Source organism: Xanthomonas sp. CFBP 8445, from assembly GCF_025666235.1.
Lineage (GTDB): Bacteria > Pseudomonadota > Gammaproteobacteria > Xanthomonadales > Xanthomonadaceae > Xanthomonas_A > Xanthomonas_A indica.
In genome coordinates this window covers 1862443-1919269 of the sequence record NZ_CP102594.1, presented here as the reverse complement: position 1 = coordinate 1919269, position 56827 = coordinate 1862443, and the positions used below count along the sequence as shown (strand labels likewise).

The 56827-nt window shown below is 66.0% G+C and carries 51 protein-coding genes, 2 tRNA genes and 1 other RNA gene; 15 read left to right on the top strand and 39 right to left on the bottom strand.

Going from position 1 to position 56827, the window contains the following annotated elements; all coding sequences use genetic code 11:
- The first annotated feature begins 208 nt into the window (after window positions 1–208).
- Entirely contained in the window at window positions 209–2959 is a 2751-nt protein-coding gene (locus NUG21_RS08090) for a TonB-dependent receptor (RefSeq protein WP_263392757.1), read from the top strand.
- Window positions 2960–3960: 1001 nt separating this feature from the next.
- Here the strand turns inward: NUG21_RS08090 and NUG21_RS08085 are convergent.
- From NUG21_RS08085 to uvrB, 16 genes are all read right to left on the bottom strand, one after another.
- The gene (locus tag NUG21_RS08085; protein WP_019797770.1) at window positions 3961–5571 is read right to left on the bottom strand and encodes an alpha-amylase family glycosyl hydrolase; all 1611 of its coding nucleotides are present in this window, start codon (window positions 5569–5571) and stop codon (window positions 3961–3963) included.
- A gap of 914 nt (window positions 5572–6485) precedes the next feature.
- Entirely contained in the window at window positions 6486–7577 is a 1092-nt protein-coding gene (locus NUG21_RS08080; protein ID WP_019797769.1) for a TrbL/VirB6 family protein, read from the bottom strand.
- A gap of 78 nt (window positions 7578–7655) precedes the next feature.
- Window positions 7656–8384: a hypothetical protein gene (locus NUG21_RS08075; RefSeq protein ID WP_019797768.1), complete on the bottom strand. Its 729-nt coding sequence runs from the start codon at window positions 8382–8384 to the stop codon at window positions 7656–7658.
- Between the two features lie 120 nt (window positions 8385–8504).
- Window positions 8505–10976 carry a VirB4 family type IV secretion/conjugal transfer ATPase gene (locus tag NUG21_RS08070; protein WP_160945927.1) on the bottom strand — a complete coding sequence of 824 codons (2472 nt, stop codon included), beginning with the start codon at window positions 10974–10976 and terminating at the stop codon, window positions 8505–8507.
- Window positions 10977–11141: 165 nt separating this feature from the next.
- Window positions 11142–11453 carry a VirB3 family type IV secretion system protein gene (locus NUG21_RS08065; RefSeq protein WP_081613218.1) on the bottom strand — a complete coding sequence of 104 codons (312 nt, stop codon included), beginning with the start codon at window positions 11451–11453 and terminating at the stop codon, window positions 11142–11144.
- Window positions 11446–11841 (bottom strand): TrbC/VirB2 family protein, encoded by a 396-nt coding sequence (locus NUG21_RS08060; protein WP_160945926.1) that lies wholly within the window; start codon window positions 11839–11841, stop codon window positions 11446–11448. The genes NUG21_RS08065 and NUG21_RS08060 overlap by 8 nt, the downstream gene beginning before the upstream one ends.
- A gap of 74 nt (window positions 11842–11915) precedes the next feature.
- Window positions 11916–12788 (bottom strand): lytic transglycosylase domain-containing protein, encoded by an 873-nt coding sequence (locus NUG21_RS08055; RefSeq protein ID WP_317852477.1) that lies wholly within the window; start codon window positions 12786–12788, stop codon window positions 11916–11918.
- 146 nt (window positions 12789–12934) lie between these two features.
- Window positions 12935–13978, bottom strand: coding sequence for a P-type DNA transfer ATPase VirB11 (virB11, locus tag NUG21_RS08050; RefSeq protein ID WP_160945925.1), 1044 nt, complete (start codon window positions 13976–13978; stop codon window positions 12935–12937).
- 19 nt (window positions 13979–13997) lie between these two features.
- Window positions 13998–15179, bottom strand: a complete 1182-nt coding sequence (locus NUG21_RS08045; protein WP_160945924.1) for a TraB/TrbI/VirB10 family type IV secretion system protein — start codon at window positions 15177–15179, stop codon at window positions 13998–14000.
- Entirely contained in the window at window positions 15176–15937 is a 762-nt protein-coding gene (locus NUG21_RS08040; protein ID WP_019796046.1) for a TrbG/VirB9 family P-type conjugative transfer protein, read from the bottom strand. Before NUG21_RS08040 ends, NUG21_RS08045 begins: the two co-directional genes overlap by 4 nt.
- Window positions 15934–16944, bottom strand: a complete 1011-nt coding sequence (locus NUG21_RS08035) for a VirB8/TrbF family protein (protein WP_019796047.1) — start codon at window positions 16942–16944, stop codon at window positions 15934–15936. The genes NUG21_RS08040 and NUG21_RS08035 overlap by 4 nt, the downstream gene beginning before the upstream one ends.
- 61 nt (window positions 16945–17005) lie before the next feature.
- Window positions 17006–17428 (bottom strand): hypothetical protein, encoded by a 423-nt coding sequence (locus NUG21_RS08030; protein WP_019796048.1) that lies wholly within the window; start codon window positions 17426–17428, stop codon window positions 17006–17008.
- A 400-nt stretch (window positions 17429–17828) separates the two neighbouring features.
- Entirely contained in the window at window positions 17829–19502 is a 1674-nt protein-coding gene (locus NUG21_RS08025) for a type IV secretory system conjugative DNA transfer family protein (RefSeq protein WP_263392756.1), read from the bottom strand.
- Window positions 19503–19743: 241 nt separating this feature from the next.
- Window positions 19744–20001 (bottom strand): hypothetical protein, encoded by a 258-nt coding sequence (locus NUG21_RS08020; protein WP_019796050.1) that lies wholly within the window; start codon window positions 19999–20001, stop codon window positions 19744–19746.
- A gap of 159 nt (window positions 20002–20160) precedes the next feature.
- Window positions 20161–20235, bottom strand: a tRNA-Val gene (locus NUG21_RS08015).
- 98 nt (window positions 20236–20333) lie between these two features.
- Window positions 20334–22364 (bottom strand): excinuclease ABC subunit UvrB, encoded by a 2031-nt coding sequence (uvrB, locus tag NUG21_RS08010; protein ID WP_263392755.1) that lies wholly within the window; start codon window positions 22362–22364, stop codon window positions 20334–20336.
- A gap of 147 nt (window positions 22365–22511) precedes the next feature.
- Here uvrB and NUG21_RS08005 point away from each other — a divergent pair, with 147 nt between their 5' ends.
- The gene (locus NUG21_RS08005) at window positions 22512–23048 is read left to right on the top strand and encodes a GspH/FimT family pseudopilin (protein WP_263392754.1); all 537 of its coding nucleotides are present in this window, start codon (window positions 22512–22514) and stop codon (window positions 23046–23048) included.
- A 44-nt stretch (window positions 23049–23092) separates the two neighbouring features.
- On the opposite strand, the gene NUG21_RS08000 is transcribed toward NUG21_RS08005, so the two are convergent.
- The 7 genes from NUG21_RS08000 to NUG21_RS07970 form a co-directional block, all read right to left on the bottom strand.
- Window positions 23093–23169, bottom strand: a tRNA-Asn gene (locus NUG21_RS08000).
- A gap of 89 nt (window positions 23170–23258) precedes the next feature.
- A complete protein-coding gene (locus tag NUG21_RS07995) occupies window positions 23259–23681 on the bottom strand; it encodes a type IV pilin protein (protein WP_019796051.1) in 423 nt (140 codons plus the stop codon).
- Window positions 23681–27439, bottom strand: a complete 3759-nt coding sequence (locus NUG21_RS07990; RefSeq protein ID WP_263392753.1) for a pilus assembly protein — start codon at window positions 27437–27439, stop codon at window positions 23681–23683. Before NUG21_RS07990 ends, NUG21_RS07995 begins: the two co-directional genes overlap by 1 nt.
- 10 nt (window positions 27440–27449) lie before the next feature.
- On the bottom strand, window positions 27450–28028 hold the full coding sequence (locus tag NUG21_RS07985) for a pilus assembly PilX family protein (RefSeq protein WP_160945917.1): 579 nt from the start codon (window positions 28026–28028) through the stop codon (window positions 27450–27452).
- A complete protein-coding gene (locus NUG21_RS07980; RefSeq protein WP_263392752.1) occupies window positions 28025–28993 on the bottom strand; it encodes a PilW family protein in 969 nt (322 codons plus the stop codon). The genes NUG21_RS07985 and NUG21_RS07980 overlap by 4 nt, the downstream gene beginning before the upstream one ends.
- Window positions 28990–29454, bottom strand: a complete 465-nt coding sequence (pilV, locus tag NUG21_RS07975; protein ID WP_019796710.1) for a type IV pilus modification protein PilV — start codon at window positions 29452–29454, stop codon at window positions 28990–28992. Before pilV ends, NUG21_RS07980 begins: the two co-directional genes overlap by 4 nt.
- Before the next feature lie 25 nt (window positions 29455–29479).
- The gene (locus tag NUG21_RS07970; RefSeq protein WP_263393057.1) at window positions 29480–29974 is read right to left on the bottom strand and encodes a GspH/FimT family pseudopilin; all 495 of its coding nucleotides are present in this window, start codon (window positions 29972–29974) and stop codon (window positions 29480–29482) included.
- 228 nt (window positions 29975–30202) lie between these two features.
- On the opposite strand from NUG21_RS07970, the gene NUG21_RS07965 reads away from it, so the two are divergent.
- Window positions 30203–31240 carry a sensor histidine kinase gene (locus NUG21_RS07965; protein WP_263392751.1) on the top strand — a complete coding sequence of 346 codons (1038 nt, stop codon included), beginning with the start codon at window positions 30203–30205 and terminating at the stop codon, window positions 31238–31240.
- Here NUG21_RS07965 and ppnN read toward each other — a convergent pair.
- From ppnN to grxD, 5 genes are all read right to left on the bottom strand, one after another.
- Window positions 31230–32618 carry a nucleotide 5'-monophosphate nucleosidase PpnN gene (ppnN, locus tag NUG21_RS07960; protein WP_242084467.1) on the bottom strand — a complete coding sequence of 463 codons (1389 nt, stop codon included), beginning with the start codon at window positions 32616–32618 and terminating at the stop codon, window positions 31230–31232. The genes NUG21_RS07965 and ppnN overlap by 11 nt on opposite strands.
- Before the next feature lie 113 nt (window positions 32619–32731).
- Window positions 32732–35953 carry a TonB-dependent receptor gene (locus NUG21_RS07955; RefSeq protein ID WP_242084630.1) on the bottom strand — a complete coding sequence of 1074 codons (3222 nt, stop codon included), beginning with the start codon at window positions 35951–35953 and terminating at the stop codon, window positions 32732–32734.
- Window positions 35954–36355: 402 nt separating this feature from the next.
- On the bottom strand, window positions 36356–36955 hold the full coding sequence (locus NUG21_RS07950; protein ID WP_048489899.1) for a MarC family protein: 600 nt from the start codon (window positions 36953–36955) through the stop codon (window positions 36356–36358).
- On the bottom strand, window positions 36952–37692 hold the full coding sequence (locus tag NUG21_RS07945; protein WP_263392750.1) for an SDR family NAD(P)-dependent oxidoreductase: 741 nt from the start codon (window positions 37690–37692) through the stop codon (window positions 36952–36954). Before NUG21_RS07945 ends, NUG21_RS07950 begins: the two co-directional genes overlap by 4 nt.
- On the bottom strand, window positions 37689–38009 hold the full coding sequence (gene grxD / locus NUG21_RS07940) for a Grx4 family monothiol glutaredoxin (protein WP_010342114.1): 321 nt from the start codon (window positions 38007–38009) through the stop codon (window positions 37689–37691). Before grxD ends, NUG21_RS07945 begins: the two co-directional genes overlap by 4 nt.
- A gap of 125 nt (window positions 38010–38134) precedes the next feature.
- On the opposite strand from grxD, the gene NUG21_RS07935 reads away from it, so the two are divergent.
- Window positions 38135–38713 carry a superoxide dismutase gene (locus NUG21_RS07935; protein ID WP_263392749.1) on the top strand — a complete coding sequence of 193 codons (579 nt, stop codon included), beginning with the start codon at window positions 38135–38137 and terminating at the stop codon, window positions 38711–38713.
- A 90-nt stretch (window positions 38714–38803) separates the two neighbouring features.
- On the opposite strand, the gene NUG21_RS07930 is transcribed toward NUG21_RS07935, so the two are convergent.
- Window positions 38804–39952, bottom strand: a complete 1149-nt coding sequence (locus tag NUG21_RS07930) for a 5-(carboxyamino)imidazole ribonucleotide synthase (RefSeq protein ID WP_263392748.1) — start codon at window positions 39950–39952, stop codon at window positions 38804–38806.
- Window positions 39949–40452 (bottom strand): 5-(carboxyamino)imidazole ribonucleotide mutase, encoded by a 504-nt coding sequence (purE, locus tag NUG21_RS07925; RefSeq protein ID WP_010342117.1) that lies wholly within the window; start codon window positions 40450–40452, stop codon window positions 39949–39951. The genes NUG21_RS07930 and purE overlap by 4 nt, the downstream gene beginning before the upstream one ends.
- A gap of 58 nt (window positions 40453–40510) precedes the next feature.
- On the opposite strand from purE, the gene NUG21_RS07920 reads away from it, so the two are divergent.
- The 4 genes from NUG21_RS07920 to NUG21_RS07905 all read left to right on the top strand — a co-directional run bounded on the left by NUG21_RS07920 (window position 40511) and on the right by NUG21_RS07905 (window position 43703).
- Complete coding sequence (locus NUG21_RS07920; protein ID WP_010342118.1) at window positions 40511–40780, top strand: Trm112 family protein; 270 nt, start codon at window positions 40511–40513, stop codon at window positions 40778–40780.
- Window positions 40777–41655 (top strand): carboxylating nicotinate-nucleotide diphosphorylase, encoded by an 879-nt coding sequence (nadC, locus tag NUG21_RS07915; protein WP_263392747.1) that lies wholly within the window; start codon window positions 40777–40779, stop codon window positions 41653–41655. Before NUG21_RS07920 ends, nadC begins: the two co-directional genes overlap by 4 nt.
- Window positions 41656–41956: 301 nt before the next feature.
- A complete protein-coding gene (locus NUG21_RS07910; RefSeq protein WP_263392746.1) occupies window positions 41957–43069 on the top strand; it encodes a DUF2272 domain-containing protein in 1113 nt (370 codons plus the stop codon).
- A gap of 289 nt (window positions 43070–43358) precedes the next feature.
- Window positions 43359–43703, top strand: coding sequence for a DUF3301 domain-containing protein (locus tag NUG21_RS07905; RefSeq protein ID WP_019797482.1), 345 nt, complete (start codon window positions 43359–43361; stop codon window positions 43701–43703).
- Window positions 43704–43979: 276 nt separating this feature from the next.
- Here the strand turns inward: NUG21_RS07905 and NUG21_RS07900 are convergent, their stop codons facing one another.
- From NUG21_RS07900 to NUG21_RS07870, 7 genes are all read right to left on the bottom strand, one after another.
- Window positions 43980–44411 carry a ClpXP protease specificity-enhancing factor gene (locus NUG21_RS07900; RefSeq protein WP_160945906.1) on the bottom strand — a complete coding sequence of 144 codons (432 nt, stop codon included), beginning with the start codon at window positions 44409–44411 and terminating at the stop codon, window positions 43980–43982.
- A gap of 73 nt (window positions 44412–44484) precedes the next feature.
- A complete protein-coding gene (locus NUG21_RS07895; protein WP_010342124.1) occupies window positions 44485–45120 on the bottom strand; it encodes a glutathione S-transferase N-terminal domain-containing protein in 636 nt (211 codons plus the stop codon).
- Window positions 45121–45290: 170 nt separating this feature from the next.
- Window positions 45291–46037, bottom strand: a complete 747-nt coding sequence (locus NUG21_RS07890; RefSeq protein ID WP_019796223.1) for a cytochrome c1 — start codon at window positions 46035–46037, stop codon at window positions 45291–45293.
- The gene (locus tag NUG21_RS07885) at window positions 46030–47292 is read right to left on the bottom strand and encodes a cytochrome b (RefSeq protein ID WP_019796224.1); all 1263 of its coding nucleotides are present in this window, start codon (window positions 47290–47292) and stop codon (window positions 46030–46032) included. The genes NUG21_RS07890 and NUG21_RS07885 overlap by 8 nt, the downstream gene beginning before the upstream one ends.
- 3 nt (window positions 47293–47295) lie before the next feature.
- The gene (gene petA / locus NUG21_RS07880; RefSeq protein WP_019796225.1) at window positions 47296–47925 is read right to left on the bottom strand and encodes a ubiquinol-cytochrome c reductase iron-sulfur subunit; all 630 of its coding nucleotides are present in this window, start codon (window positions 47923–47925) and stop codon (window positions 47296–47298) included.
- Window positions 47926–48071: 146 nt separating this feature from the next.
- A complete protein-coding gene (locus tag NUG21_RS07875) occupies window positions 48072–49022 on the bottom strand; it encodes a lytic transglycosylase domain-containing protein (RefSeq protein ID WP_263392745.1) in 951 nt (316 codons plus the stop codon).
- 66 nt (window positions 49023–49088) lie between these two features.
- Window positions 49089–50087: a helix-turn-helix transcriptional regulator gene (locus NUG21_RS07870; RefSeq protein WP_263392744.1), complete on the bottom strand. Its 999-nt coding sequence runs from the start codon at window positions 50085–50087 to the stop codon at window positions 49089–49091.
- Between the two features lie 76 nt (window positions 50088–50163).
- On the opposite strand from NUG21_RS07870, the gene NUG21_RS07865 reads away from it, so the two are divergent.
- Window positions 50164–50781, top strand: coding sequence for a glutathione S-transferase family protein (locus NUG21_RS07865; RefSeq protein ID WP_263392743.1), 618 nt, complete (start codon window positions 50164–50166; stop codon window positions 50779–50781).
- A gap of 4 nt (window positions 50782–50785) precedes the next feature.
- On the opposite strand, the gene NUG21_RS07860 is transcribed toward NUG21_RS07865, so the two are convergent.
- A non-coding RNA gene (locus NUG21_RS07860) (sX9 sRNA) lies at window positions 50786–50861 on the bottom strand.
- 131 nt (window positions 50862–50992) lie between these two features.
- On the opposite strand from NUG21_RS07860, the gene miaB reads away from it, so the two are divergent.
- Entirely contained in the window at window positions 50993–52420 is a 1428-nt protein-coding gene (gene miaB / locus NUG21_RS07855; protein ID WP_019798437.1) for a tRNA (N6-isopentenyl adenosine(37)-C2)-methylthiotransferase MiaB, read from the top strand.
- Here the strand turns inward: miaB and NUG21_RS07850 are convergent.
- Complete coding sequence (locus tag NUG21_RS07850) at window positions 52417–53079, bottom strand: ArsR/SmtB family transcription factor (RefSeq protein WP_160945899.1); 663 nt, start codon at window positions 53077–53079, stop codon at window positions 52417–52419. The two genes, miaB and NUG21_RS07850, sit on opposite strands and share 4 nt — an antisense overlap.
- Window positions 53080–53150: 71 nt before the next feature.
- Here NUG21_RS07850 and NUG21_RS07845 point away from each other — a divergent pair, with 71 nt between their 5' ends.
- The 5 genes from NUG21_RS07845 (at window position 53151) to ybeY (ending at window position 56611) form a co-directional block, all read left to right on the top strand.
- The gene (locus tag NUG21_RS07845) at window positions 53151–53648 is read left to right on the top strand and encodes an OsmC family protein (RefSeq protein ID WP_263392742.1); all 498 of its coding nucleotides are present in this window, start codon (window positions 53151–53153) and stop codon (window positions 53646–53648) included.
- On the top strand, window positions 53645–54061 hold the full coding sequence (locus NUG21_RS07840; protein ID WP_263392741.1) for an ACT domain-containing protein: 417 nt from the start codon (window positions 53645–53647) through the stop codon (window positions 54059–54061). The genes NUG21_RS07845 and NUG21_RS07840 overlap by 4 nt, the downstream gene beginning before the upstream one ends.
- Before the next feature lie 352 nt (window positions 54062–54413).
- The gene (locus NUG21_RS07835) at window positions 54414–55400 is read left to right on the top strand and encodes a PhoH family protein (protein WP_263392740.1); all 987 of its coding nucleotides are present in this window, start codon (window positions 54414–54416) and stop codon (window positions 55398–55400) included.
- Entirely contained in the window at window positions 55397–55963 is a 567-nt protein-coding gene (locus NUG21_RS07830) for a hypothetical protein (protein ID WP_263392739.1), read from the top strand. Before NUG21_RS07835 ends, NUG21_RS07830 begins: the two co-directional genes overlap by 4 nt.
- Before the next feature lie 162 nt (window positions 55964–56125).
- Complete coding sequence (gene ybeY, locus NUG21_RS07825; RefSeq protein WP_019798395.1) at window positions 56126–56611, top strand: rRNA maturation RNase YbeY; 486 nt, start codon at window positions 56126–56128, stop codon at window positions 56609–56611.
- Window positions 56612–56827: the final 216 nt, after the last annotated feature.

The window sequence follows — 56827 nt, the reverse complement described above, 5'->3', positions numbered from 1 at the left end:
CATAGCGCCCGGCGCACGACATTGCGATCCTGAAAGCGCTTCCAATGCGATGCACGCCAGTGAATACGTATGCAGCGGGCGTTCGCAACCAAGCCGCGTGTCTACCATACAGCGCAATCGCGACACCGCCCTGCGGCTGCGCGACACGCACATCCGGCCGCCTCGCCGGTTCAGACATTCGCAAGACAACATTGCCTGGGAGGGGAAAATGTTGAACCACAAGCGCAACGCGCTGACGCTGGCGCTGGCCGTCGCGATGACGCCGATGCTGGCGGCTGCACAGTCCGATACCACCGCCACCACGTCCGCCAATCCGGTCACCGAACTGGACAAGGTCCAGGTGACCGGCATTCGCCGCGGCATCGAGAACGCCATCGCGATCAAGCAGGACTCGACGTCCATCGTCGAGGCGATCTCGGCCGAGGACATCGGCAAGCTGCCGGACGTGAGCATTGCCGAATCGCTCGGCCGCCTGCCCGGCCTGGCCGCGCAGCGCGTCGCCGGCCGCGCCCAGGTGATCAGCGTGCGCGGCCTGTCGCCCGACTTCGCCACCACCCTGCTCAACGGCCGCGAAGTGGTCAGCACCGGCGACAACCGCAGCGTCGAGTTCGACCAGTACCCCTCGGAGCTGGTCAACGGCGTGACCGTGTACAAGACGCCCGATGCCGGCCTGGTCGGCCAGGGCCTGTCCGGCACCATCGACATGCAGACCGTGCGCCCGCTGAGCTTCCCGGACCGGGTGATCGCGATCAGCGGCCGCCTGCAGAAGAGCTCGCTCGGCAAGGCCGCCGATGTCGACGCCTTCGGCAACCGCTTCAGCGCCAGCTACATCGACCAGTTCCTGGACAACACCCTGGGCTTCTCGATCGGCTATGCCCACAGCGACATGCCGATCCAGGAGAACCAGGTCGGCCTGTATGAGCCGTGGAGCACGCAGAACACCGACAACGGCAGCCGTCCCGGCGTCGCCCCGGGCACCTACTTCTCCGATGGCATCAAGGCGCTGCGCCGCACCGGCAACAACAAGCGCGACGGCCTGATGGCGACCGTGCAGTTCCGTCCGTCCAGCAGCTGGACCAGCACCTTGGACGCGTTCCATACCGAAGCCGAGCAGATCGATACCGCCAACCAGTTCGAGGTCAATCTCAGCAACTTCAACGGCGGCTACACGCCCGGCCTGCTGATCACCAATCCGCAGGTCGACGCCAGCGGCAGCTTCACAGGTGGTACCGCCAGCGGCGTGTATCCGCTGGTGCGAGGCATGTACAACAAGCGCAAGGACAAGATCGACGCGTTCGGCTGGAACAACGAGTTCAACCTTGGCAGCGTGCGCCTGATGGCCGACCTGAACTACTCCAAGGCGACCCGCAAGGAACTGAACCTGGAGAACAACCTGCAGCTGGTGCCGATGCCGCAGCTGGACACGGTCGGTCTGGTGGTCAAGCCCAACGGCTTCTCGCAGATCACGCCCGGCCGCGACTACTCCAACCCGAACGACCTGTTCCTGACCAACACCATCTACGGCTCCGGCTACGGCAAGGTGCCGGAAGTCGAGGACCGCCTGAAGGGTGGTCGCCTGGCGGCGACCCTGCCGGCGCCGCAGGCGCTGACCTGGTTCTCGGACATCGACGTGGGCGTGAACTACGCCGACCGGCGCAAGCAGAAGACCCAGGCCGAGGGCAACATCCTGCTCGGCGCGCAGGGCGACACCAGCATCGCCAGCGACCTGCAGTACGACCCGGTCAACCTGGGCTTCGCCGGCATCGGCACGATCCCTGCCTGGAACGTGCCGGCGGCGGTCGCGCGCTACATGACCTTCAATCCGGTCACCAACCTGGACTACCTGATCCCGAAATCGTGGACCGTGCAGGAGAAGATCACCACGGCCTGGGTCCGCGCCAACATCAATACCGACATCGGCGAGGTCGGGGTGCGCGGCAACATCGGCGTGCAACTGCAGCATGCGGACCAGAGCTCGCAGTCCAGCTACTTCGACCAGTCCCGCCCGGCCGGCCAGAACGTGCTGCCGATCGACGCGGGCAAGACCTACAACGACTGGTTGCCGAGCCTCAACCTGGCCTTCCTGTTCCCGCACCAGCAGACCCTGCGCTTCGCCGCGGCCAAACAGGTGGCGCGGCCGCGCGTGGACCAGATGCGCGCCGGCCTGGACTTCGGCGTCGACACCTCCACCGGCAAGCCCGGCGGCAGCGGCGGCAATCCGCTGCTCGACCCGTGGCGCGCCAACGCGCTGGACCTGTCGTACGAAAAATACTTCGGCGAGAAGGCCTACGTGGCGGCCGCGGTGTTCTACAAGGACCTGAAGAGCTACATCTATACGCAGTCGCGCGACGACTACGACTTTTCCGCCCTGCTCGCCAGCTATGTGCGCCCGCCGGGCATGAGCGTACCGGTGCAGACCACCGGCACCTTCTCCTCGCCACAGAACGGCAAGGGCGGCACCCTGCGTGGCCTGGAGCTGACCGCCTCGCTGCCGCTGGACATGTTCACCGACAGCCTGCGCGGCTTCGGCGTGCAGGCCAGCGCGACCTTCAACGACAGCGACATCAAGATCCTCGATCCGGAAAGTGCCTCCAGCGTCGGCTCGGATCCGATCAGCCTGCCCGGCCTGTCCAAGCACGTGTACAACTTCACGGCTTACTACGAGCGCAATGGCTTCGAGGCCCGGGTCAGCCAGCGGCGGCGTTCGGACTTCATCGGCGAGATTGGCAACTTCAACGGCAACCGCACGCTGCGCTACGTGGTCGGCGAAAACGTCACCGATGCACAGGTCAGCTACACCTTCGCCGACGGCAGCACCCTGGCCGGGTTGAGCCTGCTGCTGCAGGCGAGCAACCTGACCAACTCGCCCTACCGCACGTACGCCGGCACCAAGGACCGCCCGCTGGAATACGTCGAATGGGGACGCACCTACATGCTGGGCGTGAACTACAAGTTCTGAGGCCCGCGTAGCGGCTGCAACCGACGCCCGCCGGCGCACCCGGCGGGCGTTTTTCGTTGGGCGGCCGCGTGTGGTGGTGTCGAGTACGGGGCGCCAGGGTGCCGGCGGCAAGCGATGAAATGGGGACCGCGCAGCGGCGGCAGGTCTGTTTTGCCGATCGGATCAAGAGGAGCGGCTTGGAGGCGCACTCCTGCCTTTCGCCTGCGAGAAGATCCATGCAAGGTGATCGTGCGGTAATTGATGGAGATCTCGCCTCATTGCGAGGTTCCCAACGGAAAGCCGCGAGAGTGCGGGTGACCCACGTCGCTGGAGAGGTTGTATTTCAGGAGCGCAGAGCCCAGCCGTCCTGCGTGCGAGAAAGCACCAGGCCTGGACATTCAATTCTGAATTCCGAACCGACCGGCCTGACCACACCGTAGACGATGCATATGGGCCGACTCGGTGCTGCGGCAGCTGATCGAGGTCAGCACCAACATCGTCAACGCCGGGTCTCAGCGGGCAGATCACGAGATCGAGAACGGATGGCGCCGCAGGAAAAAGCGGCGCTTCAGATCACAAAGGCCGTCGCACAGGCGTTGTGGCCTTGCCGCGATTTCCACCAACACAGCGATGACGGCGGATTTTGTGGCCGCGTAGCCGGCACCGGCACCGGCACCGGCAGCGCCGAGGGATACAGCGATCTATCGCGTGGACCAGCAGGATAAGTCTCTGAGCTGAGCTTGGTGCCAGGACGGCTTTGTTGTCCGGTGAAAATGCGCGAATTGATTAGCGGGCGCACGAACAGCGAAGATGGTCCGGCAACCGCAACATGCCGCTGCGCACTGGAACTCCGGATAGATCAGTGTCTTGTTCAATCAAGCGCCAAGGCTGCCTCGGCACGCACGAAGCCCTATCCGACGCGATGCACGCCGGATTGTCTCTTGCCAAATAACATCTTGCGGCGCCGCATCCGCTCAGCAGCGATGCGGCACTGCCGTCGAAGGCGATCACCTGGACCGCACTCAAGCGCCCTGCAGGCACACCATCGAATACCCAGGCAAACGCAGACGCTCGCTGACCACGCCAGGCTCCACGCCCGGCACTTCCAGCGCTTTCCATGCTCCTTCCGGCGCCGCCACGTCGACGGCCTCGGCGGACAGATTGAACGCCAGCAGCAAGTTTTGCTCGGCGTGGCGACGCTCGAACATCAGCACGGGCTCGGCCGTCTCGTGGAACACGATCTCGCCCTCGCGCAGCGCCGGATGGCGCTTGCGCCAGGCCAGGAACCGGCGGATCGCATGCAGGACCGACTGCGGGTCGGCCTCCTGCGCCGCCACCGATTGCACGCGGTGCGCCGGTGCAATCGGCAGCCAGGGCGTACCGCTGCTGAAGCCGGCCTGCTCGCCGGCGTCCCAAGGCAGCGGCGTCCGGCATCCATCACGGCCCTTGAAGTTCGGCCAGAACGCGATGCCATAGGGATCCTGCAAGGCCTCGAACGGTACCTCGGCCTCGCCCAGGCCCAGTTCTTCGCCCTGGTAGAGGCAGACCGAGCCTCGTAGCGAGCACAGCATCGCGATCAGCAGGCGCGCGAAGGCGGGTGTCTCGGCGCCCTGCCCCCAGCGCGTCACCGCGCGTTGCACGTCGTGATTGGAAATCGCCCAGCACGGCCAGCCTTCGGTCATCGCCGCTTCCAGGCGCGAGACCGTCTCGCGGATGTAGGCAGCGCTGAAATCGTCGGTCAGCAGTTCGAAGCTGTAGCCCATGTGCAGATGACCGGCGCGCGTGTATTCGGCCGTGGTCGCCAACGAATCTTCCGACGAGATCTCGCCGAGGCTCACCGTCCCCGGATAGCGGTCGAGCAAGCTGCGCAGCTTCTGCAGGAACGGAAGATTCTCCGCCTGCGTGTTGTTGTAGTAGTGGTACTGGAACGCATACGGATTGTCCGGGCTGAAGCCGCGACCGACGCGCTTTTCCGGTGGCTTGGGCGGGTTGTCGCGCAACTGCGGATCGTGGAAGCAGAAATTGATCGCATCCAGCCGGAAGCCGTCCACGCCGCGCGCCAGCCAGAACTCCACGTTGTCCAGCGTCGCCTGCTGCACCTGCGGATTGTGGAAGTTCAGATCCGGCTGCGAGGCCAGGAAGTTATGCAGGTAGTACTGCCCGCGGCGCGGCTCCCACTGCCACGCCACACCGCCGAAGATCGACAGCCAGTTGTTGGGCGGCGTGCCATCCTCGCGTGCATCGGCCCACACGTACCAATCGGCCTTCGGATTGTCCCGGCTCTGCCGGCTCTCCTTGAACCAGTCGTGCTCCACCGAGGTATGGCTGAGCACCTGGTCGATCATCACCTTCAGGCCCAGCGCATGCGCCTTGGCCAGCAGCGCATCGAAGTCGGCCATGGTGCCGAACAGCGGATCGACCTCGCGGTAATCGGCGATGTCGTAGCCGAAATCGGCCATCGGCGACTTGAAGAACGGCGAGATCCAGATCGCATCGACGCCCAATGCCGCGATGTAGTCCAGCTTGCGCACGATGCCCGGCAGGTCGCCGATACCGTCGCCGTTGGCGTCGAGGAAACTACGCGGATAGATCTGATAGATGACGGCACCGCGCCACCATGGAGCCTGAGACATGCAACGCCCCCCTTCGGGCAGAGATCACGCGTGCGACAGGCACGCGAAACGCTGCGTTAGAGTAGCGTTGATGCAGGAATGTGAGTCATGCCTGCATACGTATTCAGCACAAGGAGAGCACTAGAAAAATGACGCTAAAACCTTGCACCGACCCTCATACTAAAATCCAACCAAGAAATCCAACAGCGCTTGAAATTATAAAACCACCCATCACTCATCAGAAAATTTTATATGCATTCAGCACACTCACTGGAATAGAGCCTGAGCAAATCGACTCCAATTATTGAAAATTCAGTACCGAAATTATGCGCCACCCGGGAGCATCAGTCGTAACCCTTGACTACTTACGACAGCCGATCCTCGGCCTGTAAAACGTTCAGCAGGCGCTTCTACCGCCACACATGGCCACTCTGCGGTGCAAGATAAAATTCAATACTTCTTAAAGAAAGGTTTCGTGCACTCAGTGAATTTAACAAAACATTTAGATCCAACTCTCTTACTACACGCCTCGGATGCCAGCTCACCAGCTTCCTTTTCATCTTTCGCCGCAATGATACTACTTCCGACGCCCTCAGCTGGATTCGCTATAGCGACACACTGGTTAAAATATGTCATTTTGACAGAGCAATCACTCACTCCCACCGCATGACATTTATCCAAAGCGTCTTGGACAGCATCATCTTTACTAAACTTCCCAACAGAACTCCATCCTTCCTGACCTGCGTCAGACATCACTATCGCACCCCAGGTTTTAATCCATTCACCGGTGGGACGAGCTGGAGCAGAATCCTCATCAGGAAGACATTGGGCACTACCTGCTTGAACCCCACCTGGACATCGAGTCTGGGCAAAGCAGCTCCCAGATAACGCCAGGAGAAATAAGAAAACAGCAGAAAAGAGCCTCATAAAAGTCCTCACACTCTATTATCGTAAGCACCGCGACTACCAGGCTGTGCCACCTGAGTTGCAGGTTCAGCGCCTCTATTCATTGTATTCACTGTAGAAGTTGTCGCGTTAGTACTTACGTTACTATTGGTTGCAGGCGCCTGGGGCGTATAAGGCCGCCCGGAAGCCGGATCCCTACCAACCTGTCCCAAGCCCGAATACGGCGAGAACTGACCCAGCGTACCCTGGAAGAATGCAGCCGCCATCGGCGGTGCCGTAATGATCAGCGTGCTCAACACCAAGCCGATTCCTCCTTGTTGCAACGCCATACTGCTGACGCCTTCGCCCGTCCCGTTCGACGCAGCCCAGGTGGCGAGGAAGCCAGCACCTACTGCCGCAATCACCTTCGTTGCGAGACCAACGGTGAAGCTCAGGACCGCCAGCGAGAAGACCGTCCCGATCCCGTACATCAGCCACTTCTGGAACAGGGACTTGGTGACATCAAATAGCAGGCACAGGATGAACAAGGGCCCAAAGCCGATGAACAGCGCCATGGCCAGCTTGTTCAGCAGCAACAGCGATCCACCCACAACGCCAGGCCCGGCCATGCCTAGACCCGTGAAGAGGCGCGCGCGATCCTTCTCCTTTTCACGCTCGGCGTCGCCAGCGGTATTGATCTGGTCGATGCTGGTCATGGCCACCTGCATCAGCGCGAGATTCTTATCGATCGCGGCATAGGGACTCTCGGAGCTGCCAGTCACGGTCTTCACGATCGCACTGCTGAGCCCGTCGGTCAGCCTCCAGTAGAGCCCGTCCATCGCCGCATCACCTGCTGTCGCGCCCGGCCTGGCAGCGGACACCATGCTCATCGCCACGCCGATGATCAACGCGGCGCGTAGCGAGGTCACCACCAGTTCCATGGCTGATTCGCGCGACTGCCCGGTTGCGACTCGATAGCCCTTCAACAGGATCCACAGCGTCAACGCGCTCATCGCCGTCACGGTGACCCACCATGACATGCGGATCAGCAGCGACCATTGGAAATAGTCGATCTCATCGCGCAGAAAGTTGTTGATGAGCGTAAAAAACGCGTAGTTGCTGAAACTATCGAGAAATCCCATGACCGCTCCGTAACGCCGACGCTCATCGCTGAGCTGCTTTTTGCTGATCGATTCCGTTCTATGAATCGGGCAGCGTGGTTAATCTTCGATACTCAATTGCTTGAGGCCATCGGGCCGCTTTGTCTTGGCGAGTTGCAAGGCTCCGCCCATCACTGCGCCACCGACCAACTTGCTCGCGAAATCGCCCAACCCCGAGAACCCTTCGAACAAACCGCCGCCGCCCGTCGTCGTGGCCGAAGGCGCCTTCTTGCCGTTCATCGCAGCCCAGGCGCCGGCGGATTGCACCTGCGTCAGATACGACAGGCGCTTTTCGTAGGCGAACATCGCCGCCTCGGTCTGCTGGCGATCGATGTCCATCAGCGCGCGTAGCGCGATCAGCTTGTTGGTGTTGTCTTCCAGCAAGCCGATCTGGTTCGAGGCGATTTTTGAGCGCTGGTCTTCCAAATCGCGCAGGCGCTGCAATCGCTTCTCGGTGATGTCGTACATCGCCACCATGTAGTTGAACTGCGAATTGCGCGTGCGCTGGATCAATTCACAGGTCTGCTGCTGCTCCTGCGAGACGGGCGTCCCCGAAGTCTTGGCCGCGCAATCAGAGACGCCGTAATTGTCGTCGACCTTGACCAGCTTCTCCTTGGGCTTTTCAACCTCTTCGCCACTGGACCTTTGCTTCTCCGCCTTACCGATCTCGTTGTCACCGCGGATCTTGTTGAGCTTCTCGTCCAAGGTCTTCGTATTTCTTTCATTCTCTCTGATCTGATCTTTATCGATCACCTTCCACTGAGCAAACGCAGTGGCGGGCAGCAGCATGCAAAGAACAACTGCAGCGACAGCGTTGCGAACGCGATTGGAGGATTTCATCGTCTTGTCCATAAACACCTCAACACAGATCTTGTAGAAACATCGCCATGCGTGACTTGGGCGAGGCAGTCAGCTGACCGCCGCCGCCCCCCGATTATCCGAAGACACCGACCTCGCCGGGCCCGATTTTCCGGAACCCTTGCGCCGTGCATAGAACTCGCTCAACCACTGTTCGGGCGTCAGATCGTCCGGCGCGACGCCATGCTCCTTGGCCTTGCGCTCCAGCACCTCGTGCATGATCTCGATGTTGTCGGTCGACGCGGAGATCACCGACAGCGCATCGTCCATGCCGCGCAGATTGAGCTGGCACACCGACGACCCGTGGCCTTGCTTGACCAGGAAGCAGCGCGAGCGCTCGTCCAGGCTGACCACGACTTGGTACTCGGCCTCGGTGAGCTTGAGGCCGTCCATGTAGTCTTCCTTGCTGGCGTTGGGATTGGGCAGCAGGATCATGGTCGCGGTCTGTTCGACCAGCGCCGCGGAGATGTCGCTGGCGAGCGCATCTTCCGGGCTCTGGGTGGCGAAGATGCCCAGGCCGTTCTGCTTTCGGATGGTCTTCTGCTTGTTCTTGGCGAACTCCTTCAGGCCACCCTTGCCGTCGAGGATCTTCCAGAACTCGTCCATCACGTAGATCAGCGGCCGGCCGTCGATCAGGGCCTCCAGCCGGTGCAGCAGGTAGTTGATGACCGGAACGCGCACTTCCGGGTTGTCGATGACGTCGGTGTAGTCGAAGCCGATGATGCTGGCCTTTTCCAGGTCGATCGTATCGACCGGATTGTCGAACACCCAGCCATGCGAGTTGCCGGCGGTCCACTTGCGCATGCGCGCATACAGGCCGTCGTCGCCCATGTTGGGCAGGCTCTTGCGGAAATTGGTCATGCTGCGCAGATGCATCGGCGTATCCAGCATGCCTTCCACGCCGCGGAAGATGTCCTCCTCCTCGCGCGAGGTGTACTCGACTTTGCCGGCCAGCACCTTGATGAGGTCGGCCAGGAACTGCACGTTCGCTTCGGTGCGCTCGCACTGGAACGGGTTGAAGCCGGTGGGCTTGCCGTTCTCCAGCGCCAGGTAGTTGCCGCCACAGGCACGCACGAAGATCTCGGCGCCTCGGTCCTTGTCGAAGAAGAAGATGGTCGGGATCGGATCGAACTTCTGCACCTGGCTGAGCAGGAAATTGATCAGCGCGGTCTTACCGGTACCCGACTTGCCGATCACCATGGTGTTGGCGATCGCCTTTTCGCCCAGCGAGTTCTCCGCCGGATGCGTAGCGTGGAAATTGAAGTAGTACGGCTGGCCGTTGGTGGTCTGCAAGGTGGTGACGCACTCGCCCCACGGATTGTTCTCGCGCTTGCCCTGGGCGAAGTTGTGCAGCGGCGACAGGCCAAGGAAGTTCAGCGAGCTGACACTGGCGATCCGCGTGCGGTAGCGCCAGTTGCCTGGCAACTGGGCATAGAAGGAGGACGCGACCGCCAGATCCTCCTTGGTCGAGACGAAACCGGCATTGGACAGCTCCGCCCGCGTGGTGGCCACCTGCTGCGCGAGCTTTTCCTGGGTATCGGCGTAGACGGCGATGGTGAAGTGGTACTCGCCCAGCACGAAATTGCCCGACGACAGCTGGTCCATCGCCAGGTCCAGCTCGTGGATCTGGCTCACCGCCTTGTCGCCGGAGGACACCATCATGCCCTTGGTGCGGTCGAGCACCTTCAGCGCATCGTGCCGGCCCATCGGGCTGAAGGAGTGCGTCACCACGTACTCGAAGTCGAGATACTTCAAGCCATTGAGAATGCCGGGATAGGTTCCGTCGGTGTATTCCTTGATGTTCAGAATGGCACCGAAGTGATTGATGCCCTCGGGCGTCTTGATCACGAAGTCGCCGGTCTTGTTGGCGAACATGTGCTTGCTGACCGGCAGATAGGCGGGCACCGGCGCCTGCAGCACAGGCACGGGCTCGTCGATGCGGTTGATCAGATAGCCGAAGAACTCCAGCGCCTCGGAGAACACCACGCCATTGCTGGCTTCGTACATGCTCAACCGGTAGGGCGAATAGTCCTTCAGCACGGCTTCGACGTTGCCGGCGAGCTCGAGCACCTTGGCGATCGCCTGATCCTGCTCGGACTGCAGCTGCGGAATGCTAGACGACTTGTCCATGAGACGCTTACCCGTCACCACGGGGCGATAGATCATGGTCATGTACAGCTCGTTCTGCATGATCTTCTGCGAGGACAAGGTGCCGTAGTACTGGTCCGACAGATCCTGGTTGAACGCCTGCTTGAACTTGCCGGAGGTCTTGATGCGGCGGCGGCGGCGCACGTCGTGCACCCAGAACGCCACGTTGGCGAAATCGGGGGCGCGCAGCGTCTGCAGCATGCGATTGAAGGTGTTGTGCCGGTGTTCGATCTCCCACTCTTCGCGGCCCACGAACGGAAGCCCGCCCAAGTGCCAGACCAGCATGAAATCTCCTCCCGTCGTCTTCAGCACGGACGGCGCCACGTGCGTGGAGATGGAGATGAACTCGCTGATCGAAGTATCCGGGATGAACATAAGGGAATAACTCAGAATCCGTTTCGTCTTGCCAAGGCCCGGCGCGCATGCACCGGGAACCGCCGACGCGCTCGTAGCTGCAACGCGCCGACACGAAAAACCGAACAACCCCATGCACGACATCAGCGTCGTGCATGGGGCCGAGACCCGGTGCCCGGTTCCAAGCTAGCGCTTGGCGCCCGGCACCTCTTTCCTGTACTCATTCGGCGAGAACACCCACATGCCGGAATAACGCTGCAGGTTGCGCACGCGCATCCTCATCATCCAGCGCAATCCGAGCATGCGGAAGATCATCTCGTCCCGCTTGGTCATCTGCTGCATGACGAAGACGATGACCGGAATGAGCGCCAGCAGCCACATATTGAAATAGATACCCATCAGGAAGCCGCCCCCCGCGCCGATGAAGAACGGGATGTACGGCACCCCGAAAAACATCGCCGGTCGGGTGCAGCCCCGGAAAAGTACGTTCTTATGCATAGTGCAGGACGTGCTGGATCATCTGAGCCGCCGCGGTGGCCTTGCACTCGGCCTGACCGGTGTCGCCGATCAGCATCTTGGCCAGCTGACCCGCCGCGCCGATCAGCACGCCACCCAGCAGCACCGGCGCCACTTCGGCAACGCGCTTGTGTGCGAACGCGATCTGGTAGCCGGCGAAGACGACCGCAATGGTCACCACGACGACCGAGGCCATGTTCAGGATGTTGTTGGTCTTGCCGAGGAAGCCGCACACCTTCTGGTCGGCACCGGCATAGTCCTGTGCCATCGCGAAGCTGGACGCGAGCAGGGCCACGGTGAACAACGCCGCCTGCAGCGCCGCCTTACCGACGACCTTGGCGTTCGACTTCAACTGATTGTTCTTGAACATCGTGAGTATCTCCTTGACTGGAAAACAGGGGGGTGATCAAAAAGCCACTTGCATGGCAGCGCTACTGCATCTGGCTAGAATACGAAGGCCCCGTCGCCAGACGTCGGCGGCGGCGTACTTGTGCCAGGAACGGCCGCTCCCGCCACGGCCTGCGGCGCGTGTGCGGCAACGTGCGGAGCTGGGGGCGCTCCGCCACCTGCAGGAACCGCCACTCCTTTGCCGGCGCCTGTAGGTCGTATCACATAGAGATCAGCGTCTGCCGCTGTCGGCTGTGCCGCCGCGGCCGCCACTGCGCCAGCTGTCTGCGGCGCCGGCGCCGCAACGGCAGCCTGGGGACGCACCGGCATCTGGCCTTGCGCAGCGAGCCCGTTGGCAAGTCGATCGGCCGCCGAGTCGATACGCCGCGACACGATCGAATCGACTTCGCGCATCGCCGCGACCTTCGCCGAATCGGTGACCATGCGCCGCACGCCGCCCGCCGGGATCACCGGAATCGCACCCGCGGTGGACACGGCAAGCGCCCTGCCCTGATTGATCGACGCATAGACCTTCTGCACGTAGCCGTGCCGATACCCGGTCTCGAAGTTGCCGGAGTAGTAGCAACTGAACGACTTGCCCCAGTTGCCACCGGAACGGCTGTAGCACTCGGCCAGGATCTTGGACGCGGCCTGCAGATTCGGACAGGTCTTGAACGCCTTTTCGTAGGTATCCAGACCGTACTTGATGAGGTTGTAGCGATTGACCTGCCCCAGGCCGAGGGAAAAATTGTAGCCCTTCTCCTCCAGCATCCGCGCCGTGGCGACGGCCTCGGACAGGTTCTGCGGCTGGCGCACCAGGCGCCCACCGACCACCCCGATCGCGAACGGATTGTGCGACGACTCAACGCGCACAACGTGCTGCATGACTTCAGCCGGAACCGCCATTTCGGGACAGCTCAGTAGTTCCATGCCTGGCAACATGCCGTGGTTACTCCTTTATGCATCGGCATCGTGGCAACCGCCCAGAACGCCGCAGATGTCGCAAATCAATCGTGTTGGAAGAAAAATTCAAAGTCAATCGGCGGATTTTCGCCTTATCACTTCAATGAACATATTCACCCTCCACCCGAATGCGTGCGCTCCGGATCGAAATCGATACCGGTGATATAGCGCCGGCCCGCGTGCGATTTGATATGGACAACGATGTCGATGGTCATCATCAGCAAGCGCTTGATGACCGCGAACTCCAGGCCCGAGCCTTCGGCCGAGGCCTTGACCATCAGCGCCAGTTGGTCCCAGGTCTGCCCGATGCTGCCAGCATGGCAACTGGTGATGGAACCCGGATGACCGGAGGCGCAGTTGCGAATGAAGTAGAACGATTCGTCGCCGCGCAGCTCGGCCAGGATGATGCGGTCGGGCTTCATGCGCAGGCAGGCTTCCATGCAACTTTTCGCGGTGACGTTGCTCGTGCTTTGTCCACCTTTCGAATAGAGCAAATGCACGGAATTGGGCTGACTGATGAAGAGTTCGCGTGCATCCTCGATCGTCACCAGCCGCTCTTCGTGCGGGATGTGATTCACCAGCGACTTCATGAAGGTGGTCTTGCCGCTACCGGTGGCGCCGGCGACGACGATGTTCTTCTTGAACAGCACCGCCTTCTTGAAGAATTCAGCGTAATCGCGCTGCCGCCGCAGCTCGAGCAGTTCGCGGTCCTGCTCGCTGAGTCCCGACTGCACTTCCAGGATCTCCTGGAAGAAACCGTCTTCCTTGTACTGCTCCAGTGTCTTGGTGTGCTTGGACGGCAGTCGGATGGTGATCGACACCTTGCCGGCGTCGCACGCCGGCGGGATCACGAACTGCGCGCGCTGCCCGGTGGGAAAGGTCAGCGACACCACCGGATCGGCATCGGTGATGCGCTGGCCGGTATTGCTCTCGTTGACCACCGCCGTGCAGAACTGTCGCGCGCGGTCGAAGGTCAGCGACGGAATGTCCATCCGCTGCCAGCCGCGCAGGGTCTCCAGGTACAACTCGCCAGGACGGTTGATGCAGATTTCCGTCACTTCCGGCGAGTTCAGGTATTCCAGGATGCCCAGCACCGAGTACTGGTAATCCAGGAAATCCGTGGAGATCTGCGCGGTCGGGGAGTCGTCGAACGTCACGTCGCTGTCTCGTTCTCGGTCAACGCGGCAGCACGGCCGTGAAGTCGACGTCCTTGGCCACGTAGACGTTCACGATGGTGCCCTGGTTGATGGTCACGGTGGCAGGACGCCGGCGATCCAGTGCCTGGTCGGCCAGACGCTGGATGGACTGCGCCGTGTTGCTCTCGAACGGCTGCTCGGTGACGATGCCGGAGTTGAGGCCGGTGGTCGTGGTCTTCGGGCCGTGCTCGGCCGCCGCCCACTTGAAGGCATCGCTGAGCATGCTGATCATCAGCGCGGACGAGATCCGGCTCGCCCAGTGCGCGTTGTACTGGCCCGGATGGCCGGCGCTGCCGAGGTTGTCGACACCAGGACCGACCAGGGTCACATCGATGCCGGTCGGGGTGGTGATGCGATCCCAGACCACCTGCATGCGCGGGCCGGTCGGCTCCGCGGAACCGTACTGGCCGAGGATCTTCGATCCCTTGGGCAGCAGCAGGCGGCGGCCGTTGATGGAGTAGACCGGCTCGGTGATGATGCAGGAGGTGAAGCCCGGGAAATCGGTGATGATCCGGGTTTCCAGCACGCAGCGGATGTAGGTACCACGCACCAGCAGACCGTCCGGGTTGGCGATCGGCTTGGCCGAGGTCTCCTGATCCTGCTGCTGCGGTGCACCGCCCTGCTCCTGCCCCGGCAGCATGCCGCCAAAGCCCTGGCCGCCACCGGCGTCCTGCTGCAGGCCAGCCATGCGCCGCTCCAACAAGGACGGCCCACGCTCCTGCCGCGGCGCCGACTGCAGCTGCGCATCGGGATCGGTCGGCATCGGCGGCAACGGCGGCAGGCTCGGCTGCTCGGCCAGCGGCACCGGTTCGGCCGGCTGCACCGGCGGCGGCGCCGCGGTCTGCGGCAACGCAGGCGCGACCACCGCTTCCTGACGCGGCTTCGGCGCGGGCTCGGGCGTGCTGCTGCCGCTCACCAGCCAGAAGATCGCCAGGATCAGCAGCGCGGCGATACCGGCCAGGAACACCAGCGCCTTGCGATTGAGCTTCTTCAGGTCGCTGGAACGCAGCACCGGCTCATTGGCGTCCAGATCCGGATCGGCAGTCTGCTGCTGGCGCGCGAAATAGGGATTCTCGCGCTGCGCATCGTCCGCATTCGGATTGCGCGGCTGACCGTTATCGCGGCCGTAGTTTTCGTCAGACGGAGGTAGATTCGAGTTCACTTTTGCTTGTTCCTACGCAAGCCGACAACATTCTTGCCGTGGCGGATGACCAGGAAGGGATAGGTCCCGTGGACAATCAGGGTGTTGCCCTCGACTGTGGTGTTGACCAGGAAATCCTCATCGCTTTCCTTCTCGCGGCCGAACACGGCCGGGAAATTGCCTGTCGGGAAACGCGTCAGATCCATTTTGATATAGGTGAACTTGCCATCGTCGTAGACGCTGCTCGGCACGATCCACATTTGCTTGGAGCGCGTGGAATAGTCGTAGTCGAAGTAGTAATGACGATCCTTGGTCAGGCGCGTGTCGAGCTGCGACTGATCCTTCACCTCATCGCTCGCGGCGGCAAAGCTGGTGTCCTTCGGATAGGTGAAGGTCACCTTGTACTGGACGCCGGCCTGCTTGGCCTGCTCCAGCCGCTGCCAATCCGTGGCCACCACCTTCAATTCCAGGATGTAGGAATGCGTGGCGGTGCGGATCATCATGTTGGTGTCGACGTCGACGTTCTTCGGCTTCAGATAGAAGACGTTCTCGCGACGGCTGAGTTCCCAGCCACTGGTGAAACCGGTGCTGTAATCGAGGATCTTCTCGTTCGGGCTCAGTTCGATCTGGGTGGTGATGCCCAGGCCGGTACGCACCTGATAGATCTTGTCAGGCTCGTACTCGTACTGCTGGACCACCTGGGCCGACGCGATCGGCGCGAACAGGCCCAGAGCCAGCAACGCGGTATGCGCCGCACCGGTTTTCGTCAGGAAACTCATCGAACGTTCGCTCCATTACCATTGTGCTGAGGTGCAACGTTGGGTGCAGGAGGCGCAGTAGCGGGCTGCGCTCCTGGATAGACCGGGGCGCCGCCCGGGTTGGCCATCGGCGCCTGCTGCGGAACCGGCATCGTGCCGCCAGCGCCCGGCGCCATCGGCTGGCCCTGCATCTGCTGCATCGGCACTTGTCCTGCAACTCCCGGCATCTGCGCGCCTGCCGGCTGCTGAACCGCGCCAACGGCAGGCGTCTGCACGGCGGACGACGGCGGAACCGGCATGGCCGAGTAGTCGTTGTCGACGCGGTAATCGGTCACCTGGAACCCGAGCGGATTCTGCACCCGCAGTTCGTCTTCCATGGCCAGGTTGCTGTTGTAACGGAAGCCCATGATGGCGAACTTGTTGTCGAGCAGCGTGGACTGCCCGGTCTTCTTGTCGTAGATGCTGCGCTGGAAGCGTACGTTGGCACCGTTATAGGGCTTGCCGCCGCCACCGAGCAGCGAGATGCTCAGGATCTTGACCCGAATCGAGCGTGCCTTGCCGTAGGTGTAGTACGGCGCCGACGGATTGTTGGGCGCGTGCAGATTGAAATACTCGGCCCCTACCGAGGTATTGCGCGGCGCCATCGAGAACACCGTATTCCAGTCGTTGAGCCCCATCATCTCCGAGTCGTAGGACTCACGCGCCGTGATGAAGCGCGCCACATTGCTCCTGGCCAAGGCTTCGCTGTTGGTGACACTCTGCACATCGCCGCTGTTGCGCAGCACCGAGATCGTGGAATTGCCGGTGTACGCATCCGCCATCACCAGATACGGCACTTTCTCCTTCAACGGCAGCATGTAGTAATACCCGCCGCCGAGCAGCAGGCACATGATGATGGCGCCGAACGCGACCCACCACGCACGGCGCTCGCTGCGGCGCGCCAGATCAGCAATGCTGATTTCGTAATTGACCGCCTTCGCTACCGCTTTGTTGACGTTTTCGCTTTCGACCGGCTTTTTACCGAACATCAGACTTCACCAGGTTTCGTAATGTGGCTGCCGGCGTACAGCGTGCACGCCGACGGTGACGTCACTTCGCGCTGCTGCTGGCCGCCGGCGCACCACTCACCGACGACGAAGGCTGCACCAGGATGCGATTGCCCGCGGCGGTCACGCTCAGCCCCTCCTGCGCATAGACCACGCTCAGTTCGGCGACCGCCTGCTGGATGCTGGTGGTGTTGATCTTGGCGACCGGAGCGTACAGCGTGTAGTCGGACTGGATGCCGTAGGACAACTGCATGTTCGAGTCCTTTGCCCAGCGCTCGAGCATCGTCTTCAGCGTGCCGTCCATCGGGATCGCCTGGTACACGTACGACGAGTACAGCGGGATCTCCATGGTCGACTCGGAGAAACGATTGACCGGCTTCCACTTGCCACGGAAGTCGGGCGCCGGCCTGGTTGCGCAGGCGCTCAACAGCGCGACGGCACTCAACGTAGCGATCAGCCGAAACATATGCGTTCTTTTCACGCGAGCCTCTGAATTGCGGAAACGTATTGAGAGCGGGCGGCGCGCAGGCGGCCCACTGCTGGATGGCGAAGTTCGACGCCACGACGCGACACGCGCGTCGCGAGAAGAAAGGCACCGGGAACGGCGCAGGCGCGGATCCGCGGCAGGCGACGGAAAACGTCCGAAGCCGCGCGCTCAGCGCCGAAGAAAACGGAATTTGACAGCAAACCTTCCATGTCACCCCTTACGTGCGCCTGTTCGACCCACGCCCCTGTTCCTGTTTTGTTACCAACGCACCGCCATGCTCGCGAGAATGTGCCGCAGGGGCCAGTCCACGTCAAGCATTTGGCAAAAAAACGTTCAATTGATAAATAAGCCCAAAAAATAGGTGTTTTTCGTCACATTTTTAGACCGACAGCGTCGGAATGTCGACTTTCGGACGCAGCCGCGCGGTGAAGTGGCGATCCTTGTAGTACTTGATCTTGTCGCACTTCACCGGATGCGGAATGCCCTCGTACAAGAACACTTCCTGATCGTTCCCCATCGCCTTCAACTCTTGCGGCAGCATCAGCGCTCGCTTCTCCTCCGACACGCTCCGGGTCACATCCTTGCCACGCGTGACGTTCTTCTTGCGGAAGGTGGTGTAGCCGAGCATCTCGGAGTAATCGTTGGCATCCTGCTGCTCGCGCGGAGCGTAGAGAATCTGCAGTGCATGATTCGTGATGATGGTCCGCGAGATGTCCTTGCCATAGGTGGCATCGAGCTGCGCCATGCTCTGGATGATCGGCAGAAGACGAACATTGTAGCCGGCCATATATGACACTGCCGAGGCGATGATGTCGACCTTGCCGATCGCGGTGAACTCGTCCATCAACAGCAGACACTGGTACTTCAATGCCGGATTGCTCTTGGGCAGCTCCTTGGTGTTGAGGTTGATGATCTGGCTGAAGAACAGGTTGATGATCAGGCGGCTCTCGGCCAGCTTGTTGGGCTGGATGCCGATGTAGATGGTCATCTTCTTCTTGCGCAGGTCGGTCAGCAGGAAATCGTTGTCGCTGGTGGCCGCGTCCAGCACCGGGTTGATCCAGGCGTTGAGCGGCTCCTTGAGCGTGCCCATGATCGAGGCGAAGGTCTCGTCCGCCTGCGACAGCAGGTTGGAGAATGCCGACTTGGCGTTGCCGCTGAGGAAGCGCCGCTCCGACAGCGACTTCAGGTACTTCTTCAGATCGGTGCCGTCGCCGGAAGACAGGCGGTAGATCGCGCCCAGCGTCGGCGTGCCGAGACCGCCGGGGAAGCCGATGTTGCGCTCGTCGTCCCAGTTCTCGAACAGGTACAGCGAGAACGCCATGAACGCGTTGCGCGCCTGGCTGACCCAGAACTTCTGGTCGTCGGAACCGTCCGGGTACAGCATGGCGGCGATGCTCATCAGGTCCGAGACGCGGAACGCCGGGTCGTCGGAGACGTAGCTGAGCGGATTCCAGCGATGCGTGCGGCGGTCCTCGGCGAAGGGATTGAACAGGAACACCTCCTGGCCCTGGCTGGCGCGCCAGCCGCTGGTCAGATCGAAGTTCTCCTGCTTGATGTCCAGGACCACCACCGATTCCTGGTATTCGAGCAGGTTCGGAATGACCACGCCGACGCCCTTGCCCGAGCGGGTCGGAGCCGCCAGGATCACGAACTGCTGGCCGCTGAGGCGCACCAGCTTGCCGCGGAACTTGCCGACCACGATGCCGTCGCCGCTGGTCTTGAACAGCCCGTGCCTGGACAGGTCGGCCGCGCCGGCGAAGCGCGCGTCGCCATGCAGGCTGCGCTTGGCCGGCTTGAACATCAGCACCAGGATCAGCAGCGCCACGAGGCCGGGCAAGCCGAAGCCGAGGTAGCCGGCCCACTTGATCTTGCCGACGTAGGGGGCCACTTCCGGCAAGCCGATGGCGTGCACGTACTGGTAGTAGGTGCCCAGCCCGAACATGCGCGTGTCCAGCTTCAGCAGCAGCAGGACCAGGTAGCCGGACAGGAAGTAGCCGCAGACGGCCGTGAGCACGACGACGAGCGCCGCCGCAACGAGTTTACGATTCGACAAGCCCTATCCTCCCTGATCCATCCTGGCGAATATTCTAGAGCGAGTTCCGCGCTTTGCGACGGGCCGCGTCGGCGGTCCGCGCGACGAGATGGAGTGCCTGCAGCCGTGGCGGCCGAAGACGGCGCACGGCAGGCCGCGGCTCAGCCCTAGGGCCATGACCCGATGGCGAAGCCCGTGGTGCCGATCCGCCTCGCTCGCCGTCCAGGTGGGCTCGCAGCCCCCTCGACCCACATGGCGCGTTCTAGCGGCGCTGCCGCGTGCTCGGCTTGTGCCGCGACGGCTTCTTTTCCGCGCTGACCGCGTCCCGATCGCGCTCGACCAGGGTATCCAGGAAGACCCGTGCCTCGTCCCAGGACATGTCGTGCGGATCAACGCGCGCACCGCCGTCGGTGGTGACCGTATAGCCCACGACGTTGGCCGGGCTGTATTCCGGCTCCCGGGTCAACGCCACGAGCTGGTAGCGTCCTTTGACTTGCACCGTATGATGGTATTCCACCATGCGCCTGGCCTCCTCGCCTGATCGTCCGCTCGGATGCTAAAGCAAGCGTGGCCGCGCGGCCAGCGACATCCTGCGGGGCGCCGTCGGCAGCCGCAGCGCAGACACAAAAAAGCCGGCTTCCGCCGGCTTCGTCGTTTCCACGCACGCCTCTTCGCGTCGTGGTGGGCGGTACAGGGTTCGAACCTGTGACCCCTACCATGTCAAGGTAGTGCTCTACCGCTGAGCTAACCGCCCTTCTCTGCCGCGGCACACCGCTGCAGGGGCGCGAATCTTAGCCCACCTGACAGACAAGAACAATACCCACCGCGTTATCGGCCGCCGCGGCGGCCTGCCTAGCCGACCAGGCTGGCATCGCGCAGCTTCTTGATCTGGTCGCGCACCCGTGCCGCGTCCTCGAACTCCAGATCGCGCGCGTGCTGGTACATCTCCTGCTCCAGGGCCTTGAGCCGCGCGGCGATCTCCGCCGGCGCCAGCGCCCGGTAATCGGCCGGCTCTTCCGCCACCCGGCGCGCCTTGCCCTTGCCTTTGCCCTTGCCGGACTTGGCCTCGGTCACGTCGTCGCGCGCGCCTTCCAGGATATCCACGATCGGGCGCGCCACCGACTTCGGGGTGATCCCGTGCGCCAGGTTGTATTCCACCTGCTTCTCGCGGCGGCGCCCGGTCTCGTCGATCGCGGCCTGCATCGAACGCGTCATCTTGTCCGCATACAGGATGGCCTTGCCGCGCAGGTTGCGCGCGGCGCGGCCGATGGTCTGGATCAGCGAGCCGGTGGAGCGCAGGAAGCCCTCCTTGTCGGCGTCCAGGATCGCGACCAGCGAGACCTCGGGCATGTCCAGGCCCTCGCGCAGCAGGTTGATGCCGACCAGCACGTCGAACTTGCCCAGGCGCAGGTCGCGGATGATCTCCACGCGCTCGACCGTATCGATGTCCGAGTGCAGGTAGCGCACCTTCACCCCGTGCTCGCCCAGGTACTCGGTGAGGTTCTCGGCCATGCGCTTGGTCAGCGTGGTGACCAGGACGCGGTCGCCATCGGCCACGCGCAGGTTGATCTCCGACAGCAGGTCGTCGACCTGGGTGGCCACCGGGCGGATCTCCACTTCCGGGTCGATCAGGCCGGTCGGGCGCACCACCAGTTCGGTGATCTCTCCGGCGGACTCGCGCAACTCGTAGGGGCCCGGCGTGGCCGACACGTAGATGCTGCGCGGCGAGCGCGCCTCCCATTCCTCGAAGCGCAGCGGCCGGTTGTCCAGCGCCGACGGCAAGCGGAAGCCGAACTCCACCAGGGTCTCCTTGCGCGAACGGTCGCCTTTGTACATCGCGCCGATCTGCGGCACGGTGACGTGCGACTCGTCCACCACCAGCAGGGCGTCCGGCGGCAGGTAGTCGAACAGGGTCGGCGGCGGCTCGCCCGGCGCCTTGCCGGTGAGATGCCGCGAGTAGTTCTCGATGCCGTTGCAGAAGCCGACTTCGGCCATCATCTCCAGGTCGAACTGGGTGCGCTGCGCCAGCCGCTGCGCCTCGACCAGCTTGTTCTGCGCATACAGCTGCTCGAGCCGGTCCTTCAGTTCCAGCTTGATCGTGTCCACCGCGCTGAGGGTGCGCTCGCGGGTGGTGGCGTAGTGGGTCTTGGGGTAGATGGTGTAGCGCTGCAGCTTGCGCAGGGTCTCGCCGGTCAGCGGATCGAACAGGGTCAGCTGCTCCACGTCGCCGTCGAACAGTTCGATGCGCAGGGCTTCGCTGTCGGATTCGGCCGGGAACACATCGATGACCTCGCCGCGCACGCGGAAGCTGCCGCGGTGCAGCTCATACTCGTTGCGGGTGTACTGCAGATCGGTCAGGTGGCGGATCAGCTGGCGCTGCTCCACGTGCTCGCCGATCGACAGGATCAGCCGCAGCGACAGGTAGTCCTCCGGGGCGCCGAGGCCATAGATGGCCGAGACCGTGGCCACCACCAGCGCGTCGCGCCGCGACAGGAGGGTCTTGGTCGCGGCCAGGCGCATCTGCTCGATGTGCTCGTTGATGGAACTGTCCTTCTCGATGAAGGTGTCCGAGGACGGCACATAGGCCTCGGGCTGGTAGTAGTCGTAGTAGCTGACGAAGTACTCGACCGCGTTGTTGGGGAAGAACGCCTTGAACTCGCCGTACAGCTGGGCCGCCAGGGTCTTGTTCGGCGCCATCACCAGGGTCGGCTTCTGGATCGCCTGGACCACGTTGGCGATGGTGTAGGTCTTGCCCGACCCGGTCACGCCGAGCAGGGTCTGCTTGGCCAGTCCGGCCTCGAAGCCGGCCACCAGCTTCTCGATCGCCTGCGGCTGGTCGCCGGCCGGCGAATACGGCGATACGAGTTGGAAACGGTCGGACATGCACAAGCCTCAAGGTGAAGAGCGAGGCCGACAATGTCGGCCGACCCCGCGCCGGGGAGATTTCCTACATGGGAACGCACAACCCCCTCATTCAAGCCCTGCCGCCCCGCCGCGAGACTGGCGACCTCGCACCGGGAGACGACGGACATGCGGAACGCTGCGCTGAAAGGCTACACATTGCTCGAGGCAATGATCGTGATGGTGGTGATCTGCCTGGTCGCCGGCTTGGGCCTGCCGGCATTTCGGGAGCTGCTGGCGAACCAGCGCCTGACGGCGGCGACTCACCAGCTCAGCGCGCACTTCGCCCTGGCGCGCAGCAGCGCCATCAGTTCCGGCGTCCCGGTCAGCGCCTGTCCGTCCAACGGCGACGGCAGTTGCCGCAGCGACAGCGACTGGAGCCACGGCTGGCTGGTGTTCCGCGACCCGGAACGGCTAGGCCAGCCCACCACGCCGGACAGCATCCTCAGCGAAGGCAGCGCACCGGAAGCCGGCACCCTGGTGCTGCGCTCCAATCGCGGCCGGCCCTCGATCCGCTTCCTGCCCGACGGACGCAGCGCCGGCAGCAATCTGACCGTCAGCATCTGCGAGCGGGGCCGGCTGCGCGCGGCGGTGGTGGTGAACAACACCGGACGCATCCGCGCACGAAAGGCGACCGAACCCATGCCCTGCCGGATCCCTGACTGACGCGCAAAAGCAAAGGCCGCGATTGCTCGCGGCCTATGCGGATTTGGCGCCCGAAGTTGGACTCGAACCAACGACCCCCTGATTAACAGTCAAGTGCTCTAACCGGCTGAGCTATTCGGGCGGGGAGGCGCATTGTATAGAGGCCTCATGACAATCGCAAGGGGTGAAGAGTGCACTTTTCCGACTACCGCTGCGCCCACGCGTCCGACCTCACCAGCACGTGCCCTCGCCCGCGCCGGTGGATGTGGTTCGCGCGCCCTTCTGGTCGATGCTGAGCGCGCCGCACTGGGTGTCCTTGGCCTGCGGGCTGCCCGTGCGAGGCGTCGCCGTCAACTTGAACGCGTTCGCAGTAGGAGTGACGCTGAACGAAAGATCGTAGAACTGCACCGCATCGCTCGAACATGTAGGCAGCGGCACATTGGCATACGACATGTTGGTCGTGTAATACCGCTCGATGAGCTGCACGCCCTGCTGCAGGCAGACCGACGCAGCCGAGCGACGCGCCTTGATGACGTGAGACTCGTAACTGGCGAACGCGATCGCCGCGAGAACACCCACGATCGCCACGACGATCATCAGTTCAATGAGGGTGAAACCGCGCTGCTGGCGGGCCGGGAAGGACAGGGATCGCATCAATTGTTCCTCAGAAGTTCGCGCCAGGACACGCGCTTCATGCTGAGCGCGCTGCTGTTGGTGCCGAGCGTGGTCGTACTCGCATTGTCCAATGCGATCTGCATCTGGTTGCCGATGAAGATCGGACTATTGGGGCTGCTGTCCAGGCCGATGCCGGAGACAGGGGTGCCATTGAGTGTATCGCCGGTGCTGGATCCGCCGCTGCCGTCCAGGTCGAAGAAGGATTGCGACAGCCGGCCGCCGGTGAACGGATTGATCGCCATCACAAAGCCCTTGCCGCTGGGGCTGCACACATCGCCCGAATCCGGAATACGCGTGGTGCCGATCAGCGCCGTGCCCTGGAAGAAGTTGGAGACCACCATGCGCTCGCCCTGCGGCGTGCCGGGAGGCGATAGCAGGTCCATGTACCAGCCATCCTGCCCGGCGCTGGGCTTGTCCTCGATCACCCGCACGGCAAAGCCGTTGACGGTGCCTTCCTGCAGGATGTTGACCTTGTTCAGAGTGGCGCGACTGGAAGGAATGGTGCTGCCGCGGTCGATCAGCCCGTACCAGCTCTGCACGTCCTTGTTGCCCAGATCGCCGCTGGACAGGTACTTGCCGGTCCCGAAGAACACCCAGGTCAGGCCCGTCGCCGGGTCCTTCGCCGCCGTGGGCGCGGCGGTGATCGGCTGCGCCTTGGCTCCATAGCTGGCGGAGAACAGCCTGCTCGCGGTACCGCTCGCGCCGGTCATGTTGAATCGCCAGACATTCCCGTTGAGATCGCCGGCATACAGGCGATCGACGATGAAATCGTTGTTGGACGACCAGGCCAGCACACCGGACAGGCCATTGTTGCCGCTAGACCCCGTCTGGATACGGCTGGACGCACCGGTGATGGCGTTCACCAGGATGAGATCGGCCGAATCGCCGCTGCTGTTGGGGCCGTTGCCGAGCATGACGTACCACTGGCCGTTGGCGAGTTGCCCGATGATCGGCTTGCCGAGATTGTTGCCCAGTCCGACCAGGTCGGTGGTCGTGGAGGTCTTGTCCCACAGCAACGTGATGTTGTTGGGGTCGGTGACATCCAGCGCGAACATGCCCTTGCCGCCCCGCCCCATGGTGCCGATCAGTACCGAGCGCCAGCTGCCCCCGGAGTAGACGTCCGACACGGTGAGTTCGCCGTCCACGTAATAGCGGTGCTCGTAATTCGGATCGGTGTAGTTGAGCAGTCCGGTCATCGCTGCTCTCGGCACGAAGGCGAACTTCTCCGCACCGGTGCCGGCATCGAACCCATGCAGCATGCCGTCATTGGCGCCGACATAGATCATCGGCGTACGCGTGGACTTGGCTGCGGCGAAGGAGGCATAAGTGCTGGCGCCGTTGAACGTCGCCGCCGTGTACAGCCGCGGGTTGGGTGCTCCCACATAGACCGGCTGCGAGTTGACGATGTCGCCCAGGATGCCGGTACGGGTACGCAGGACGCCACCGTTGGCCTTCTCCTGCGAGCGATCGCCGCGCAGGTAATTGATCTGGTTCTGCGTCGCGGACGACAACGGCGTTCCGGAGAGCCTGCCGTAGGCAAAATTGTCCAGATTCCCATTCGAGTTGACGAACTTGATCGTCCGGGTATCCCAGGCCGGGAACTGTGCGCTGGCGCTCCACGCCTGCGTCAGTGCGCCGGTGGTCTGATTGACGTCGTACGCCACCACATCGCCACGCCAGGTACCGCTATAGAACACCGACTGGTACGTCCGCGCCCCGGCCTCGAGCTTGGTGGTGTTGCTCGCCAGAGACGCTGCAGAGCCCTTCATCTCCTCCAGAATGCGCTCGAACGCCTGGCGCAGGCTGGCCACCATCTTTTCCGCGTCGGCGGCAAGGTAGTAATTGTCCGGCTTCTTGTAACCGGTATTGCCGTTGACGTAGGAACTGCCGTCCCACCAGGTGGAGTCCGCCAAGGCGTTGATGTTGGTCTCCGGGTCGTAGCCTTCCGGCACCCGGAAACCGCCGTACTTCGTGGTCAACCAGTACTGATTGGTGTTCGGCGACTTGTAATCGCCATACTCCACCACGTCGACCCAATGCGTGGACAACGTCTGCTTACCAGGCAAGCCGTCGCTGGCATTGTCGGGGCGCAGATCCTTGGTATGTGCGTCGTAGGCGAGCGCCGCGATGTATGCGGAATTGCCGTTGCCGTTGAACGAACTGGCGGTCGCCCGATTCGCCGCATCGGTCGCGTTGAAGCCTTCCTTGCGCCAGATCTGGCGCATGCGTGCAAGTACGTCGACCGAGGTGTCGTTCGTCACTTCCTGCGGTTTGCTCGGCTCGCCACCGAGATTGCTGCCGTTGCCCGGCAGATTCTTGTCGTAATGCGTGTTGGTATCGCCGATCCCGAGGATCACGTTGACCTGGCACCGATAGGAGATCGGATCGTTCCAATTGGTGATGACCGGAAAACCGTCGGCCTGCTGGTACCTGGTTTGCGCACTTCCGCTCAGCGCCGAGTAGGCGGCGATATTGCCCTGGTGCTTGAAGTAGCGGATCGCGGCGTAGTACAGCTCGCTGACGTCGTCGTACGACTTGACGTTCTTGCCGGTCTTGAGCTGGCCGAACTTGTTGAGGTAATTGATGACGCCGCTGTTGACGATCTGATAATTCGGATCGGTTCCGATCATCGCCGACGTCGCGGCGGCATCGGCTGTATCCGGATTCTGATAGATGACGCCGGTCTGCGGATCCCATTCGCTCGCCGCATTGGCCAGGCGCCCCTCGTCGGGATTGTAGGTAAACGGGCCGACGAACTTCTGCTTGGCGCGCAGAATGCCGCTGTCGGCGCCGGCGCCCTGCTGGATGTCGACGTTCTTGTAGCCGAAAATGCTGTAGCGGATTCGCTTGGAGTACTGCTGGATCAGGCCTTCCGGCTTGTAGTACCCGCTGGGATAAGCGACGCAGTTATCTTCCAGGTAGGCGGTTCCGAGGCTGGCATCGCAGACCTTGACTCGCACCGAGACCTGGAAGGTCAACGTCGTATCGCGGACACAGCCCAGGTTCAAAATCGTGGTGCAAGGGGAACCGTCCGGCCTGAGAAAGCTGCCATTCAAGGAATGCTTGCTTGGATCGTAGGCAATCTGCTGATTCGAGGAAGGATCGACCAGATTGCCGTTGGCAAAGAACATCTGGTTGCCCAGCCCGTCGATGCGCATGTTGAAATTCTGCCACTGCGCACCGGTCCCTCCCGCGATCAACGTCGCGTTGTTGCTGATCGAACGACGCGGGAAATTGCTGGTCGCCACGCGGTCGGCAACCGCTTTTTCCAGCAAGGTCTCGCTCGTCGTGTCGCGCGAACGATAGCCGCCGGTCAGCGCCGAGCGGAACGGATCGATGGTCTGGGTTGCGGCCCAGTTGAGGAAGTTGCCCGCCCACACGCCCGCGCCGGTGCAGGCATAGCTGCCCGGATTGTTGCCCAGCATGCTGACCGGATAGAAATAACGATCGCTCTCCGTGTCGCTGTAGTGGTATCTGTAGCACTTCTCGGAATCGAAATAGCCGACGAACCTGCTCGTCGCCGAATAGGTATCGGACAGGTTTGCCTTGCTGATCACCGTGGGGAATTCCACCGACGGCACGAAGGTCAGGTTGCCCGGCACGTCGCTGCCCACATACAGCGGCGACTGCGAAACGTCCACGTCGGCGCCGGCTCCGCCAACGGTACCGATGAACACACCGGCCACCACGGCAAGGAGCCAATCCCGGTACGTCGTCTTCTTCGCTCGACTGGTCATAGAGGGATCCTTACTTGACGGTGACGTTGGTCTGCAGCACGACGATGGCCCGACCGTTGGACGCGGCCGGGTTGCCGCTGCGCGCGATGACGCGGTAGTAGTGCTCCAGCGAGGTGCCACCGGTACCGCCGTACTGGTTCTGATTGATGCTCGACCCCAGACCCAGCTGATCCTCGCTGGTGCGCTGGCCCAGATACTGGATGTAGTACTGGGCCGGCACGGCCTGGCCCGTCGGCGTCACCGTGCCGTCCACCCAGCACTCCTGGGTGCCCAGCGCGCAGCCACTGGAAGCATTGCCGGTATACGTATTGGTGGGGACGGCCGGGCACACGGTCGTTCCCGACGAACAATTGAAACCAATGGTGTTGCCGGACTTGGCGGCGTTCTGGATGGCCTTCTCCGCATCGCGCAGGGCGCCTTCGGCGGCCTGGAACCCCAGGCTGCGGTCGTACATGTTGGAGGACATACGCTCCTGCAGCAGCGTGCCGCGCAAGACGGCAAGCCCCAGCAGGGTCATCACCAGCAACAGCAGCAGGACGACGATGAGCGAAATGCCGGCCTGCCGGCGGGGCGATGGCGACGTGTTCACGGGTTCCGATTCCTGATGCTCACGATCGTGCTGAAAGTCCGCGTCACCGGCTGCGCGTTTGCACCGGCGGCCGTGTTGGCGCTGACGGTCATGTTGATCTGCACGGCGATCACGTTGGCCCAGTTGCCCACGGCGCTGGCATCGGCATAGGCGGTGCCGCCGGTGGACAGATACTTGAACTGCAAGCCGGTGACGCCGTCGGCGATTTCGTTCTTCTGACTCGTGCCACCCGGCAAGACCACTTCCTGATACAGGGAGGTGCCCCCCGTTCCTCCGCTGCTGGCCGCGACATACCACCGCACCGCGCGCACTTCGGTCAGGATGGAGTTGATCTCGTAGGTGTAATTGTTCGAGCCGGCAACGCACACGCCCGGCAGCCGTCCGAGCCGCGTGCAGGTATTGAGGCCGCCGCTCGCGTAACTGGCGGTGGTGCCGGATACGCTGTTCACCTGCAGCACCGCCAGTTGCTGGCGATCGCACAGCAGCATGACCGCGTTGCTGTGCAGGTCCGGTGCCGCCGCATTGAGCGTCAGCGTCTGGTTGGCGGGGTTGTGCGCGGTCACGGTGGCACCGCCGGTACCAGCGGAGAGGATCTGGATCGCGTCGGTGCCTGCCGTGACGGTGAGGCCGGACGGGTTGCTGTTCTCGTAGCCGGTCAGCGGCAGCGCCCAGTTCATCCACCAGCTCGCCGTGGGATTGTTCAGCACGTTCGCGACAGGCAATCCGGAATCGCAGGGATTGCCGCCGGCCTCGCGGATGTCCTGCGCCATCATCTCGAATCCGGTCCGGGCCGACTCCTGGAGCCGGCTCAAGCCCTCGGTGGCCGCATAGGTCTGGCGGTTGGAGAGGAAGATGCCGATCGCGGCACCCACCACCAGCAGGCCGAGCAGCATCGAGATCATCAGTTCGATCAGGTTGAAGCCGGATTGGCGCCGAGGCGGCGCAAGCGTGATGGATGTGTTCACAGCTGGGCCGTCGTGCTCAGGGTCTGGGTCGTGCTGCCGGCACCGTCCGCGTTCTTGCCGCGGCTGTCGTCCCATTGCACGGTGATCGTGCAATTGCCGTCGTTGCAGGCGATGGAGCCACATGTCGTGGCCGGGTCGCCACCGATCGCCGTCTTCAACCCACTGAGCCAGACGGCCTTGTCGCTCGCCACCAGATCGCCTGCCGCCGGCGCCGTGCACAGCATGCTGCCGGTGTTGTAGGCCCCCAGCATCGCCGCGCTGCGGTTGGCCCGCATCGCATCGAGGATCGTGTAGGTCTGCATGACGATCTGGCTGCGCTGCAGCGCGCTCTGGTTGTTGCGCAGCGCCGTGGTCTGCATCGCCGCCACGCCCAGCATCCCCACTCCCAGGATCAACACCGAGATCATCACCTCGATGAGGGTGACGCCGGCCATGTGTCTGCCGCTCTGGAACCGCTTCATGGTGTCTCCGCTTGCCGGAACCGGGTTAACCGGTGGTGGTGCATCTGCCGCCGTCGGATGTCGAGGTGACCTGGGCGCGGCTGCCGCCCATCAGTTTGACGCTCCGGACGTTGTTGGAGGGGTTGGTGACCGCCATGCAGACCACGATGCCACCGGTCAGTGGCGTGCCGCTGCTGTTGCGCGCGATGCCGTCCGCGCCGAAGGTCAGCTTGTCGCCCAGCGCGTCCAGGGTGGCGCTGGTGACGACCAGACCGGTGCGCAGGGTCGTGCTGCGCAGCACGGTGCCGTCGCGGGCGACGGTCAGGTAGCGGGTCCAGTTGCCGCCGCTGGCGCAGGTGGCGCCGTCGTCGCTGCGGCACAGGCTGACGCCGCCGTTCAGGCGTACCGCCTCCGAGCGCGTCAACTGCACTGCGGCAATCAGTTCGTTGGCGGCGCCGGTCAGCCGGTTGCTGCGGATCAGGCCGGTGAAGCTGGGCACCGCCAGCGCCATGATGATGGCCAGCACCGCCACAGTGACCATCAGCTCCACCAGCGTGAAGCCACGCTGCGTCCGCTCGGCAAGACCACGCTCGCAAGGCACCGCCTTCTCCTTCCCCAGATTCTCCCGCCGGCCACGCTAGCGGCCGGAGCGCCCCCGCGCCAGCCGTTGCCGACGGATGGCGGATATGGGGGAGTGGACGGGCCGTGCGCGGCACCGCGCCAGCCGGCATGATGCACCTCGGCCCTGCCCCACCGCCTTCCGTCCCCGATGCCCGCCTCCGCCTACTCCAACGACCAGTTGCAGGTCCTCAAGCAACCCTCGACCCTGATCTGGATCGTGATGGCCGGCGAATGCATCGCCGCCATCCTGGCCCTGACCCCGGTCCCGGGCGTGGGCATGGCCGGGAGCCGCTGGGTCTACTTCGGGCTGGCGTCGCTGGGCATCCAGTGGGTCGCGCTGCTGACCCTGGCCAGCCTGCTGCTGTTGCGCCGGGCGCTGGCCGGATGCGGCTTCCTGTCCATCACCGTGGCCACCCTGGGCCTGATGCAGGCGCTGACCTGGCTGATCAGCGGGGTGATCCTGTATGCCTTCGGCGACTACTGGCAGCTCTCCAGCGGCGCATGGCTGGCACTGTCGCTGCAGTTGTCCGGGATCGCCCTGCTGATCGGCCTGCTCGGCATGGCCGCGCTGCACAACCATGTGCGCATCAAGCAACTGGTCGAGCGCGCCAAGCAGGCCGAGATCGACGCGTTGACCGCGCGCGTGCAGCCGCACTTCCTGTTCAACACGCTCAACACCGCGGTGATGCTGGTGCACCGGCAGCCGCAGCAGGTCGAACAGTTGCTGATGGACCTGTCGGATCTGTTCCGCGCCGCCCTGGCCGCGCCCGACCTGGTCGACCTGCAGGACGAGATCGACCTGGCCAGGCGTTACCTGGACATCGAGGCGATCCGCTTCGGCCCGCGCCTGCGCGTGCACTGGGACGTGCCCGAGACACCGGTCCCGGTCCGGATACCGCGGCTGTCGCTGCAACCGCTGCTGGAGAACGCCGTGCACCACGGCATCGAATGCAGCGCCGAGGGCGGCGAGATCGGCGTCGCCATCGACGCACGCGACGGCGCCCTGGAGATCCGCGTGCGCAATGCGGTGCCGGTGGGCGGCCTGGCGCCGCACATCGGCCGCGGCCACCGTGTGGGCCTGTCGGCCCTGCGCACCCGCCTGGACAGCCTGGAAGGCGCCTCGCTGCACACCGGCAGCGACGGCACCTGGTTCGTCGCGACGATCCGGATCGGGCTCAGGCCATGACCCGGTAGCAGGGCCGGTACTCGCCGGAGATCTTCATGCGGCGCTGCTCGACGAAGGCGCGCAGCAGTTCGTCCAGGGCCTGCATCATGTCCGCATCGCCATGGATCTCGAACGGGCCATGCTGCTCGATGCGGCGCATGCCGTCTTCCTTGACGTTGCCGGCGACGATGCCGGAGAAGGCACGGCGCAGGTCCGCGGCCAGCGCATGCGGCGGCCGCCCATGGTGCAGATCCAGCGCGGCCATCGCCTCGTGGGTCGGCTCGAACGGACGCTGGTACTCCAGCGGAATATCCACCGACCAGTTGAAGTAGAACGCGTCCTTCTGCTCCTTGCGGTGCGTGCGCACCTGCTGGATGCCGGCGGCCATCTTCCGCGCCACCGCCACCGGATCGCCGACCACGATCTCGTAGCGCGAGGTCGCCGCTTCGCCCAGGGTCAGGCGCAGGAAGCGGTCGATCTGCTCGAAGTACGGCGCGGCGATGGTCGGGCCGGTGAGGATCAGCGGGAACGGCAGATCACGGTTCTCCTCGCGCAGCAGGATGCCGAGCAGGTACAGGATCTCTTCGGCGGTGCCGACGCCGCCGGGGAACACGATGATGCCGTGGCCGATGCGGACGAAGGCCTCCAGGCGCTTCTCGATGTCCGGCATGATCACCAGGTGGTTGACGATCGGGTTCGGCGACTCGGCGGCGATGATGCCCGGCTCGGTCACGCCGATGTAGCGGTTGTCGTGCTTGCGCTGCTTGGCATGGGCGATGGTGGCGCCCTTCATCGGCCCCTTCATCGCGCCCGGGCCGCAGCCGGTGCAGATGTCCAGGCCACGCAGGCCCAGCTCGTAGCCGACCTGCTTGGTGTACAGGTACTCGTCGCGCGAGATCGAATGGCCACCCCAGCACACCACCAGCTTGGGATCGGTCGGCTGCAGGATGCGCGCGTTGCGCAACTGCCCGAACACCGCGTTGGTGATGCCTTCGCTGGACTGCAGATCGGTGGTCGACTCGGGACCGAGTTCGATGGCCATGTAGGCCAGGTCGCGAACCACGGCGAACAGCAGCTCGGCCACGCCGTTGATGATCTCGCCGTCGACGAAGGCCATCGCCGGCGCGTTGAGCAGGTCGATGCGCACGCCGCGGTCGCGCTGCACCACCTGGATGTCGAAGTCCGGATACAGATCGCGCGCAGCGCGCGGGTCGTCGGACGCGCTGCCACTGGTCAGCACCGCCAGCGCGCAGCGCCGCAGCAGTTCGTGCAGACCGCCGCTGGAGGCATCGCGCAGCCGCGCCACTTCCACGCGGGAGAGGATGTCCAGGCCGCCGCGCGGGTAGATCCGCGCATCCACTACCGGTAGCGCCCGCGCCGCCGTATTGCTGGTCGTCATATCGAATGTCTTGTCGGTGTCGTCAGCCGGCGACTTTAACGTCAGCCCCCGCAAAAAGAAAACGGCCGGGTCGCCCCGGCCGTTTCCAACGCTTCAGCTAGCTTGCGCCGCGATCAGAACTGATAGCGGAAGCCCAACTGCAGCGACCACTGCGACACGCCGGTGTTGAAACCGTCGGCGTCGGCATTCGCGGCCGTCGGCTGGTCGGTGTACAGGGTGTTGTACACGTACTTGCCCTGGTAGATGCCCTGCAGGTTGGCGACGCGGGCGTCGGCGTAGAAGCCGTAGTCGTAGATCCGGCCCCACTTCTTGTTCAGCAGGTTGCCGACGTTCTGGATGTCCAGCCAGACCTCGGACTTGTGGCCCTTGAAGAAGCCCGGCAACTGCTGGGTGATGCGCACGTCGAAGGTGTTGATCCAGCCGGAACGGAAGCCGTTGGCCGGGGCGTAGCTGCCGGCGTACTTGGCCAGCTGCGGGTTCTTGGCCAGCCAGTCGAAGAACTGCTGCTGCAGCGCCGGGTTGGCGGTGAACGCGCCGGTGTTGCTCAGCGTGCCGAACAGCACGTCGCCCGGGCCCTTCGGCACGTAGAACAGGTCGTTGGTCGAGCGGCCGTCGCCGTTGGCGTCGCCGTTGAACACGTAGCTGTACGGACGGCCGCTGCGGCCTTCGTAGACCAGGCCCACGCGGGTCTCGTAGTCGCCGAAGAACATGTGCTTCCAGTCCAGCGAGCCGGAGATGCGGTCCTTGATCTCGTAGCGCGAGGTGTTCTCGGTGTCCGAGTTGGCGTTGAAGGCGTACTGGTAGCCCCAACCCGAGCTGGCGGTGGAGCTGGTCAGCGAACCGACTTCGGTGGCGTGCGTGTAGGTGTAGCCCAGGCTCCAGGACCAGTCGCCGCCTTCGCTGAACGGCTTGGACAGCGACACGGTGAACTGCTGGGTCTTGCCCTTGTCGGTGTTGTCGATCAGGTAGACGTCGCTATACGCCTGGTTGCGGTTGTAGCGATTGTTGCCGGTGGCCCACGGACGACCGGTCTGCGACGGGCTCCAGTACAGTGCGCGGCCGTCCGGACCGTAGTAGGCCGGGCTCGGATCCTGGCCCGGGCCGTTGACGCGACCGATGTTCAGGCTCTTGTAGTACAGGCCGTCCTTGACCTTGGTCACCAGCAACTCGGCCGAGGCCACGATGCCGTACCACGGCAGTTCGTGATCCAGCGCCAGGTTGGCCTTGTACAGCGACGGCAGCTTGAAGTCGTTGCCGACGAAGCTCACGCCCTGGGTCGCCGAGCCCGGGGCGTTGGGCACCGGCTGGGTGTCCTTGTTGGGGCTGAACGGCAGCGCCGGGTTGTAGGCGGTGTAGCTGTAGGCGTTGTAGTTGAAGCCGGTGTTGGAATAGCTGTTGCCGATCCACACCTGCGGCGCATCGCCCTGGAACAGGCCCACGCCACCGCGCAGCTGGGTCGGACGGTCGGTGTCGAAGGTGTAGTTGAAGCCGAAGCGCGGCTGGATCAGGAAATCGCCGTTGAAGATCTTGCTGTTGTCGTAGCCGAAGTAGGCCTGCGCCGCAGCGTTGTAGGTCGGATCCGGGCTCACGCTCGCACGATCGCCGCGCAGGCCCAGGGTCAGGGTCAGGTTGTTGTTGACGTACCAGGTGTCCTGCACGAACAGGCCGAGGTTGCTGTTCTTGTAGTCGGCCGCGATCGAACCCGGGCTACGCTCCTGGTTGAGCTGGTACGAGCTCCAGCGGCCGCTGGCGAAGTTGTCCAGGCCGAAGAAGGTGTACACGCCCCAGGTGTTGCGGCCGTACAGGTTGTAGATGTCGTTGGTGCTGTAGTCGACGCCGAACTTCAGGTTGTGGTTGTCCAGGGTCAGGGTGCCCGCACCGTAGTAGTTCCAGGTCTTGGTGGTGAGGATGTTGCCCTGCGAGTTGGTCTCGGTGCCCAGGTACAGCACGTCGCCGGTCGGGTTGGCGACCGTGCCGTCGAAGTACACGGCGATGCTCGGCGCGTTGGTCGGCACCACGCGGATCGCGGAGTAGTCGCGGTAGGACACCTTGAACTCGGTGGAGAAGTTCTCGGACCAGTCGCTGAACAGCTGGCCGACGTAGCTCTCGACCGACTTCTCATGCTGGTACCAGTACGAGCTCAGCGAAGCCTGGCTGGAGCTGCCGGCGCCGTTGATGCGCAGCTTGCTCTGGTCGAGCTTGCTGTAGCGGAAGCTGGCGCGGTGGTTGTCGCTGATGTTCCAGTCGAGCTTGAGCGCGTATTCCTTCAGGTCGGTGTTGCCGTCGCTGTCCAGGGTGCCGGCGTCGAAGCCGTAGTTCTTGGCGATCTGCTGGGCGCGGGTCACGTCGGCCATGCCGTACTTGGCGTTGGCCTTGCCCAGCGCGGTGCTGCCCAGGTCCAGGCCCGGCGCGTCCTGCTGGAACTTCTCGTAGTTGGCGAAGAAGAACAGCTTGTCCTTGACGATCGGGCCGCCGAAGGTCGCGCCGTAGGTCTTCTCCTTGGTGAAGCCGTTGAACTTGCTGCCGTCCGGGTTGTCGCCGAACCAGTCGCCATCGCGATAGCTGCCGTACACCGAGCCGTGGAACTCGTTGGTACCGGACTTGGTCACCGCGTTGACGGTGGCGCCGGCGGCGCTGGCGATGCTGACGTCGTAGTTGGACAGGTTGACGTCGATGGCTTCGATGGCCTCCATCGACACCGGCTGGCGCCGGGTGGTCATGTTGTTGCCTTCCAGGCCGAAGGTGTCGCTGGCCGACACGCCGTCGATGTTGATCGAGTTGTAGCGCGGGTTCAGGCCGCCGGCGCTGATCGTGCCCGAGGCGCGATCGACGAAGGCCACGCGCGGATCCAGGCGCATGTAGTCCTGGATGTTGCCGTTCATCGACGGCAGCGCTTCGATCTGCTCGCGGCCGACGTTGGTGCCCGAGCCCATCTTGGTGGCGCTGAACACTTCCGAGCCGGTGGCGATGGCGACGGCGTTGACCGTTTCCAGCGTGGTCGGCGCAGCCATGTCGCCGGTCAGGTCGGCGTTGATGGTGGCGTTCTGGTTGACGCTCAGGTACACGCCGTCTTCGGTCTTGGTGCCGTCGCCCGACTTGGTGATGGTGATGCTGTACGGACCGCCGACGCGCAGGCCGCGCGCGTTGTAGCGACCGGCGGCATCGGTGGTGGCGCGGCTGACCGTGCCCGACTCGACGTGGGTGATGGTCACCTCGGCGCCAGCGACCGGCTGGCCGCCATGGGTCACCACACCGCCGACACCGGCGGAGGTGCTCTGGGCGAACACCGGCGCAGCGGCCAGCGCCGCGACGAGGCCCAGGGTGAGCTTGGACATCCGCAGACGGGGTTGAATCATTGCAATAGCCTCGATGGAGTTTGACGAAATGCGCGTGGCAAGCCGTGCGGGTACGGACGCACGACCGCGAAATGGGGGGCTGGTCACCCTTGCCGATTCCCCGCAAGGGTTAACGTGAGTTTAACACCATAGAGCGCATTTGTTGCCAAACCGTGACAACCAGGCATCACCGGACATCACAAGACCCGAATCGCAGTTTTGGCGGGCATCGGCAGCCATCCGCGGCGACGTCGTGACGTGAGCCGGGAACGGCGCGAGACCGGGTCGACAGGCGGCCGCCCCGCCCAGGCAACGGGCGGCCGGGCCTCCCCTGCAAACTCCACGTCCCTGCACTCGATACCGCCCTCCCCGGCGGCACGGATCCGCGCAGCAGGTCTCGGCTCAGCCGGCGACCGGCAGCTTCAGGTAGGCGCTGAGGCCGTCCAGGAACATCTGCACCGAGATCGCCACCAGCAGCATGCCCATCAGCCGCTCGACCGCGGTCAGCACGCGCATGCCGAGCAGCTTGTACAGCAGGGTGCCGGAGAACAGCAGCGCCGAGGTCGCCAGCCAGGCCAGGATCAGCGCCAGGCTCCATTCGCCCAGCCGGGTCGGCTCGTTGCTGCCCATCAGCATCACCGCGGCCATGCCGGAGGGGCCGGCCACCAGCGGGATGGCCAGCGGCACGATGAAGGGCTCGCCATCGGGGATCTCGCCCATCAGCCCTTCCGGTCGCGGGAAGATCATGCGGATGCCGATCAGGAACAGCACGATGCCGCCGGCGATCGCCACCGACTCCTGGCGCAGGTGCATCACTTCCAGGGCGTACTTGCCGCCCCAAAGGAAGCCCATCAGCACGCCGAGCGCGATCAGCAGTTCGCGCGCGAGCACGATGCGCTGGCGCCGCGCCGGCAGCGGCTTGAGCACGCTGAGGAATACCGGGATGTTGCCCAGCGGGTCGAGGATCAGGAACAGCAGCAGCGCTGCCGAGAGGATGGTCATGCCAGGGGATTCCAGATCGCGCCGCGGTGCGCGGCGCCGGCGGGCGACAACAGCTCGACGCAGGCGCCGGCGTAACGCGCCGGGTCGACCGCGTCGAGGTCTTCTTGATGGGTATAGGCGCGGGCGCGCAAGGCGGTGCGCATCGGCCCCGGCTGCAGGCCGGCCACGCGCACGCGCGAGGCGGCCAGTTCGCCGTGCAGGCTCGCCAGCAGGCCGCGGCGGCCATGCTGGGCCGCGCCGTAGCCGCCCCAGTAGGCCTGGCCGACCCGCGCCGGATCGTCCACGGCGAACACGATCGCGGCATCCTCGGCCTGCCGCAGCAACGGCAGGCAGGCCTGGGTCAGCCAGGCCGCGGCGGTCAGGTTGACGTGGAGGGCGCGCGCGAACTGGGCCGGATCGGCATGCTCGAACGGGGTCAGCCCGGCGAAGTCCGCGGCGCAGTGCAGCAGCCCGTCCAGGCGGCCGAGCTCGCCCTGCAGGCGCTCGGCCAGGGTCGCGTAGTCCGCCGGGGTGGCGCCGAGCAGGTCCAACGGATACAGCAGCGGCGCGGCACCGATCGCGGCGATCGCGTCGTAGACCCGGTTCAGGCGCGCCGGCCTGTGCCCGAGCAGGACCACCGTGGCCCCGGCCTGCGCGCAGGCCAGCGCCGCGGCGCTGCCGAGCCCGCCGGCGGCGCCGCTGACCAGAATCACCCGCTGCGCCAGCGCGCCGGCCTGCGGCGACGCAGGCGCGCTCACGACTGGTAGGCCTCGGTCACGATGCGCTGCAGCTCCCCGGACTCGAACAGCTCCATGGTGATGTCGCAGCCGCCGATCAGTTCGCCATGGATGAACAGCTGCGGGAACGTCGGCCAGTTCGAGTAGCGCGGCAGGTTGGCCCGGATCTCCGGCTCGTCGAGCACGTTGACGGTGTGCAGGCGGTCGGCACCGGCAGCCAGCAGCGCCTGCAACGCGCGGCTGGAAAAGCCGCACATCGGGTACTGCGGCGTGCCCTTCATGAACAACACGATGGGATGGCGTTCGACGTCGGCCTGGATGCGCTCCATCACCTGCATGCGGGTTCTCTCCTGCTGGGGCGAAAGAACGACCTTGGCGGTCGGCTAGACTCTCGCGTAGCCGCATAGTGTAAGCCCTGCGCGCGGCAGTACCGCGACACGCACCCGAAACCGCCCGAGGATCCATGCCCATCGAACTCGCTCCCCTGCCCTACGGCGCCGCGTCGCTGGCCCCGCACCTGTCCGCCGCGGCGGTGGAACAACACCACGGCCAGCATCAGCGCGCCCTGGTGGAACGGCTCAATGCGCGGCTGGCCGGCAGCGACCTGGCGGAACTGGCGCTGCCGGACCTGCTGCGGCGCGCCCAGGGCCGGCTGTTCCAGGACGCGGCCGAGGTCTGGAACCACGAGTTCTACTGGCGCTGCCTGCGCCCGCGCGGCGGTGGCGAACCCGGCGGCGCGCTCGGCGAGCGCCTGACCAAGAGCTTCGGCGACGTCGCCCGGTTCAAGGCCGAGTTCGAACGCATGGCGCTGGCGGTGTTTGGCTCGGGCTGGGTCTGGCTGGTGCAACGTCCGGACGGCAGCCTGGCCGTGGTCAGCACTGCCAACGCCGGCACGCCGCTGACCGGCGACGACACGCCGCTGCTGGCCTGCGACGTCTGGGAACACGCCTACTACACCGACTATCCCGGCGACCGCGCGCGCTATCTGCAGGCGTTCTGGAAGCTGGTGAACTGGGAGTTCGCGGCGTCCAATCTGCGTTGAGCCGGGATTCGGGATTCCGGGATTGGGGATTGGCAGGAGCGGCGGCCATGCCGCCGGTTCCTGGCCCAGGCGTGACCTGGGTCTCTTGGTTCAGCGCTGGCCGCGCAGGGCGGCGATCACCGGGGTCACCTGGGCGTCGCGCTGCAGTTGCGCGCCCACCGTCTGCAGAGCCTGCGCCAGCGCCTCCGGCGTGTCCTCGCGCAGGGTGGCGTGGCCGACCTTGCGGCCCTCGCGCGGCTCCTTGCCGTAGTCGTGCCAATGCCCGCCGGGCTGCGCCAGCACCGGCGCGGCGTCGGGCATCGCACCGATCCAGTTGAGCATGCAGGCATGGCCGCGCATCCGGGTGGACCCGAGCGGCAGCCCCAGCACCGCACGCAGGTGATTCTCGAACTGCGAGGTCTCCGCGCCTTCGATGGTCCAGTGGCCGGAGTTGTGCACGCGCGGGGCCATCTCGTTGGCCAGCAGTTCGCCGTCGCGGCAGAACAGTTCCAGCGCGAACACGCCCACGTACTGCAGGCGCTCGGCCAGGGCGTGTGCATGCGCCACCGCCGCCTGCTCCAGCGCGGCATCGGCCTGCGCCGGCGCCAGGCTGGCCGAGAGCACGCCATGCACGTGCCAGTTCTCGGTCAGCGGCCAGGTGCGAAATTCGCCGTCGCGGCCACGCACCGCCACCACGCTGACCTCGCGCTGGAACGGCACGAACGCCTCGGCGATCAGGCCCACGCTGGCCGCCTGCGCGCCCAGCGCCTCCCAGGCCGCATCGGCATCGGCGGCGGAGGCGATGCGGAACTGGCCCTTGCCGTCGTAGCCGAGCCGGCGGGTCTTGAGGATGCATGGCGTGCCGACCTGCGCCAGCGCCGCGTCCAGATCGGCGCGGGTGTCGATCGCGGCGAACGCCGGCACCGGGATGCCGAGCTCGCGGAACAGGGTCTTCTCGGCCAGGCGGTCCTGCGCCACGGCCAGCGCATCCGGACTCGGGAACACCGGCACCTGCCCGGCCAGGGCGGCGGCGCTGTCCGCCGGCACGTTCTCGAAATCGAAGGTCGCCACGTCGACCGCGTCGGCGAACGCGGCCAGCGCCGCCTGGTCGGCATAGTCGCCGACCCGCAGCGGCGCGACTTGCCCGGCGCAGGCATCGGCCGCCGGATCCAGCAGCGCGAAGCGCAGGCCCAGCGGCACACCGGCCACCGCCATCATGCGCGCCAACTGCCCCGCGCCCAGAATGCCGACGGTGGTCATTGGCGCGGATCGTCCTTGGCCATCACGTCGTCGGTCTGGCGCTGGCGGAAGTCGCCCAGCGCGGTGCCGATCTCGGCGTGGTCGTGCGCCAGCATGGCCGCGGCGAACAGCGCGGCGTTGGCCGCGCCGGCGTTGCCGATCGCGAAGGTGGCCACGGGGATGCCGGCCGGCATCTGCACGATCGACAGCAACGAGTCCATGCCGTTGAGGGCCTTGGACTGCACCGGCACGCCCAGCACCGGCACCGCGGTCTTGGCCGCCAGCATGCCCGGCAGATGCGCAGCACCGCCGGCACCGGCCACGATCGCACGCAGGCCGCGCCCGGCCGCTTGCTCGGCATAGGAGAACAACACGTCGGGGGTGCGGTGCGCCGACACCACCTTCACTTCATAGGGCACGCCCAGCGCATCGAGTTTCTGCGCTGCATGCTGCATGGTCTCCCAGTCGGAGCGGGAACCCATCACGATGCCGACGAGCGGCGCGGTTTGCTTGGAGGTCATGGCCGTCCCCTGCCTTAAAGACGTATTCTAGCCGTCTTCCACGCAAGACGAAGACCGGATGGACCGCAAACTGCTCGACCTGCTGTGCTCGCCCGACACCCGCCAACCGCTGGCGCTGCTGGAGGCGCGCGGCCTGGAGGCGCTGAACCGCGCCATCGCCGCCGGCGGCGTGCAGCGCGCCGATGGCAGCGCGCAGGCGCAACCGCTACGCGAAGCCCTGATCACCCGCGACCGCAAGCAGGTGTTCCGCGTCGACGACGGCATTCCGGTGCTGCTGGCCGAAGAAGCCATCGGCACCGCCCAGCTCGCCGACTTCCCGGCCAAATGAGCCGCGACACGGCGCCGCCGCAGGCGCCCGCCGCGGAGCTGATCGCCGCCGACGTCGCGCGCGCGCTGGCCGAGGACCTCGGCAGCGGCGACGTCACCGCCGCGCTGTTGCCCGACCGCGCCGACAGCGCCTACCTGCTTTGCAAGCAGAACGCGGTGATCGCCGGCCGCCCTTGGTTCGACGCCTGCCATCAGGCGCTGGATCCGCAGGTCAGGATCGACTGGCAGGTGGCCGAAGGCCAGCACGTGGCCGCCGGCACCGTGCTGGCCCTGCTGCACGGGCGCAGCCGCGCCCTGGTCAGCGCCGAGCGCACCTCGCTGAACTTCCTGCAGACCCTGTCGGCCACCGCTACCGCCACCGCCGCCTGCGTGGCCGCGGTCGCCGGCACCGGCGCGCGCATCCTGGATACGCGCAAGACCCTGCCCGGCCTGCGCCTGGCGCAGAAGTACGCGGTGCGCTGCGGTGGCGGCAGCAACCACCGCATCGGCCTGTACGACACGGTGATGCTGAAGGAAAACCACATCCATGCCGCCGGCTCGCTGTCCGCGGCAGTGGCCGCCGCGCGCGCGCAGTGGCCGGCGCTGCCGCTGGTGGTCGAGGTGGAAACCCTGGAGCAACTGCGCGAGGCACTGCAGGCCGGCTGCGACCGCATCCTGATCGACGACTTCACCGCGGAACAGCGCCGCGCCGCGGTGGCGATCGCCGCGGCCGCACCGTTCCACCGCGCGATCCCGCTGGAAGTCTCCGGCGGCGTCGACCTGGAGGCGGTGCGCGCGATCGCGGAGGACGGCGTCGACTGCATCTCCATCGGCGCGCTGACCAAGCACGTGCAGGCCGTGGATCTGTCGCTGAAACTCGGCCCGCCGCCGCAATAGCGACGACGCCGCGCCGCAGCGGCGCCGGGTGGCCCATCCCATGCCGGTGGCGGAGGTGGACCCACCTGGCGTACCCACGGCGCCGACGTCGATGCTTCCAGCCTGGCTGGATGAGGCCCGTCGCTGGGCAGCGCAGGCCAAGACACGGGGGGCGGCTGCGTAGCGCCCTTACGCCGGCCACCACCGCCACCAGTGGGACACCACCACCTGCCCTCGGCCCGCACGCCGCGCCCCACACTTCACGGCCTCGCCAACGCCGCTCTGCGACGCTGCGCGCTCCTCCTGCCCGCCGAGTTCGCCGATGTTCCGCCCCTGGTTCGCGCTGCTGTGTGTCGCCGCCCTGTTTCCCGCAGGCCGCGCCGCGGCCGCGGAAGTCTGCGATCTGCCGCCGCGTTTCGGCCTGACCCCGGCGGCGGTGGCGATCGTGCGCACCGCCTGCAACGAACACCGGCTGTGGTGGCGCCCGTTCATCGATCGCGACGGCCGCCTCACCGGCCTGCGCGTCACCGAGGCCGAACGCGCCGACCTCGCCGACGACGGCATCGAAGCCTGGCAGCGTGTGGCCGCGTACTGGCGCGACAGCGGCACGCTGGGCGCGATGGGACGGTTCGACGGCGCCGAAAGCTGCCAGCAGCTGGACGGGTCGCGCTACCGCGAGAACGACTGCCGCGCCTTCCTCGTCGACAACCCGTGGTCGGCGGCCTTCGTGTCCTACGTGATGGTGCGCGCCGGCGTGGCCGGCTTCCACACCTCGATCCGCCACATCGACTACATCCGCGCCGCCTACCAGGCCGGCGCCGACGGCCTGCCCTATCGCTTCGCCGACCCGCAGCAGGAAAAACCCGCTCCCGGCGACCTGCTGTGCTTCCTGCGCGGCCGCCGGCAGCCGGTCGGCGCCGCCGGCCTGCGCGAGGCGCTGGCACGCGGCCGCCCGCTGCCCTGGGAATCGCATTGCGACATCGTGGTCGCGGCCAACGTCGGCGGCGACCAGACCCTGTACCTGATCGGCGGCAACGTGTTCAACGCGGTGACCATGCGCAAGCTCAAGCTGGACCGCAGCGGGCGCCTGCAACTGGACGCGCCGCTGGCGCAGGACCAGAACGACGAAGGCGCCGCGCTCGAATGCACGCCTGGCCACGAGGAACTGTGCGACTTCAACCGCCAGGACTGGTCGGCCCTGCTGAAGCTGCAACCGCAGGCGCAGCTGCTGCCGCCGACCCTGCCCACCGCTCCTGCTGCAGTGCCGATCACGCCGGCGACCGCGACTCCAGCAAGCGCGGCACCCGGCACGCCTGCAGCACCGCCCACCGCCCCGAACGTGCCGCCCCCGCCACCGGCGCCCGCCGCAGTGCCTGCGCCGCCACAACCCGCCGCGCCCAGCAAAGACGCGCCCAAGACCGAGCCACAATCCTAGAACTGCGACACAGCGTCCAACCACGACGTCGCCGCCTCCAAAACAGGATTCGCGCGGATGCGCACCTGCGCGATCGACGCGCCGTGCAACCTTTGCTCGGCAGGATGGTGGTTGCCAAAACCCTTCGGCTCGGTGCCCCGAAGCCCCCGCAGGTGCGCTGACGCGGCATCGCCCCGGCAGTGCATCGCCCCTGCAGCCACCGACCCACCTGCCAATCCCCAATCCCGAATCCCGAATCCCAGCCCCACACCAGATTGCCCCCCTACCGACGCATCGCTACAGTGGCGCCATGCCCAGCCTGATCCTGTTGATGATCGCCGGCGCGGCGGTGTTCGCGTTCTGGAACGCCTCGCGTGCCGCCGCCGAACGCGCCGAAATCCTCGGCCGCAATGCCTGCAAGGCCGCCGACGTGCAATGGCTGGACCAGAGCGTGCATGGCACCGGCCTGCGCCTGCGGCGGCTGCCCAGCGGCTGGCTCGGCTTCGAGCGCAGCTTCCGCTTCGACTATTCCTACGACGGCACCGACCGCCACAGCGGGCGCCTGGTGCTGCTCGGCGATCAGCTGATCGCGTTCACCGGGCCGTCGGTGGCCAGCGTAAGCAGCCTGCAGGACGTCCGCGCGCAGCGCGACTGAGGGCCATGCACCACGGCTGCGCAGCGATGACGTGTGGCCTCTCATGCAGCGGCAAAGGCGGCGCGCAACCGTTCCGCCATGCCACCTCGAAATGGACCGCGACTGCTGGGATCTATCCGCCTGTCGTAGGAGCGGCTTCAGCCGCGGCGGCGTGACCGGTCACGGCTGTTGCGGCTGAAGCCGCTCCTACGCCAGAACGCCGTGCGCGATGCGCGCATAGCGGAAACACCAAGACACGGGTACCGCGCGCGGCCACCGAGGCCGCGCATTGCCTGCTTACTTGACCACGCGCAGGCGCGGGCGCTTGCCGGCGTCGTCGGAACCGCCCGGCCGCGGCGGTGGCGGGGTGTCGTCGCCCGGCGGCTCGCTGGCGCCGTGAATGTCGTCCGGCAACGCCATGCCCTGCCCGGTCTCGCGTGCATAGACAGCCAGCACCGCGGCCATCGGCACCTGTACCGGGTAGCTGACGCCGCCGAAGCGGGCGGTGAAGCTGACCCCGTCGTTGTCGATCTGCAGACGCACCACCGCGCGCTCGGCGATGTTCAGCACCACCCGCCCGTCCTTGACCGCGCTCGGCGGCACCTGCACGCCGGGCAGGCCCGCATCCACCAGGATGTGCGGGGTCATGCCGTTGTCGTTGATCCATTCCACCAGCGCCCGCAGCAGGTACGGGCGATGGCTGGTCATGCGGGAAGTGTCGTCGCTCATGCGCCCATTCTACGTGCCGGCGCGCAACGCCGGTACAGTTCCAAAGACAGCGAGGACCGCGCGGCGGACAGCATCATGCCGGCAGGTCGCGCAGTTTCTTTTCCTGGTCGGTCAGGCTGCGGATGAACCCCGGATTGCGGAAGATGCGGTTGCCGTAATCCTCGATCGCCTTGCCGTCCTTCGGCAGCGGGATGTCCAGCGCCTGCAGGCGCCAGATGATCGGCGCCATCGCGCAATCGGCCAGGCTCATCTCCGGATTGAGGAAGAACTTGCTGGCCTTGAACAGCGGCACCGAGGCGGTCAGCAGTTCCTTCAGGCGCTTGCGCCCGGCTTCGGCCTGGGCCTTGTTGCCGAGCTGGATCGCCTGCACCTGAGGCACCCAGTCGTGCTCGATGCGCAGCATCGCCAGGCGCAGCCGCGCGCGCGAGAGCGGATCGACCGGCATCAGCGGCGGATGCGGGTAGCGCTCGTCCAGGTACTCGCTGACCACCGAGGCGGCGTACAGCACCAGCTCGCGCTCCACCAGCGTCGGCACCGAGTGGTAGGGATTCAGGTCGATCAGGTCTTCCGGCGGATTCTGCGGATCCACCGCCACGAAATCGTAGGTCACGCCCTTGGCCGCGAGCACCAGGCGGACGCGGTGGCACAGGACATCATCCGTGGAGGAAAACAACGTCAAGGTATTTCGCATGCGCAAACTCGCCGCCATTCAAGGCTCTCCGACGGCCGGAATCCGCCGGCCGCATCGACGCCGCCCGCACATTGCGGACGGTCGTCACGGCCCCTGAGTGTGCAACCCTCGCTCACAAAAGCCAATAGGATGAACAGGGGATCGGCTCAGCAACGGTGCAGCCGGGGCGCGGCCGAAACGGCCGGCGCTCAATGCACGTCCTTCCAGTATTCCTTCTTCAGCAGATAGGCCAGGAAGGTCAGCAGCGCCAGGAACAGCACCACCCACACGCCCAGGCTCTGCCGCTTGAGCGCCGCCGGCTCGCTGGCGTACTCGAGGAAATTGCTGATGTCGCGCACCGTCTGGTCGAACTCGACCGGGCTCTGCTTGCCCGGCGTGGCCAGCTGCAGCCGCTCCACCGGCTTGTCCACGCCCGGCTGCTCGGCCTTGCCGTAGACCGGCTGCTGCAGGCCCTGCAGGTCCCACAGCGGATTGGGCATGGAGGCGTTGGCGAACAGCTTGTTGTTCCAGCCCAATGGCCGCGATTGGTCGAGGTAGAACGACTTGAGGTAGGTGTAGACCCAGTCGGTGCCGCGCACGCGGGCGATCAGGCTCAGGTCCGGCGGCGCCTTGCCGAACCACTTGGCCGCCGCATCGTGCGGCATCGCCGTCTCGATGTGCTCGCCGATCTTGGTGCCGGTGAAGTTGAGGTTGTGCATCACCTCGTCCTCGCTCAGCCCCAGATCCTCGGCCATGCGCTGGTAGCGCAGGTACTTGAGCGAATGGCAGCCGGAACAGTAGTTCATGAACAGCTTGGCGCCGCGTTGCAGCGAGGCGCGGTCGCCCAGGTCGTTGCCGGCCTGCAGGGTGGCGCCGCCCTCGGCCGCCATGGCCGAGGCGGACAGCAGCAGCGCCGAGGCGAAGCCGGCGAGCACAGCGATCAGGCGCTTAGTCATGGCTGCTCACCCGCTCCGGCACCGGCTTGGTTCGATCCAGCGAGGTCCATATCGGCATCGTCAGGAAGAAGGCGAAATACAGCACGGTCAGCACGCGGCCGATATAGGTCTCGATGATCTCGGTGCCGGGACCGGAGCCGATCACGCCGAGCCAGACGAAGCACACCGCCAGCACCCCCAGCATCACCCGCGAGATCCAGCCGCGGTAGCGGATCGACTTGACCTTGGCACGGTCCAGCCACGGCACCAGGAACAGGATCGCGATCGCCGAGAACATCACCAGCACGCCGCCGAGCTTGTTCGGCACCACCCGCAACATCGCGTAGTACGGGGTGTAGTACCAGACCGGCTTGATGTGCTCCGGCGTCACCAGGCGGTTGGCCTCGGTGAAGTTGTCGTGCTCCAGGAACAGACCGCCGAAGCCGGGCGCGAAGAAGATGATGAAGGCGCCGATCATCAGCAGGAAGCCGACGCCGACCATGTCCTTGACCGTGTAGTACGGATGGAACGGGATGCCGTCGGCCGGCTTGTTGGCGTTCCAGCGATTGCCCTTGGGCCCCTTCTTGATCTCCACGCCGTCGGGATTGTTGGAGCCGACTTCGTGCAGCGCGCCCAGGTGCAGCACCACCAGCAACAGCAGCACCAGCGGCAGCGCGATCACGTGCAGGGCGAAGAAGCGGTTGAGGGTGGCGTCGGACGGCAGGTAGTCGCCCATGATCCACTCGGTCAGGCCGTTGCCGATCACCGGGATCGCGCCGAACAGCGAGATGATCACCTTCGCGCCCCAGAACGACATCTGCCCCCAGGGCAGCACGTAGCCCATGAAGGCTTCGGCCATCAGCACCAGGTAGATCAGCATGCCCAGGATCCACACCAGCTCGCGCGGCTTCTTGTAGCTGCCGTACATCAGCCCGCGGAACATGTGCAGGTACACCACGATGAAGAACAGCGAGGCGCCGGTGGAGTGCATGTAGCGGATCAGCCAGCCCCACTCGACGTCGCGCATGATGTACTCGACCGAGTTGAACGCCTCGGCCGCGCTGGTCTTGTAGTGCATCGTCAGGAAGATGCCGGTGACGATCTGGTTGACCAGCACCACCAGCGCCAGCGAACCGAAGTAGTACCAGAGGTTGAAGTTCTTGGGCGCGTAGTACTCGCTGACGTGCTTGCGGTAGAACGGCATCAGCCCGGGGGCGCGCTCGTTGACCCAGTCGAACACGTTGCCCGCGGTGCGGGTGAGGATGTTGTCGGCCATGACTTACGCCCCTCCCTTCGCGGATGCGCCCGGATCCACGCCGATCACCAGCGTGTTGTCGTCCTGGTAGTGGTGCGGCGGCACCAACAGGTTGATCGGCGCCGGCACGCCCTGGAACACGCGGCCGGACATGTCGAAGCGCGACTTGTGGCAGGGGCAGAAATAGCCGCCCTTCCAGTCGGGGTCGTAGGGTTCGGGGCGGATCTCGGCGACCATTTCCGGCGAGCAGCCCAGGTGCGTGCACAGGCCGACCAGCACCGAGACGTCGGGCTTGATCGAGCGGTACTCGGGGTTCTTCAGCACGTAGTCCGGCTGCTGGTCCTTGTTGGTGGACTCCGGATCCTTGAGCCGGCCGTCCAGCGACGGCAACGCATCGAGCATCGCCTTGGAGCGCTTGACGATCCAGATCGGCTGGCCGCGCCACTCGAGGATCAGGCGCTGGCCTTCCTGCAGCGCGCTGATGTCGGCGGTGACCGGCGCGCCGGCCAGCTTGGCCTTTGCGCTCGGATTCCAGGACTTGATGAAAGGAACCGCGACGAACCCCGCGCCGACCGCGCCCACGACGGACGTGGTGGCGGTGAGAAAGCGGCGGCGTCCTGCATTTACAGAATCGTTGACCCCATCGTTGGCCATCCGGCACTCCGATCTGTGATTGGGTAGCGTGAGGCTGCCAGCAGCTCGGTGGGGGTCGAGCCGCACTGAATCCACTGCAGTGTAGCGGAACCCTTAACGCGTCGACAATGGAGTCCGAAACGCCCGCGCCAAGGCCGCGGACAGGCTCAATGCGCGGTCGCCAGCACGCCGCGATAGCGCTCGGCGAGCACGCCCACCCGTTGCACGTAGCGTTGGGTCTCGCTGTACGGCGGCACCCCGCCGTGTTTGTCTACCGCGCCTTCGCCGGCGTTGTAGCCAGCCGCGGCCAGACTGAGATTGCCGTTGAAGCGCTTCAGCAGCCACGCCAGGTACTGCACGCCGCCGCGAATGTTTTGCGCTGCATCATACGAATCGCTGACGCCGAAGCGGCGCGCGGTCGGCGGCATCAGCTGCATCAGCCCCTGCGCGCCGGCGCGGCTGAGCGCCATCGGGTTGTAGGCGGATTCGGCATGGATGATGGCGCGCACCACGGCCTCGTCGACGCCGTACTCGCGTGCGGCCGCGGCGATCTCGCTCTGGTAGGCGGTGGTGTTCAGGCGCACCGCACCGAAGTTGACCCCGGGGTTGGCGCAGGCGTAGCAGGTCTCCATGAAGCTGTAGCGGATGGTGCGCACCGCGCCGAGATTGGCGACCTGGGTCGGGCGCGCACTGGTGTAGTGGCGCACGCCGTCCTTCATGTACGAGTACAGCTGGCCGCTGACCAGGCGGCGTGGCGCCCCGCTGTTGCTGGGCGGCACCGGTGCGACCCGGTTGGGCACGGCGTTGGCGGTGACCGGGGCCGGCGCGGCCACCTGTGCGCTGATCAAGGTCGCCGGCGCCACGGTGCCGGCGGTGGCGATGACGCCGCGGCTGGGCGGCCGCTCGGTGCCGGCCCTGGCCGGGGCCGGTGTGGCACGCGCGGCGCGGCGATCGGGGGTGTAGCGGCCGATCACGCTGCAGTTGGCGCCGGACACGCGCTTGCTGCCGTAGCTGGGCACGCCGTCGCTGCCGGTGCACTTGTACAGGGTGCCGGCGCTGGCCGGCGCAGCCGTCAACGTGGCGAGTCCCAGCCCCAGGAGCCACAGCATCCCCTTCATTGCGGCGAGTGTCCCAACTTCCCCGACGCTTGCCAAGTGCGCGCCACCCCAGGACGGCATGGCGACCTAGGCGGCGGCAGGTCCAGGCACCTGTTCCGCAGGCACGGGCGCCGGCACCTGCTCCAGCAACGCGTTCAGCACCCCGCGCAGCGCCGCCCGCACCTCAGGCGTGGCCTCCAGGTCGGCGAACGGCACGCCGATGGTCAGCAACTGCGCGGCCAGCCACGGCACCGCGTCGGCCAGCAGCGACAGCCGGCAATAGCCGTCGGCCTCGTCCTGCAGGGTGCCGCACCACAGCGGAATGCGTGCGCCGAGGTCGGCGGCGCTGCCGCGCAGCCGCACGCTCAGGGCGTAGCCCAGCGCCTGCGGGCTGTAGCGGATCGCCGCGTCGACCATGGTCGCCGCATCCTGCGGCGGCAGGCGCAACGCCACCGCCGCACCAAGCTGCAAGGGTGCGGCGATGCGCTCGGCGCGGAAGGTGCGCCAGTCGGCGCGATCGCGGTCCCAGGCCAGCAGGTACCAGCGGCGCCCGGCGTTGACCAGGCGCAAGGGTTCGACCAGGCGTTGGCTGATGCGGCCGCGGTGGTCGCGGTAGGCGAAACCAAGCAGGCGCCGGTCGCGGCAGGCGCTGGCGACGCCGATCAGCACCCGCGTGTCCGGCCGCAGCGGGTCCTGGCCCAGCGCCAGGGTCGCGCCCTGCAAGGCCTCGGCGCGCTGGCGCACCCGCGCCGGCAGCAGCGGTTCGAGCTTGGCCAGTACCCGCACCGCGGTGTCCTCCAGGCCGGCCATGCTGGCGCAGGCGGCGCGCAGCGCCACCGCGACCGCCACCGCCTCGTCCTCCTCGAACAGCAGCGGCAGCATCTGCGCGCCGGCGGCCAGCCGGTAGCCGCCGCCCACCCCGGCCGCCGCCTCCACCGCGTAGCCCAGCGCGCGCAGCCGCTCCACGTCGCGGCGCAGGCTGCGCCGGTCCACGCCCAGCCGCTCGGCCAGCTCGGCGCCGGACCACAGCCGGCGCGTCTGCAGCAGGGCGATCAGGCGCAACAGGCGGGCGGCGGGCGAGGACATCGGCACACGCTATTGCGGACAAGATCTGTCCGCAATGGGGTCTAGGCTGTCCGCACCGATCAGCCAGGAGCCGCCCATGACCGCCGACCGCCACATCACGTTGTTCCACAATCCGCAGTCGCGCTCGCGCGGCGTGCTGATCCTGCTCGAGGAATTGGGCGCCGACTACGCCATCGAGCGCATCGACTTCGCGCGGCAGGCGCAACTGACGCCGGAGTACCTGGCAATCAACCCGATGGGCAAGGTGCCGGCGATCGTGCACGCCGGCGCGGTGGTCACCGAGCAGGGCGCGATCTACCCCTACCTGGCCGACCTGTATCCCGAAGCCGGACTGGCGCCACCGATCGGCGACCCGCTGCGTGGCCCCTATCTGCGCTGGCTGGCGTTCTACGGCGCCTGCTTCGAACCGGCGCTGGTCGACCGCGCGCTCAAGCGCGAACCGCCGCCGCGGGCGATGTCGCCCTATGCCGACTGCGACACCGTGCTGGCCGTGGTGGACGCGCAACTGGCGCGCGGCGACTACCTGCTCGGCGCGCGCTGCAGCGCGGCCGACGTGCTGTGGGGCAGCGCGCTGGGCTGGATGCTGCAGTTCGGCCTGCTCGATTCGCCGGCGCCGACCCGCGCCTACGCCGCGCGGATGGCCGAGCGGCCGGCGGTACAGCGCGCGCTGGCGGTGGATGCCGCAGCGAGTTAAGCGTGGCTGACACAACGTCGCGCGCAGTTGCCAGGTGGGTGCGGACGGCGCGGAGAAACCGCAGTGTACGTGTGGCACATGAGGATTCCGGGCACCGTCCGCGCCCGCCTGGCGGCTGCGCAGTAGTTTGTCGGCCACGCTTAGACCTGCGCCCGCGCGCCGGCACGGGTAAACTAGCCGGCTTCCTTTCCACCCGCCTGGATTAAGCGCCATGCCCGGGACCGTCCTGCATCCCCTGCCCGCCGCCGCACCCGCGCCGGTGCGCGGCAAGCTGTACATCAAGACCCACGGTTGCCAGATGAACGAGTACGACTCGGCCAAGATGGCCGACGTGCTCGCCGCGTCCGAAGGTCTGGAACTGACCGACAACCCCGAAGAAGCGGACGTGGTCCTGGTCAACACCTGCTCGATCCGCGAGAAGGCGCAGGAGAAGGTGTTCAGCCAGCTCGGCCGCTGGAAGGCGCTGAAGGCCGGCGGCAAGCCGGTGATCATCGGCGTTGGCGGCTGCGTGGCGTCGCAGGAAGGCGAGGCCATCGTCAAGCGCGCGCCCTACGTGGACCTGGTGTTCGGCCCGCAGACCCTGCACCGGCTGCCGGAGCTGATCCGCGCGCGGCGCGAATCGGGCAAGTCGCAGGTGGACATCAGCTTCCCCGAAGTCGAGAAGTTCGACCGCCTGCCGGAGCCGCGCGCCGAAGGCCCGTCGGCCTTCGTGTCGATCATGGAAGGCTGCTCCAAGTACTGCTCGTTCTGCGTAGTGCCCTACACCCGCGGCGAGGAGATCAGCCGGCCGTTCGAGGACGTGCTGGTGGAAGTGGCGCAACTGGCCGCGCAGGGCGTGCGCGAGATCAACCTGCTCGGCCAGAACGTCAACGCCTACCGCGGCCCCTACGCCGACGCCGAGGCCGGCGAGGAAGCGCAACATGCCGACCTGGGCCTGCTGATCCGCAGCATCGCGCAGATCGAGGGCATCGGCCGCATCCGCTTCACCACCTCGCATCCGCTGGAGTTCAGCGACTCGCTGGTGGAGGCCTACCGCGACGTGCCGCAGCTGGCCAACTACCTGCACCTGCCGGTGCAGGCCGGCAGCGACCGCATCCTCAGCGCGATGAAGCGCGGCTACACCGCGCTGGAGTTCAAGCAGAAGATCCGCAAGCTGCGCGCGGTGCGTCCGGACATCTCGATCAGTTCGGACTTCATCGTCGGTTTTCCCGGCGAGAGCGACGCCGACTTCGACAAGACCATGAAGCTGATCGAGGACGTGGGCTTCGACCAGAGCTTCTCCTTCATCTATTCGCGGCGCCCGGGCACGCCCGCCGCCGACCTGGAAGACGACACCCCCGAGGCGGTCAAGCACGCGCGGCTGGCGCGGCTGCAGGCGCACATCAACGCGCATGCGCAGCAGATCTCGCAGGGCATGATCGGCAGCGTGCAGACCGTGCTGGTGGAAGGTCCGTCGAAGAAGAACCCGGCCGAGCTGACCGGCAAGACCGAGAACATGCGCTCGGTGAACTTCCCCGGCCACCCGCGCCTGATCGGCCAGTTCGTCGATGTGACGATCACCGAGGCGCTGAGCAACTCGCTGCGCGGCCGCCTGCACTTGGCCGAGGACGACGCCGCGGCCCGAGTGGGCACGGCTTAGTCGAGCGCGCTGAGGAACCGTTCGCCGCGCGCGCCGATCTGCACGGCCCGCGAATCCGGCACCCGCCGCGCCAGGCCGGTGCCGAGGAGATGCGCGAGCAAGGCACTGCCCAGCGCGCCGGCGACGTGGTCGCGACGCTCGCTCCAGTCCAGGCACGGCCGGCACAGCGGCCGCCGGGAGCCGCGCAAGGCCGCCACGTCGATGCCGATCGCCGCGCACCAGGCCACGCCCGACGCGCTCAGGACCATGCCGTCGCTGCACAGCAGGTACCCGCGCGTCTCCATCTGCTGGCGCCAGCGGATCGCCAGCTCGCCGGCAAGATGGTCGTAGCACACCCGCGCCCGGCGCAGGCCGGGATCCGCCGGGCCGACCCGCCGGGTCTGTGGCGGCGCGAGTCCCATCATCGCCTCGACCGCCGCGGCAACCTGCGCATCGGCCACGCGGAAATAGCGATGCCGGCCTTGGCGCACCACCGCGAGCAGGCCGGCCTCGACCAGCTGCGTCAGATGCCGGCTGGCGGTGGACGGTGCGACCCCGCCATCCAGGGCCAGTTCCGTGGCGGTACGTGCCTGTCCGCCCATCAACGCCGCCAGCATGCGGCTGCGCGCGGCGTCGCCCAGCAGGAAGGCGACACGGGACAGCGGCGTGGCTTCGCTCATGCTTCGATTCTAGACGAAGCATGGCGCCACGCTGGCGCCTACCGTGCCTGCTCCCACACGAGGCAGGCACCATGACCGACACGCTCCACCACTACGCTTCGCAGCTGCACTGGACCGGCAACCGCGGCGGCGGCACCGCCGACTACGCCGGCTACGGCCGCGACTACACCCTGCAGGTTCCCGGCAAACCGCCACTGGCCGGCAGCGCCGATCCCGCATTCCGTGGCGACCCGGCGCTGCACAATCCGGAAGACCTGTTCGTCGGCGCCCTCGCCGCCTGCCACATGCTCACCTACCTGGCGCTGTGCGCACATGCCGGCATCCGGGTGCTGGCCTACGACGACCAGGCGCAGGGCTGGCTGGAGCTGCGTCCCGGCCGGGGCGGACGCTTCCGCGAGGTGGCGCTGGCGCCGCGGGTGACCATTGCCGCGGACGGCGATGCGACCCGTGCGCACGCGCTGCACGCACAGGCGCACGCGCAGTGCTTCATCGCCAACAGCTGCGCGGTGGCGGTGCGCTGCGAGGCGACGGTCGTGCACGGCGAGGCGCCGGCGGAGACGCTGCAATGAAGGACGTGGAGATCCATCTCGACGATCGCCCCGGCGCACTGGCGGCGATGGCCCAGGCACTGGGCGCGGCCGGCATCAGCATCGAAGGCGGCGGCGCATGGCGCGTGGAGGGCCACGCGGTCGCGCACTTCCTGTTCGATGCTGCCGCACCGGTGCGCGACACGCTGCAGGCGCACGGCATTCGCGTCGCCGCCGAGCGCCCCGTGGTGCTGCTGCGCCTGGACCAGGAAACGCCGGGACAACTCGGCCTGCTGACTGGCCTGCTGGGCGCCGCCGGCATCGACATCGCCGTGCAGTACAGCGATCACCACGGTCAGCTGGTGCTGGTGGTGGACGATCCTGCCGGCGCACGGGCGATCGCGGACGCGTGGATGCGGACCCGTGCCGCGCGCCGCGACGGTGCGCAGCGATAAGGCCCGCCGCGACCTTCCGAAAGGCCCGCACGCCGCGGCCATGCGCGAGGCGCCGGCCGGATGGCTGCGGTTTTTTTCGCCACCACAGGGCGGCGCCTTGCGTGGCAAGGCGTTCGCTCGGTTGTCCACAGGCTTTCGGATAATCGATCCACATCCGTTGTGGACAACGTTGCCATCGCCGCGTCGTGCGGGTCGCGGCGGGGCGCTCACAGGCCCGCAGGGCGCATTCGATCGCGCCGGCGTGCACACGCCGACGCCGTCGCCGCGCGCCCTTCACTGGCCCGGCTACGCGCTGCGCGCTACCCTTTGCGCCCCTCGTTTTCGACGCTGCCGCTGGCGGCGTGCGCCCGCCATGACCACCCCTGCGCAACGCGACTTCACCCTGGATCCCGCCGACACCGAACGCCTGGCCAACCTGGCCGGTCCGTTCGACGCGCACCTGCGGCAGATCGAACTGCGCCTGGGCGTGGAGATCTCCAACCGCGGCAACGTGTACCGGGTGACCGGGCCGGAGCAGGCGGTGGCGGCGGCCGAGCGGCTGCTGCAGGCGCTGTACGCCGAGGCCGACCACGTCGTCTTCGACGACCAGGAAATCCACCTGCGGCTCAGCCAGTCCAATGTCGACCAGGTGGCGCAGCGCGCCTACCAACCGCAGGAGGTGGCGATCAAGGTCAAGCGCGGCACGGTGCGCGGCCGCGGCGCCAACCAGGCCAAGTACCTGCACCAGATCGCCACCCACGACATCAACTTCGGCATCGGCCCGGCCGGCACCGGCAAGACCTTCCTGGCCGTGGCCAGCGCGGTGGAAGCGCTGAACGAATCGCGGGTGCAACGGCTGATCCTGGTGCGCCCGGCGGTGGAAGCCGGCGAGAAGCTGGGCTTTCTGCCCGGCGACCTCAGCCAGAAGGTCGACCCCTACCTGCGCCCGCTGTACGACGCCCTGTACGAGATGCTGGGCGTGGAGAAGGTGGTCAAGCTGCTGGAGAAGAACGTCATCGAGATCGCGCCGCTGGCGTACATGCGCGGACGCACTCTCAACGACGCCTACGTGATCCTGGACGAAGCGCAGAACACGACCATCGAGCAGATGAAGATGTTCCTGACCCGCCTCGGCTTCGGCAGCACCGCCGTGGTCACCGGCGACCTGACCCAGATCGACCTGCCCAAGCACGTCAAGTCCGGCCTGCGCGATGCCATCGAGGTGCTGCACGAGGTGGACGGGGTCAGCTTCACCTTCTTCGAGGCGCGCGACGTGGTCCGGCATCCGCTGGTGGCGCGCATCGTGAACGCCTACGAGAAGCGCGACGTCGTCGACCGCGCCAGCGGCCCGTCGGCGTGATCCGCACATGGCCGGCGCTGCTGGGAACGCTGCTCGGCGTCGCCGGCAGTGCCGGCGGCCACACGCCCGAGCGGACGCCGGCGCAGGATCCGGCGCCGCACCGCGTCGCCCTGGCGCAATCGCTGACCGCGCCGTGCGTGTCGATCGTGCAGGACAGCGCCGTCATCGGCCTGCCGCGCGACGTCCTCGAACGCGCGGCAGCCATCGCCCGCGCCGCGCCGACCGCGCCACACGACGACGAAGCGCGGCGCCTGGCCTGGATCGCCGGCACCCGGGCCCAAGCCCTGCTCGATGCGGCCGACGCCGCCGGCGTGACGCGCGACCGCTTCGGCTGCAATGCGCTGGCCTATAAGCAAGTGCCGGCCGACAGCCTGTACCTGGTCGGCGATCTGCTCGCACACGGCCAGGCCGCGGTATGGCTCCCGGCCTCGGCGCGCTTCGCCGCCACGGTGGAGATCCGGCGCGACAATCTGCAGTGCCAGCGAGGCCCGATGGGCAGCGTGGCCTACCGCGTCGACGACGAAAAGACCCCGTTGCTGTTCCTGGTCGCCTGCGTGACCTGAGCCGCACACCGCGCACACCGACCACCTGTGCGGTTCGGTCGCGCCGCGCATGCGGGAACGCTGGTGCGAGGCAAGCCCGCCTCAGCGCCGAGGACGCAAGGTCGCCCTGAGCCGTCGCTCGCGCGATACTGTGCCCCCCACCGCTGTACTCGGCCGTCTGCCATGACCAAAGGTCCCGTCCGCCTCGATGTCGGCGTCAGCTACGCCCTGCCCCGTGCCGGGCTGCCGGCGGCGACGAGTTTCCGCAAATGGGTCGCCGCGGCGCTGAAGGGCCGCATCCGCGAGGCCGACCTGGCGATCCGCCTGGTCGACGACCGCGAAGGCCGCGCCCTGAATCTGCACTACCGCGGCAAGGACTACGCCACCAACGTGCTCAGCTTCCCGGCGGAACTGCCCGAGGGGCTGCCGAAAGGCGTCAAGCTGCCGCTGCTCGGCGACTTGGTGATCTGCGCACCGGTCGTGGCACGCGAAGCCGCCGAACAGGACAAGCCGCTCAACGCGCACTACGCGCACCTGACCGTGCACGGCGTGCTGCACCTGCTCGGCTGGGACCACGAGGACGATAAGGAGGCCGAGGCGATGGAGCAACTGGAACGCGAGATCCTCGCCGACCTCGGCGTCTCCGATCCCTACGCAGGCGAGCGCTGATCCGAGATCCCACGCCCTCTGCCACGACCGACCCTCACCCCAACCCCTCTCCCGGCGGGAGAGGGGTTCGGTGTGCCGCCCACCTCCCCGTGCTGGTCAAGCGCAGGCGCCGGCGGTAACGTGGCCGCGCGGCGATCGCCGCAGTCCGCTTTCCTTCGAGGTTCCGTGCGTTGATCCGTCCCTCGCTCGTCCTGCTCGCGCTGGCCTGCGCCGCTC

What these genes read in the sequence shown, in the direction of transcription:
- NUG21_RS08090 (WP_263392757.1), top strand. Translation starts at nt 209, where the DNA reads ATGTTGAACCACAAGCGCAACGCGCTGACGCTGGCGCTGGCCGTCGCG.
- NUG21_RS08085 (WP_019797770.1), bottom strand. Translation starts at nt 5,571, where the DNA reads ATGTCTCAGGCTCCATGGTGGCGCGGTGCCGTCATCTATCAGATCTAT.
- NUG21_RS08080 (WP_019797769.1), bottom strand. Translation starts at nt 7,577, where the DNA reads ATGGGATTTCTCGATAGTTTCAGCAACTACGCGTTTTTTACGCTCATC.
- NUG21_RS08075 (WP_019797768.1), bottom strand. Translation starts at nt 8,384, where the DNA reads ATGCTGCTGCCCGCCACTGCGTTTGCTCAGTGGAAGGTGATCGATAAA.
- NUG21_RS08070 (WP_160945927.1), bottom strand. Translation starts at nt 10,976, where the DNA reads ATGTTCATCCCGGATACTTCGATCAGCGAGTTCATCTCCATCTCCACG.
- NUG21_RS08065 (WP_081613218.1), bottom strand. Translation starts at nt 11,453, where the DNA reads ATGCATAAGAACGTACTTTTCCGGGGCTGCACCCGACCGGCGATGTTT.
- NUG21_RS08060 (WP_160945926.1), bottom strand. Translation starts at nt 11,841, where the DNA reads ATGTTCAAGAACAATCAGTTGAAGTCGAACGCCAAGGTCGTCGGTAAG.
- NUG21_RS08055 (WP_317852477.1), bottom strand. Translation starts at nt 12,788, where the DNA reads ATGGAACTACTGAGCTGTCCCGAAATGGCGGTTCCGGCTGAAGTCATG.
- NUG21_RS08040 (WP_019796046.1), bottom strand. Translation starts at nt 15,937, where the DNA reads ATGAGTTTCCTGACGAAAACCGGTGCGGCGCATACCGCGTTGCTGGCT.
- NUG21_RS08035 (WP_019796047.1), bottom strand. Translation starts at nt 16,944, where the DNA reads ATGTTCGGTAAAAAGCCGGTCGAAAGCGAAAACGTCAACAAAGCGGTA.
- NUG21_RS08030 (WP_019796048.1), bottom strand. Translation starts at nt 17,428, where the DNA reads ATGTTTCGGCTGATCGCTACGTTGAGTGCCGTCGCGCTGTTGAGCGCC.
- NUG21_RS08020 (WP_019796050.1), bottom strand. Translation starts at nt 20,001, where the DNA reads ATGGTGGAATACCATCATACGGTGCAAGTCAAAGGACGCTACCAGCTC.
- uvrB (WP_263392755.1), bottom strand. Translation starts at nt 22,364, where the DNA reads ATGTCCGACCGTTTCCAACTCGTATCGCCGTATTCGCCGGCCGGCGAC.
- NUG21_RS08005 (WP_263392754.1), top strand. Translation starts at nt 22,512, where the DNA reads ATGCGGAACGCTGCGCTGAAAGGCTACACATTGCTCGAGGCAATGATC.
- NUG21_RS07995 (WP_019796051.1), bottom strand. Translation starts at nt 23,681, where the DNA reads ATGCGATCCCTGTCCTTCCCGGCCCGCCAGCAGCGCGGTTTCACCCTC.
- NUG21_RS07990 (WP_263392753.1), bottom strand. Translation starts at nt 27,439, where the DNA reads ATGACCAGTCGAGCGAAGAAGACGACGTACCGGGATTGGCTCCTTGCC.
- pilV (WP_019796710.1), bottom strand. Translation starts at nt 29,454, where the DNA reads ATGAAGCGGTTCCAGAGCGGCAGACACATGGCCGGCGTCACCCTCATC.
- NUG21_RS07970 (WP_263393057.1), bottom strand. Translation starts at nt 29,974, where the DNA reads ATGGTCACTGTGGCGGTGCTGGCCATCATCATGGCGCTGGCGGTGCCC.
- NUG21_RS07965 (WP_263392751.1), top strand. Translation starts at nt 30,203, where the DNA reads ATGCCCGCCTCCGCCTACTCCAACGACCAGTTGCAGGTCCTCAAGCAA.
- ppnN (WP_242084467.1), bottom strand. Translation starts at nt 32,618, where the DNA reads ATGACGACCAGCAATACGGCGGCGCGGGCGCTACCGGTAGTGGATGCG.
- NUG21_RS07955 (WP_242084630.1), bottom strand. Translation starts at nt 35,953, where the DNA reads ATGTCCAAGCTCACCCTGGGCCTCGTCGCGGCGCTGGCCGCTGCGCCG.
- NUG21_RS07950 (WP_048489899.1), bottom strand. Translation starts at nt 36,955, where the DNA reads ATGACCATCCTCTCGGCAGCGCTGCTGCTGTTCCTGATCCTCGACCCG.
- grxD (WP_010342114.1), bottom strand. Translation starts at nt 38,009, where the DNA reads ATGCAGGTGATGGAGCGCATCCAGGCCGACGTCGAACGCCATCCCATC.
- NUG21_RS07935 (WP_263392749.1), top strand. Translation starts at nt 38,135, where the DNA reads ATGCCCATCGAACTCGCTCCCCTGCCCTACGGCGCCGCGTCGCTGGCC.
- NUG21_RS07930 (WP_263392748.1), bottom strand. Translation starts at nt 39,952, where the DNA reads ATGACCACCGTCGGCATTCTGGGCGCGGGGCAGTTGGCGCGCATGATG.
- purE (WP_010342117.1), bottom strand. Translation starts at nt 40,452, where the DNA reads ATGACCTCCAAGCAAACCGCGCCGCTCGTCGGCATCGTGATGGGTTCC.
- NUG21_RS07920 (WP_010342118.1), top strand. Translation starts at nt 40,511, where the DNA reads ATGGACCGCAAACTGCTCGACCTGCTGTGCTCGCCCGACACCCGCCAA.
- nadC (WP_263392747.1), top strand. Translation starts at nt 40,777, where the DNA reads ATGAGCCGCGACACGGCGCCGCCGCAGGCGCCCGCCGCGGAGCTGATC.
- NUG21_RS07910 (WP_263392746.1), top strand. Translation starts at nt 41,957, where the DNA reads ATGTTCCGCCCCTGGTTCGCGCTGCTGTGTGTCGCCGCCCTGTTTCCC.
- NUG21_RS07905 (WP_019797482.1), top strand. Translation starts at nt 43,359, where the DNA reads ATGCCCAGCCTGATCCTGTTGATGATCGCCGGCGCGGCGGTGTTCGCG.
- NUG21_RS07900 (WP_160945906.1), bottom strand. Translation starts at nt 44,411, where the DNA reads ATGAGCGACGACACTTCCCGCATGACCAGCCATCGCCCGTACCTGCTG.
- NUG21_RS07895 (WP_010342124.1), bottom strand. Translation starts at nt 45,120, where the DNA reads ATGGCGGCGAGTTTGCGCATGCGAAATACCTTGACGTTGTTTTCCTCC.
- NUG21_RS07890 (WP_019796223.1), bottom strand. Translation starts at nt 46,037, where the DNA reads ATGACTAAGCGCCTGATCGCTGTGCTCGCCGGCTTCGCCTCGGCGCTG.
- NUG21_RS07885 (WP_019796224.1), bottom strand. Translation starts at nt 47,292, where the DNA reads ATGGCCGACAACATCCTCACCCGCACCGCGGGCAACGTGTTCGACTGG.
- petA (WP_019796225.1), bottom strand. Translation starts at nt 47,925, where the DNA reads ATGGCCAACGATGGGGTCAACGATTCTGTAAATGCAGGACGCCGCCGC.
- NUG21_RS07875 (WP_263392745.1), bottom strand. Translation starts at nt 49,022, where the DNA reads ATGAAGGGGATGCTGTGGCTCCTGGGGCTGGGACTCGCCACGTTGACG.
- NUG21_RS07870 (WP_263392744.1), bottom strand. Translation starts at nt 50,087, where the DNA reads ATGTCCTCGCCCGCCGCCCGCCTGTTGCGCCTGATCGCCCTGCTGCAG.
- NUG21_RS07865 (WP_263392743.1), top strand. Translation starts at nt 50,164, where the DNA reads ATGACCGCCGACCGCCACATCACGTTGTTCCACAATCCGCAGTCGCGC.
- miaB (WP_019798437.1), top strand. Translation starts at nt 50,993, where the DNA reads ATGCCCGGGACCGTCCTGCATCCCCTGCCCGCCGCCGCACCCGCGCCG.
- NUG21_RS07850 (WP_160945899.1), bottom strand. Translation starts at nt 53,079, where the DNA reads ATGAGCGAAGCCACGCCGCTGTCCCGTGTCGCCTTCCTGCTGGGCGAC.
- NUG21_RS07845 (WP_263392742.1), top strand. Translation starts at nt 53,151, where the DNA reads ATGACCGACACGCTCCACCACTACGCTTCGCAGCTGCACTGGACCGGC.
- NUG21_RS07840 (WP_263392741.1), top strand. Translation starts at nt 53,645, where the DNA reads ATGAAGGACGTGGAGATCCATCTCGACGATCGCCCCGGCGCACTGGCG.
- NUG21_RS07835 (WP_263392740.1), top strand. Translation starts at nt 54,414, where the DNA reads ATGACCACCCCTGCGCAACGCGACTTCACCCTGGATCCCGCCGACACC.
- ybeY (WP_019798395.1), top strand. Translation starts at nt 56,126, where the DNA reads ATGACCAAAGGTCCCGTCCGCCTCGATGTCGGCGTCAGCTACGCCCTG.